The 45,147-nt window shown below is 56.8% G+C and carries 34 protein-coding genes and 1 pseudogene; 19 read left to right on the top strand and 16 right to left on the bottom strand.

What is annotated here, in order from left to right; genetic code table 11:
• Positions 1 to 630 precede the first annotated feature (630 nt).
• Entirely contained in the window at positions 631 to 1,518 is an 888-nt protein-coding gene (locus RBB42_RS22835) for a recombinase family protein (RefSeq protein ID WP_306043840.1), read from the bottom strand.
• Here RBB42_RS22835 and RBB42_RS22830 point away from each other — a divergent pair, their 5' ends adjacent.
• Positions 1,519 to 2,196: a hypothetical protein gene (locus RBB42_RS22830; RefSeq protein WP_306043839.1), complete on the top strand. Its 678-nt coding sequence runs from the start codon at positions 1,519 to 1,521 to the stop codon at positions 2,194 to 2,196.
• A gap of 86 nt (positions 2,197 to 2,282) precedes the next feature.
• On the top strand, positions 2,283 to 2,675 hold the full coding sequence (locus tag RBB42_RS22825) for a hypothetical protein (protein ID WP_306043838.1): 393 nt from the start codon (positions 2,283 to 2,285) through the stop codon (positions 2,673 to 2,675).
• 121 nt (positions 2,676 to 2,796) lie between these two features.
• Here RBB42_RS22825 and RBB42_RS22820 read toward each other — a convergent pair whose 3' ends face one another.
• Positions 2,797 to 4,293 carry a recombinase family protein gene (locus RBB42_RS22820; protein ID WP_306043837.1) on the bottom strand — a complete coding sequence of 499 codons (1,497 nt, stop codon included), beginning with the start codon at positions 4,291 to 4,293 and terminating at the stop codon, positions 2,797 to 2,799.
• A gap of 204 nt (positions 4,294 to 4,497) precedes the next feature.
• Positions 4,498 to 5,760: a type IV secretory system conjugative DNA transfer family protein gene (locus RBB42_RS22815; RefSeq protein ID WP_305971058.1), complete on the bottom strand. Its 1,263-nt coding sequence runs from the start codon at positions 5,758 to 5,760 to the stop codon at positions 4,498 to 4,500.
• Positions 5,761 to 5,846: 86 nt separating this feature from the next.
• Between RBB42_RS22815 and RBB42_RS22810 the strand changes: the two genes are divergently transcribed.
• The 8 genes from RBB42_RS22810 to RBB42_RS22775 all read left to right on the top strand — a co-directional run bounded on the left by RBB42_RS22810 (position 5,847) and on the right by RBB42_RS22775 (position 12,980).
• Positions 5,847 to 6,377, top strand: coding sequence for a DUF3768 domain-containing protein (locus RBB42_RS22810; protein WP_305971057.1), 531 nt, complete (start codon positions 5,847 to 5,849; stop codon positions 6,375 to 6,377).
• A 79-nt stretch (positions 6,378 to 6,456) separates the two neighbouring features.
• Entirely contained in the window at positions 6,457 to 7,164 is a 708-nt protein-coding gene (locus RBB42_RS22805) for a DUF932 domain-containing protein (RefSeq protein ID WP_305971056.1), read from the top strand.
• Positions 7,161 to 7,337, top strand: coding sequence for a hypothetical protein (locus RBB42_RS22800; protein ID WP_305971055.1), 177 nt, complete (start codon positions 7,161 to 7,163; stop codon positions 7,335 to 7,337). Before RBB42_RS22805 ends, RBB42_RS22800 begins: the two co-directional genes overlap by 4 nt.
• A gap of 96 nt (positions 7,338 to 7,433) precedes the next feature.
• Complete coding sequence (locus RBB42_RS22795; protein ID WP_305971054.1) at positions 7,434 to 7,628, top strand: helix-turn-helix domain-containing protein; 195 nt, start codon at positions 7,434 to 7,436, stop codon at positions 7,626 to 7,628.
• Positions 7,625 to 10,111 (top strand): sensor histidine kinase, encoded by a 2,487-nt coding sequence (locus RBB42_RS22790; protein ID WP_305971053.1) that lies wholly within the window; start codon positions 7,625 to 7,627, stop codon positions 10,109 to 10,111. Before RBB42_RS22795 ends, RBB42_RS22790 begins: the two co-directional genes overlap by 4 nt.
• 10 nt (positions 10,112 to 10,121) lie before the next feature.
• Complete coding sequence (locus RBB42_RS22785; RefSeq protein ID WP_306043421.1) at positions 10,122 to 10,802, top strand: hypothetical protein; 681 nt, start codon at positions 10,122 to 10,124, stop codon at positions 10,800 to 10,802.
• Positions 10,802 to 11,392 carry an HNH endonuclease family protein gene (locus tag RBB42_RS22780; protein ID WP_305971051.1) on the top strand — a complete coding sequence of 197 codons (591 nt, stop codon included), beginning with the start codon at positions 10,802 to 10,804 and terminating at the stop codon, positions 11,390 to 11,392. Before RBB42_RS22785 ends, RBB42_RS22780 begins: the two co-directional genes overlap by 1 nt.
• Positions 11,393 to 11,417: 25 nt before the next feature.
• Complete coding sequence (locus RBB42_RS22775; RefSeq protein ID WP_305971050.1) at positions 11,418 to 12,980, top strand: Eco57I restriction-modification methylase domain-containing protein; 1,563 nt, start codon at positions 11,418 to 11,420, stop codon at positions 12,978 to 12,980.
• 81 nt (positions 12,981 to 13,061) lie between these two features.
• On the opposite strand, the gene RBB42_RS22770 is transcribed toward RBB42_RS22775, so the two are convergent.
• The gene (locus RBB42_RS22770) at positions 13,062 to 13,745 is read right to left on the bottom strand and encodes a UPF0149 family protein (protein ID WP_305971049.1); all 684 of its coding nucleotides are present in this window, start codon (positions 13,743 to 13,745) and stop codon (positions 13,062 to 13,064) included.
• Between the two features lie 233 nt (positions 13,746 to 13,978).
• Positions 13,979 to 15,001: a hypothetical protein gene (locus tag RBB42_RS22765; RefSeq protein ID WP_305971048.1), complete on the bottom strand. Its 1,023-nt coding sequence runs from the start codon at positions 14,999 to 15,001 to the stop codon at positions 13,979 to 13,981.
• A 480-nt stretch (positions 15,002 to 15,481) separates the two neighbouring features.
• Between RBB42_RS22765 and RBB42_RS22760 the strand changes: the two genes are divergently transcribed.
• The 7 genes from RBB42_RS22760 (at position 15,482) to RBB42_RS22730 (ending at position 21,211) form a co-directional block, all read left to right on the top strand.
• A complete protein-coding gene (locus tag RBB42_RS22760; protein ID WP_305971047.1) occupies positions 15,482 to 15,826 on the top strand; it encodes a hypothetical protein in 345 nt (114 codons plus the stop codon).
• Positions 15,827 to 16,138: 312 nt separating this feature from the next.
• Positions 16,139 to 16,486, top strand: a complete 348-nt coding sequence (locus RBB42_RS22755; RefSeq protein WP_305971046.1) for a helix-turn-helix transcriptional regulator — start codon at positions 16,139 to 16,141, stop codon at positions 16,484 to 16,486.
• The gene (locus tag RBB42_RS22750; RefSeq protein WP_305971045.1) at positions 16,476 to 16,952 is read left to right on the top strand and encodes a hypothetical protein; all 477 of its coding nucleotides are present in this window, start codon (positions 16,476 to 16,478) and stop codon (positions 16,950 to 16,952) included. The genes RBB42_RS22755 and RBB42_RS22750 overlap by 11 nt, the downstream gene beginning before the upstream one ends.
• Positions 16,953 to 17,018: 66 nt before the next feature.
• Positions 17,019 to 17,717 (top strand): hypothetical protein, encoded by a 699-nt coding sequence (locus RBB42_RS22745; protein ID WP_305971044.1) that lies wholly within the window; start codon positions 17,019 to 17,021, stop codon positions 17,715 to 17,717.
• 166 nt (positions 17,718 to 17,883) lie between these two features.
• Entirely contained in the window at positions 17,884 to 18,243 is a 360-nt protein-coding gene (locus RBB42_RS22740; RefSeq protein ID WP_305971043.1) for a hypothetical protein, read from the top strand.
• Positions 18,243 to 20,318: a helicase HerA domain-containing protein gene (locus RBB42_RS22735; RefSeq protein WP_305971042.1), complete on the top strand. Its 2,076-nt coding sequence runs from the start codon at positions 18,243 to 18,245 to the stop codon at positions 20,316 to 20,318. Before RBB42_RS22740 ends, RBB42_RS22735 begins: the two co-directional genes overlap by 1 nt.
• A gap of 20 nt (positions 20,319 to 20,338) precedes the next feature.
• The gene (locus RBB42_RS22730) at positions 20,339 to 21,211 is read left to right on the top strand and encodes a replication-relaxation family protein (RefSeq protein ID WP_305971041.1); all 873 of its coding nucleotides are present in this window, start codon (positions 20,339 to 20,341) and stop codon (positions 21,209 to 21,211) included.
• 77 nt (positions 21,212 to 21,288) lie between these two features.
• Here RBB42_RS22730 and RBB42_RS22725 read toward each other — a convergent pair whose 3' ends face one another.
• On the bottom strand, positions 21,289 to 21,486 hold the full coding sequence (locus RBB42_RS22725) for a helix-turn-helix transcriptional regulator (protein ID WP_305971040.1): 198 nt from the start codon (positions 21,484 to 21,486) through the stop codon (positions 21,289 to 21,291).
• Positions 21,487 to 21,668: 182 nt separating this feature from the next.
• A complete protein-coding gene (locus RBB42_RS22720) occupies positions 21,669 to 34,877 on the bottom strand; it encodes a DUF4214 domain-containing protein (protein ID WP_306043422.1) in 13,209 nt (4,402 codons plus the stop codon).
• A 570-nt stretch (positions 34,878 to 35,447) separates the two neighbouring features.
• On the opposite strand from RBB42_RS22720, the pseudogene RBB42_RS22715 reads away from it, so the two are divergent.
• Positions 35,448 to 36,235, top strand: a pseudogene (locus RBB42_RS22715) (IS5 family transposase).
• A 1-nt stretch (position 36,236) separates the two neighbouring features.
• Here RBB42_RS22715 and RBB42_RS22710 read toward each other — a convergent pair.
• From RBB42_RS22710 to RBB42_RS22675, 8 genes are all read right to left on the bottom strand, one after another.
• Entirely contained in the window at positions 36,237 to 37,367 is a 1,131-nt protein-coding gene (locus RBB42_RS22710; RefSeq protein ID WP_305971038.1) for a tyrosine-type recombinase/integrase, read from the bottom strand.
• 333 nt (positions 37,368 to 37,700) lie between these two features.
• Positions 37,701 to 39,602, bottom strand: coding sequence for a DUF262 domain-containing protein (locus RBB42_RS22705; RefSeq protein WP_305971037.1), 1,902 nt, complete (start codon positions 39,600 to 39,602; stop codon positions 37,701 to 37,703).
• A complete protein-coding gene (locus RBB42_RS22700) occupies positions 39,592 to 40,056 on the bottom strand; it encodes a putative PII-like signaling protein (protein WP_306043836.1) in 465 nt (154 codons plus the stop codon). Before RBB42_RS22700 ends, RBB42_RS22705 begins: the two co-directional genes overlap by 11 nt.
• A gap of 122 nt (positions 40,057 to 40,178) precedes the next feature.
• A complete protein-coding gene (locus RBB42_RS22695) occupies positions 40,179 to 42,236 on the bottom strand; it encodes a hypothetical protein (protein ID WP_305971035.1) in 2,058 nt (685 codons plus the stop codon).
• On the bottom strand, positions 42,233 to 42,718 hold the full coding sequence (locus RBB42_RS22690; protein WP_305971034.1) for a hypothetical protein: 486 nt from the start codon (positions 42,716 to 42,718) through the stop codon (positions 42,233 to 42,235). The genes RBB42_RS22695 and RBB42_RS22690 overlap by 4 nt, the downstream gene beginning before the upstream one ends.
• Complete coding sequence (locus RBB42_RS22685) at positions 42,715 to 43,632, bottom strand: pterin-binding domain-containing protein (protein WP_305971033.1); 918 nt, start codon at positions 43,630 to 43,632, stop codon at positions 42,715 to 42,717. The genes RBB42_RS22690 and RBB42_RS22685 overlap by 4 nt, the downstream gene beginning before the upstream one ends.
• 91 nt (positions 43,633 to 43,723) lie before the next feature.
• Positions 43,724 to 43,939, bottom strand: coding sequence for a hypothetical protein (locus RBB42_RS22680; protein ID WP_305971032.1), 216 nt, complete (start codon positions 43,937 to 43,939; stop codon positions 43,724 to 43,726).
• A 65-nt stretch (positions 43,940 to 44,004) separates the two neighbouring features.
• A complete protein-coding gene (locus tag RBB42_RS22675; RefSeq protein WP_305971031.1) occupies positions 44,005 to 44,127 on the bottom strand; it encodes a hypothetical protein in 123 nt (40 codons plus the stop codon).
• 206 nt (positions 44,128 to 44,333) lie between these two features.
• Here RBB42_RS22675 and RBB42_RS22670 point away from each other — a divergent pair, with 206 nt between their 5' ends.
• The gene (locus tag RBB42_RS22670; RefSeq protein ID WP_305971030.1) at positions 44,334 to 44,618 is read left to right on the top strand and encodes a hypothetical protein; all 285 of its coding nucleotides are present in this window, start codon (positions 44,334 to 44,336) and stop codon (positions 44,616 to 44,618) included.
• Between the two features lie 299 nt (positions 44,619 to 44,917).
• On the opposite strand, the gene RBB42_RS22665 is transcribed toward RBB42_RS22670, so the two are convergent.
• A partial coding sequence (locus RBB42_RS22665; protein WP_305971029.1) for a hypothetical protein occupies positions 44,918 to 45,147 on the bottom strand: 230 nt, incomplete at its 5' end.

The raw sequence follows: 45,147 nt of genomic DNA, 5'->3' as shown, positions 1-45,147 counted from the left end.
CGACACGCAGCATGAAACCTAAACCCGATACACCTTAGAAACGCTGCAAACCTGTCCGAAAAGATGGGACCACTTCAGATGTCCGCGCCTGCAATCTTCCCAAAGATTGTTGCCGCAATGTCTGGCGATCCGGGAACACCCTGCGTGTCTCGGTCAACTACGGGCTCGACAGCAACAGTATCGTCTGCCGCAATCTTTACAGCTGCATCCTCAAGGGCTCGTTGGATAAAACCTCGATTTGTCGAGTTCGGTAGATCAGACTGCCAAGAGTAGAAGAGTATTCGTCGCATGTCCTACATACTGCCACAGCAAAGTGTTTTTACAAACTAGACTACACCTTCTCTCGTGTCACCAAGTTGTTGGTTATTGAGGTTGAACTTCCACTGTAGAATCTCAGACTCGTTTTCTTCTGATATTTTCCTACATGACAGCAGTTCAAGAAGTTGTCCGAGCTGGGTCACATCTGCGGATACTGCACTTGGAGGGTAGTAGACGTTGCATCGATCACGCTGCCTCATCCAACTCATCTCCCTCCGGCCTGCGCTCATTGCGCAAAAGTTCGATAAGTGTGTCGTTCTGGGTCACCACTCGAAACACCTCCAAACGGAGGTGTTTCGCGTATTATACCGCTCAGCTAAGCCATTTATCACAAGTCGAATCCTGCGGTTGGTCAATACCCCTCGGGGAATCGAACTTTCCCCAGGGCTCCAGTTGGCCGTTTTCGGGCGCAAGTACCCCTGAAAAAAGCTCATATCTGTCATCTTGGGCCGAAATGCGGTCTTCCCGCACACAAACGTGCCGCCGCTGGCACCGATAATACACCCGTCCCTTTTGTTGCTCACCGACCAAGTGACGGCCACACGTAGTGCACCGTAGCGTTTGTCGGTAGCGGAAATGATGCTTGGTTCGTCGGCGTTGCTTCTTGGACTCGAACACTTTCTGCACCTTGTCAAAGAGCGCTTCGGTCACCAGCGGTTGATGATGACCATCGAAATGTTGGCCTTTGACGACAACGGTGCCTTTGTAGAAGGGATTATGGAGGATGGCGGAGAGAATGCCGGGGGTTAGGGGTGTGCCTGCTTTGGTCTCCAGTCCGCGCTCATGGAGTGTCTTCCCGAGCTGGGCCAAACTCACCGTACCGCAGGCATAGCGCTGGAAGGCGAAAACAATGAGCGGTGCGATTGCTGGATCAGGACGTTTGACCTGGCGAGGACCGGCATCAAGGTAGCCACGCGGTGCCTTAAAAGGATAGAAGCCCTGGCGCAGTCGCCCCTGGATACCCTTGCGCACCTCCTCCCGCAGGTTGCGAATGAAGTCAGCGGCGATGACTGCTTGGATATCAGCAGTGAGGCGTCCACCACGGGTGTGCAGGTCGATCGGATCATGTACGAAGCGCACATCGATGCCGAGGTCGATAGCATCGCCAAGATCGGCCCAGTCGCGTAGGTATCGAGCGCTACGGTCGATCTTGTGCATGATCAGACCCGCCGCCTTGCCGCGTTTGAGCTGGCGCAACATGTGATTGAATATGGGCCTGCCTCGCTTGGCGGCGGTTTCTTTTTCCTCAAACCATACGTCTGGAAGAAATCGAGCAGGAGTTTTCCCAAGATGTTTAATCTAAAGCACGCTTTCTTCCAGCCCAAAGATGCGATTACTGTAAAGGCTGGAACAGCTTCCTTACCCACGAACCCAAGAGGAGTTGTCCAAAAAATTGCGACCCGCATTTTGGAAAAATGGGACAACAAAACCACGGCTCCGCGAATATCCACCACTTCCATTGACACCTCGTCAATCTTGCGACAAAATCTGAGATTTGTTAATCTGAATAGGGGTGATCAAAGTAAATTGCGAGGAGTGCCGGTTGAGCGCTCCTCTGAAGACACCTTCAGCGACGCGCAACACGGCACTGCTCCTCAAAAGGAGGGTGGCATGTCCCGCACGAAATCGGATTGGTACAATTTCGAAAGCGACGCAGGGTTCTCAAATTGGGAGGGTCGAAGCCCTCTGACCAATGAGACAAATGCGTTACTAGCACGCGTACAGAACTCACTGGCCAGAAAGGTTAATGCGATAAAAACCCAGCACCCTGAAATCGCAAAAAAATTGCTGGAAGGCTCAGAGCTAACTGTTCAAGAGATGAAACTTGTTACTGGGGCCATACAAATCAATAGGACTGGTCAACCCTTTGAAAAGTGAGGGTTGATTTTTTTTGGAGAGGGTAACACGTGTCTACATCCGGTGATACAGATAGCTTCTTTGATACCGACGCATCAAACTCGAAGGTGACATATTACATTCCCAGCTTCTTCCCAAGAAAGGACAGCCATGGAAAAACATTGCAGGAAGAAGACGTAGGCAGACAGATGGAGGAAGTGCACATATTGGTTGAGGCTCTAACTACTATAGTTGGAGGGGCTACGGTCCAAGGCTCAGCCAAAGGCGCCTATTTCTCACGAGACGAAGGACGACCAATATTTGAAGATACGAAGATTGTATTCTCGTACAGTTTCGAAGGCATAAGCACTCTTAAGCGACTTGAGTTCATTGAGTTAGTAGTCGAGTTTGGCCGCCGCGGAGAACAAGAAGAAATAATCGTTGAAGTTGGTGATCGAGCGTACCGAATCCTAAGAGACGCATATGACATTTGGCAGGGATACGTTCCTTCTGCACCATGATAACAAAGTGGACGTAGGTCCCACCTGTCTTGATTTCATCCAGAAAAATCCAAAAGACGCTCAGCAAAACCCTGTAAGGGGGACTGGGTGCTAGCGGCGGGATAGGTAGACGTTCCAGCGATCACGCTGCCTCGTCCAGCTCATCTCCCTCCGGCCTGCAGTCACCACGTAAGAGTTCGAGAAGTGTATCGTTCTGGGTCACCAAAGGGGACAGTTCGGAAAATTTTGCCTTCTGAAGCCAATTATATGGCTCTAAATAAAGGTTTTTTCCGATCACTGTCCGGTTCGAGAAGCAATTTTCGACGATTCGGCGTTTTGTTGACGTATTTCCCAGAATATGAAGCTGGGCAAGGCTTTTTAGGAGTTCGAGTAAATCTGCGGTTTGCGCGTCTGTGATGCGGGATTCGCCCAGTTCTCGGGCCATCTCCTCAAGAGACTCGATGTCGAACTTCAGTTTCAGCCGGCGTTCATTGTAGTCATTCTGGCCGATAGTGCCGTCGAGCAGCAAGTCCATCAGTCGATCAAGCTTCGCGTTCAATTGAGCGATTTGCAGTTCGTAGGACGCCAACAGCTTCTCCGGCTCACCGCTATCGAGTTCCGCACTCCACTGCTTGAACAGCCGGGCGACATCGGTATCGGCAAGTTGCCAACGGCGAAGCTCCGTGGTGACCGCTTTGTCGATACTGTCCTCACGTACGGTGGTCGTCGGACAGGACGAAAGCTGACAGCGATAGTAGACGCGCCCCTTCTGTCTTTCCGGGGACATGGGTCCAGAGCATAGCCCGCAACGGAAGAGACCGCGATACAAGTGGTTGTGGCGCGTAACCTTCTTGCCTGACTTGCCGGTCTTGATCTCCTGCACGCGCTGGAACAGCCGGGTCGGTACGATAGCTTTGTGTTGCCCCTGGTAGACGGCCCCGGTGCGTTTGATGACGATGGTGCCGGTGTAGAAAGGATTATTCAGGATGGTTTCCAGGCCGTGCAGCGACAGCGGCTTGTTGTCGTGGTTTCGCAGCCCTAAGCGGTGCATTTCCGCTAGGAGAGTACGCAACGAGTGTTGGTTTGACGCGTAGAGTTCAAAGGCTTGGCGGACCAAGGGGGCTTTGACCGGGCAAGGTGTTTTCGGTTGTCCGCGACCGTTGTCGAGATACCCTATGGGGGCGCGAAACGGATACAAACCCTGCTTGAGCCGTCCAGCCAGACCTTTGATCGTTTCTTCGCGGAGATTGTGGATGTAGTCCTCGGCGATGACCGCTTGCAAGTTGGCGGCCAGCCGCCCTCCCCTTGATTGGAAGTCCAGTGTCTCCGTGGCGAAGAACAGGTCAATGCCCTGGCTCGGCAGTTCTGAAACCAGCGCCCAGTCCCGCAGATTTCGAGCGGAACGGTCGATCTTGTGCATGATCAGCCCTGCCGCCTTGCCGCGCTTGAGCTGTCGCAACATGTGGTTGAATATGGGCCTGCCTCGCTTGGCGGCGGTTTCTTTTTCCTCAAACCATTGGATGACGTCGAGATTGTGCTGACTCGCAAACCGCGTGATGGCTTCTTGTTGAGCTTCCAGAGATACTCCCAAACCTTGCTTCTGGGTGGAAACCCGGATGTATCCAAAACAGGGTTTCATGCGTCGTCGTTGTTACCGTCCGACTCTACCAAATCCTCGGAAAATTGCGAATCACGCCACGGCCACCGCCCGGTTGCTTTGAGGTGTTCGACCACTGCTTTGCAGATGGCGAGGTGTTCTTGCAGGTGCTCTTCATGGTTCATGTTGGCAGGATACCGGCCTGCGATCGAGGGTTGTAGTGGGCCGGAACGGCGCGTCCTGCAGTCAAGGACATGTACGCATCGAAAACGCTCGACTAGGCGCGTTGTCGAGCATCATGCGCACGTTGGCCCGGTAGTTCGGCTGCGTCAGCAAGTCACCAGGATGCTCCAGCCCAAGATGGGCAGCTAGCAGTAGCGCGTCACTGGCACCGACCCGGAACACAATCATGGTCCCGGCGTTGCCGATGATCGAGGCGAAGACCGGCGGTACGGTCTGCTGAATGTGCTGTTGAGCGAGGATCAACCCCAGTCGGTACTTTCGAGTCTCGGACAAGAGATCTGCCACGGCCTCGGTAGTGAAGCTGTGGAATTCGTCAACGTAGAGGAAGAACGGACGTCGGGCGGCTTCCGGGATGTCGTGGCGCGTGAAGGCGGCATGGGTGATACTGGACACCAAAATACCACCAAGAACATTGGCGACGTCGGCTCCGAGACGCCCCTTGGCCAGGTTCACAATCAGCCCCTGCCCCTGGTCCATGATGGCGCGGAACCGCAGTGGCTGTTCCGGCTCGCAGAGGGCTTGCCGAACCGTTGGGTGGGAAAGAAAGGCTCCCAGCTTGTTCGCGATGGGTGCAAAACCATCAGAAGCGTTTTTGTAGTTCATCGCCGGATATTCCGCCGTCCAAAACTGTCGCACCTGGGGGTCGGTGACATGCGTCAGCACCTCGACCCGGAAACTTCGATCGAGAAACAATCGGGGTATGTCGCGCAGGTCCGCGTCAGGACAATCCAGCAACGCCAAGATCGCATGACGCAGCAGATGTTCCATTCGCACGCCCCAGGCATCGGCCCATTGTTTGCGCAGTGCCTCAATGAGACCGGACGTCACCAACGGACGCAGCGCAGGTGAGGTTCTGGTGAGCGGGTTGTATCCGTAGGGTGAGGCCGGGTCGGCGACGTTCCAATAAAGGGCGTCCGGGCAGCATGCATGAACGGCTTCGGCGAGGTCGCCATGAGGATCGATGAGACAGAACCCACGTCCGGCGGCATCGTCCTGTTCCACCATGCGTCCGAGCAAGGTTGATTTTCCGACCCCGGTCTGGCCAACGATATACATGTGCAGGAGCCGGTCCACCTGCCGGATCGCAGATAGCCTATCGCCATAGCGTGAATACGCCAGACCAAGGGCGGTGGGGGTGATGGGAAAGACTGCCATGCCGCCCAGTTTGCCCCCATTGGCGCGGCTAGCGTAGTGCCCCCGTCCTTCGCTTGGCATCTGCGAAATTTGCAGATGAGGAGGAGTTGCTGGCTCGTGCAGTTCCGTCAACAATAGAAAAGGATCGTTCTTTCTCTCCTTTCGAAGGGTGCGCCTGAACTCCCTTCGGGCGGCCACCCTACGAAAGGAGAACCATCATGGGGACCAAGAAATCCCACATCTGGGATATGGTCGGGGCCTATCCGATCTGTCCTGGCTGCGGCTCGAAACAGGTGGTGCGCGATGCCTGGGCCGCGTGGAGTATGGCCAGCCAAGACTGGCAGCTCCAAGCGATCTTCGACCATTTCAATTGCGACAATTGCGGTGACGAAGAGGTGCCGGACTGGCGCGTGGACGAAGCGTACCGACAACAGCGCATTCGCCGCCTGAATGACCTGCTGCGACAGGGGCAAGCAGAGCATGCTACCATCGTCATGACTGCCGGGGTACAGGCGGAAGGTGACAAGTTCGTCAGACAGGCGCTTGAACGCACGATGACATTCGATGCGTTCGGCGAAGACAATGATCCGCACGGCGAACATGATTTCGGGGCCTTCGAAATCGACGGGCAAAAGCTCTTTTTCAAGATCGACTATTTCGATCTGGAGATGGAGCGCCATTCCGACGACGCGGCCAATCCAGCCCGCACCCATCGCGTGCTGACCATCATGCTGGCCAGTGAATACTGACGTCATCATGGAGCCCCGCGGGGGCCACGCCGTTCAGCAAGGCGAACCCAAAATTTCCCCAAATTCAAGGAGAAGACTCATGTCACTCATGCTTCATGCCGGGGCGGAGCCCGTCGACTACGACACTCTGCACCTGATGCCCACGCCCGAGGCCACACAAACCCATGTCCCGATCGCGCACAGCGCTGTCGTTGACATGGTCCGCTATGCCCTCGGCTACTACGGCCACGATATCACGGAGGAGGATTTCGGGGTGACCCCGGACGGGATGCGCTTCTTCGGCGTCCTGTCACTGCAAAGCCCCTACGGTGGATACACCGACACGGTGGGCCTCCGAAACAGCCACGACAAGACCTTCCCGATCGGGATCAGCTTCGGCAGCCGTGTCTTCGTCTGTGACAACCTCGCGTTTTCCGGCGACACGGTGATCCGGCGCAAGCACACGGTGCATGCCAAGCGCGATCTGCCGGGTATCGTAGCGGGCGTGGTCGAACCCCTGCAGGCCCAGCGGGCTTCGCAACATGACCAGTTCCGCCGCTACCAGGCGACGGAATTGAGCCCTGAGGCAGTCGATCACCTGATCCTGCAACTCTATCGCAAGCGGGTCATCACAGTGACGAAGATCCCAGAGATCCTCGGCCACTTCGAGAACCCACCTTTCGACTGGGGTGGACGGACGGTCTGGCGGCTCTTCAACGCCGTGACCTATGTGCTCGAAGGACGTGTGGTAGAGAACCCGAAGGCCACCACCGAGTTGCACAAGGTCGTCGACGCCGTGGCGGCGTGATCGCCCTGTATATCGGCACATCCAAGGTGGACGATTGTTCCTTGAAGATGACTGGCCCGCCGCCGTTGGAGCGGGCCTTTTTCGTCCTGTTATTGCGCTGCAACGAAGACTTTTTCAACGGTATGGGCGGAGAGCCGCCTTTCGCGGCGTGGGCACATTCACAAGAGAAATGAAATCAGCCGATGAGTTACTCTTTTTAGCCGCACCAGCTTTTGCTTTCAGGTTGGCAAATTTTCCATTATATTCCTCAAAAATCAGGGAACTTCTACATGGATGATGAGATTCTTACTATCCCCGAAGTTGCGAAGCTACTGAAGATAAATGAGAAAACCGCCTACAGGCTTGCATCTCAGTCTGAAATTCCTGGTTTCAAGGTGGGAGGTAGCTGGAGGTTTCGAGCGGACGAACTCCGGCGGTGGATGGATACGCAAGCCGCGAGTGGCAAGAACGAGGGGCAGACATGAGAGAACTCTCTTTCAAAGTTGCTGCCAAGACAGCCAGGCTCTTTGGTCGCGAGAACGTTTCGAACGCCGAAGGTGCTATATCAGAACTCGTAAAAAACACATACGATGCCGACGCTACAATGTGCCTAGTTTGCTTTATTCCAAGGTTCAATAATGCACCCAGTAGGCTGAAGAAGTCTGAGTTTGATCGACTTCGCAAAATTCATCCAGAGATCGAAGAGTTCTACGCGCAGCAGTCCGAGGGCTATGAGCGACGCGACGCTGCTTACGATCTCAACGTCGAGGTTGTCGACAAGCTGGCATCGGGCCTCCTAGATCTTTGGCTGATCGACAACGGTGATGGCATGACTGCGAAGACCATCGAAGACAATTGGATGGTTATTGGCACCAACAATAAAGAGCAAAATGCGACGTCCGAAAGTGGCAGAGCCCGGACAGGTGCCAAGGGAATTGGCAGATTTGCGCTCGATCGTCTAGGATCAGAGTGTCAGCTGTTCTCTAGTTCAGCCACAAGTGAAGCCATCAGCAATTTGGAATGGGTGGTCAACTGGGATGATTTCGACGCCGCCGACAAGACGCTAGAAGATATCAAAGCCGTCTTAAGAGAAGACCAAACTGCGTTGGATGACAGGCTTCGGTTTCTCGATGATCACCCTCCTATCTCAACCGCAGTTTCGCAGCTGGCAGGAAAGGGTTTCAATTGGTTCAAGGGTACCGCTATTCGTATTGGTTTGCTGCGAGATGATTGGCATGCACGCGATGTGCAGCATTTGTACAAGATGCTCGCCGAGTTGATACCTCCACTAGACCAGCGGGTACTTAATCTCTTTCTCTTTGATGCCCGAGAACCGAGCAACTATGGCGTTGTGACTGCTGAAGTTCTTAATGACTACGACTACAAGATTGATGCTGAGATTTCTTCGCAGGGAACCGTGACGATCACGCTTGTGAGGAACGAACTTGATGTCGATCGAATTGATCCGGACCTGTTCGAACTCGATGAGATGAGTGATGCTCCATTCGATGAGAAGTCATTCAGAAAGGCCGAGCTCAAATACACGAAAACCTTGCACGAGCTGTTCCCAGGGGCGCCAGATGACTTCAAAAGAAATGCTGAGGCGCTTGGCTCTTTTAAGGTAAATCTCCGGTTCTACAAGAAGGGAGCACCAAGCGCGCGAGACGGTCGTATCTATCCGTATCGGGCGTTTCAACCGGGACCAAGAAAGGCATGGATTGAAGAGTTCGGAGGTCTGAAGATATACCGGGACAATTTCGCTGTCCGTCCTTACGGTGAGTTGGGTGGACGAGCCTTTGATTGGCTCGCACTCGGCCAGCGGGTCGCGATCAGCCCTGTTCAAGCATCACGAAAGGGCTGGAAGGTCAGCCCCCAGAACTTAGCCGGTACAGTGACTATTTCACGCCTCGAAAACGCCAAGTTAAACGACCAATCCAACCGTGAAGGGATCATCGAAAACGAGTATTTCGCGACGTTCCGTGAGCTTGTGAAACGGGTCATTCAGGAATTTGAAGATGATCGAAGCCACATCCACTACAACCTCAATCGCCTTTTCCAAAGCAAGAATGAGGCGGAAAAGTCGAAGAGTGAAGGCGCCGAAACCGCGGCACGTGTAACTAAGGCGCCTGAAAAGGCGACGCCTGAAGACGCTCAAACACTTGCGAGGGCATACACCGCACAGCAGGAAGAGATTAGGGAGCTTCGCGACGAACAGACGATGCTGCGAGCTCTGGCGACTCTAGGGACGGTGTTAATTTCGTTTTCACACGAAATGGGCCAACTCCAGAACACGATGGGCGGGAGGTCAACCGAGCTCTCGGACATCTTGTCGTCCTATATCGATCGAGACTCTCTCATGGGGGTGGGCGGAGCGTTCAATCCATTCGAGATACTCGAAGAATGGGAAGAGGATGACAAAAAGGTACGCCAATGGTTTACCTTCGCTCTGTCTTCCATTCGAGCCGACAAACGGCGCCGTAAAAAGATCAATTTGCAGCAGCACCTGCAAAAAACCAAGAAGACATGGAAGGGCTTCTTGGAGCCGAGGCACATCACTCTCACCTACGATGTCGTCCAGGAAGCCTCAGAGGTGAACGTGCTAGCCTTCGAGATAGATCTCGACAGCGTGTTCAACAACCTAATCCTTAACTCAGTTGAAGCGCTCTTGTCTGATCGACATCAAGGCGCGCGCGAGATCACAATCAAAGTCGAACAGTCGGGGCCGCAAGTTAGGATTAACTATCGTGACAACGGTCCAGGCCTTGATCCCTCGATACGCGATCCAGCGAGCATCTTTAAGTTCGCTGTCACGACCAAGCGCGATGCGTCTGGTCAGGCAAATGGCACAGGACTGGGGATGTGGATATTGGCCGCCGTCGTACAGGCCTACGGTGGTTCATTCCGAGCATACGGACCGGGCAAAGAGCCAGGTTTCCGGATGGAAATTCTCCTCCCTTTGAAGAAGTAAGGAAACGGTCTTGGCAGAGTTAGTGTATATCGACGAGCAAAAGGCGCAGGCTGGTCAAGTTCTCAGAAGCGCCGTGGCATCAGGTGAATTCACCCCGGATCAGGTACGAGCCATCGAACCAGAGAGCACCTTAGATGACACCATTCAGCAGATTTCCGAATTGCACTGCAAGGTGTTGATTACAGACTACCGCCTATCAGACCACAAACCAGATGTAGAATTTAATGGTGCGGACTTAGTTCGAGCCTTCAGGGATAGGTTCGCCGAATTTCCTTGCTTCGTTACTACATCATTTCCGGACCAAGCTGTTGATGAGACCCTAGACACAAACATGGTATTTCCCAAATCCGATTTCTTGGATCGTGAAGAGGCCAAAAACAGCGACCTCCCGTTCTTCAAGCGAGTAAGGAAGAAAATCGCGGAACACGAAAGACAGGTTGCAGATGCTCAGGCAGAGTTGGAGCACCTCTCTGCACAAGCTCTGGAACGAGATCTGGATGCCAGCGAGACTCAGAGATTCCTTGATCTCGACAGCTATCTGGAAGCTGTCTTGGGTGCTCAGTTTGCAATCGAACGCCATGTGAAAGTTCGGGCCTTAGAGCCATTCGACCGGTTGATTGGCCGCACCGAAGAGCTGATAGAGAGGATCAAGAACGAACTTGCTGAGCCTGACGAACGGGGTGGATCGTAGTGGTGCTGCGGAAGGGTACACCGGTTCGTTCGGTAGTTGCGGCGCAAACTACCTATCGCGCTTACAAGGAAGACTTGCGGAGAGATTTCTCTAGCAGATGTGGCTACTGCGACGCCTTAGACGAGTTCTTTGGCGGAGTGCGGGGTTATCAAATCGACCACTTTGCTCCGAAGTCTTTGTTCCCGGAATGGTTACTCGAGTACCGCAATTTGGTCTACTCATGCCCTTTTTGTAACCGCGCAAAGTCGAACAAATGGATTGGAGATGACAAAAACGTACCCAATGACGGATTGAGTGGCTTTGTAGATCCGTGCGATCCGGATCTCGACAACCATCTTGAACGAGACAATCACGGTAGAATTCGTGCCAAAACCGAACTTGGTCGTTACATGATAGCGAACTTGAACTTGTCGCTTATCCGTCACCAGTTCGTTTGGCAGACCCAAAAAATGGATGAGCTACTAGGCGAACTGCTAGAACTCGAAGCGCGACTGTCTGCGGATACCGAGCACTATCGGTCTGTCTTGCAGGAAATTGCTCGAGTTACACGCGAACATCGAGAGTACCGTCGCCGTGCTTTTGAAGCTTGAACCAGGAATAGAGCGACTTTTGGGCGTGGTATATACGCCTGATGATGTAGCGTCGGAACTGACCAAATTCGCTTTGGCCAGGCGTCACAAAGTACCGAACACGATTCTGGAACCTAGTGCTGGTGATGGCGCCTTTCTGCGCGCACTTGCCGCTTTGACAGAGGGCAGCTTAAGAGTCCACGGCCTTGACATCGATCAGGCAGCTACGGACTTGCTAGAAAGGGATTTCCCGGCTGCGAAGTTCAAGTGCCAAGACTTCATAGAATATGCCGTCACCCATGATGGGCCCAAATACGATTTAGTTATCGGTAATCCGCCCTACATCCGGCGCCATAATTTTGGCGGAGCGCTGATGAAAAGTATCGAAGATCTCAGCCAGATCGCAGATTATCCACTTTCGGAACTTAAGAATGCCTGGGCCGCGTTCGTTGTGGCCTCTAGCATGCTCTTGTCCGATACAGGTGTCTTGGCGTTTATCGTTCCATATGAGCTCCTAAACGTAAAGTATGGCCAGTATCTTCAGGCATTTCTTGTAGATAATTTCGTTTCGGTAGAGGTCTTTACGCCTCAAGATAAGGCCTTTCGCAAGCTTGATCAGGATGCTGTCGCTTTGGTGGCATCGAAAGCCGCGCCCAAGGCAATTTCTGGGGTAACGCTCAGCTCAGTCAAGACACTAGCCAAGCTAGAACCCATAAAATCCCGCAGTATCTGCTTCAGCGGCAAGCAAGCGAGTTCCATCGACCTCAACTCGATTTTCTTCGATGACGAAACGGCGTCTTTGTTACACAAGCTACGCTCAAATCTGAAGACGCTTGGCGACTATGCGACGAGTTCCGCGGGAGTGGTCTCGGCGGCGAATGACTTCTTCATCCTTAGGTCCAACGAAATCAGTGATCGCGGATTGGGCCAATGGGCGCGCCCAATACTGAAGAAGGGTGCTTACCTGCCATCAGGTCCTGTTTTCTCAGAGGATGACCTGGCTGAAATATCAAAACGCGAACCAGCTTTCCTTTTGGATTTTGTACGTGACGGAGCTCCACCGCTTTCGCAGGAAGCGCAATCCTACATCGCAGCAGGAGAAAAGCTGGGGCTCGACCAAAGATACAAGTGTCGTCATCGTTCGCCTTGGTACAACATTCCGATAGTTGAAGCATCTGACGGGATATTTTTTAAGCGGTCACACAGCTTTCCAAGACTATGCATCAACCAAGCAAGGGTTCTAGTGACTGATACGGCATATCAGGTCAAGATGCGGAAAGGCTTTGCGATTCAGGATCTTACCTTCTCGTTCTACAACAGTTTGGCGCTACTGTTTTGTGAGATGGATGGTCGCTTCTACGGCGGCGGTGTCCTCGAGCTGACACCCAAAGAATTCAGAGGAGTGCCAATACATTTCCAACACCCGACCGAGCTACAGTATCGTGAGTTCATCGACAGATTTCCTCAATCTAAATCTCCTGAAGCAGCGAACTTTGATCACGCGGACCGCAGATTGGCGTGCGAGCTGTCCCTTTCTGAGAGACAGGTTTCAATGGTTCGGGAGGCGCTCAAGACGATAAGGACGCATCGTCTTAGACATGGCTCATGAAACTGTTCTTGGTTCGCTGCATTGCAGAGTAGGCAGTGAATTCGAGTGTCGGCTTTGGGCCGGAAAGGTTCGAACTGGCGGTCAGTTCCGACCGCAACACCGCTTATACTTAAGGCCCGACCCACAGGAACACGGATCGTTACGCCTTGGCCGGGGACTGGCCTTGAACGGCATGTCAGGGAGATTCGCGGGCTCTCGCTGGGATAGCTCGGGCCGGGACTGGCAGAGTATTGTGGCGACACAGTTTGGTATTTGATCCGGTGCTTCACGGTCGATCTCGTCAATCTCGTCATCCGTGAAGTTGCTCTGGCCGGTGTAGATATCCTGAAGCGCCATCAGGAAGATCATCTTTGCCCGCGCCTCTTCGCTGGCCTGATCGAGTAGTCGACTCCAAGCATCCGGTCGCAGCCGCATGGCACGCGTGAAGCCATCGACCCAAAGCTCCCACATGACGTCGTCACTATTGGGATCAACCTCGTAGATCGGTTCGACCCAAAGCGAGCCGGCTATCGCCTCAACGACCGAGTTGTAATGCGCCATCACCGCACCAATGGTGTCCTCGGCGGACTGTTGATCGGGAAACTCTGCCTCTCCCGTCTCACCCCAGACATGAGGCAACCAATCCGAGGGCGGAATCATCTCGGGGCAGGCAAGAACACCGACTATGTAGCCATCAAGTTCGCTGAGCGTCATAGGCATGTTCTCTACGGGCAGCGCATGCAACAGCGCGCTGAGACTTTCGAGCTCTTGGTCGGATTGATCCATGACAACCTCCCGGTAACGCGCTGAACTTTTACTCTGTGCAAAGCGAACCCGCAATCCGCGCAAAATCAGCTTCAAGCACGGCCTCAATAGCGCTCTGGACACTATCAACGTCTGGTATCGCGAAGCTGCCGGGCGGCGTTTGATCGAATGGTCAAGGTTCGATATGGGCCGGTCGCGAAAGCATGGTTAGGTACTTCAAATCTCGACCACAATAAGGAGAGCCGCAGGGCACCTCAGCTCTCTATTCGCGGGCCCATTACCCGGGCAGGCAATTCCCGGTTCGCAGGTCGGCCCCGCTTGTGGGTGCGAACCCGCACCACCTTGCCGCTTGCATAGCGCCGCTCGTGTTCGGCAACCCAGTGCTCGGTCGGCGCCGTACGATCGGAAACCTGCGCCTTTTCGAACTGACGTCGCGCCGCGCGCTCGATGAGGTGCCGTTCGCCAGCAGGTCCAATCCGGATCGTGACGTGCGACCGAAGGGTCTCGGTCACCCAGGTTCTACCGAATTTTCGTGCTGCCTTCGCCTGTGCGGTAGATAGGCTTGGAGCCTCACGAGATAGAAGATCATCGTCGCGCGCAGCAAGCGCCGCGAAAAGCATGAACCCGATCACCATCTCGTAGCTGAGGTGACCTTTATGCACCTCTAAATGGTCCCTCACAGCCTGCTCCCGGTCGCCGGGGCCGAGTTCCAGATGCGCCGAGACGACGTTCTTCTGAGGCCACCAGCTGGCGTCATTAAAGTCGGGTCTGCCACCTGGCGATTTATTCAGCACCAGCGTGAGGGGTGAGTCCCAAAAGCTGCGATCGGTTAAGGCGGAGAAGAGCCGCACAGTCATCGTGTCTGGAGACCGATTATCGAACAGGAACCCTCGTTGATGCCAATTACGCAACTCCTCTTCGCTCATCGTCGTCAAGCCGCGCGCGATACGGTCCTCCCAGAGTTTTCGGCTGTCGTATTCGACCCAGACGAGATCCTGTGGGAATTTGACATCGCGCACATAGTCTTGAATTCGAGCTTCTTGCCCATCTTCCATCGACGTGCCCTGGGCATCCATCCGCAGACTGTCGAGATAATTCGCCGCACGGTGGTCGAGTAGATATATCCGAGCCGTGGCAAGGTCGTTGAGGATGTCCTGCCGTTGCACGCGAGTTTCCATCGTCGAAACCATGCGACCCACGGGATCGAAGTCATTGCCGGGCTGCCCAGTTTCGAGATAGCGCCCATACTGCAAGGCGATTGTCTTGTAGAGGATCATTCTGCACCCAAAAATATCCGAGTCCGTTGCTTCTTTTTCGACCTATGCTCAGGCAGGAGATGGACTAGGTTTTCCGAGGTCTAAGGCATGGCGAAAATACAGTCCCCCCTAAAAAACGAACAGCGCGATAGTCGCGAGGTCTACCAACGTTAGCGTTGGGAACGCGACAATACGGCACGATTCACCGAGACAAATATCACCTTGGGACCGGGCATGTCTCGATGAACGACAATTCCAGTTTCCAGGGACTGCTCCCTACATATAGCCGCCCGTCTGTCCATCTGTAAAATCCGCAGATGAGGGGGAGTTGTCGGTTCGTACAGGACTGCCAACAATAAGGCCAGACCGCTCTTTCTCTCCTTTCGAAGGGTGCGCCTGAAATCACTTCGGGCGGCCACCCTACGGAAGGAGAACCATCATGGGGGATACCCAACCTGCAACTCACTGTTTCCATGTCATCATGCTGGCCGGCGAAGACTGATGGCCCGCGAAGCCCGTCCGCTCAGTCAGGCGGACAAAGAGGAAGCGTTCCGGATCGCCACCAAGGCGCTCACGTGCTGGTATGCCGACGACATCGCCGCCGGTATGACTGATGAGGATCTCGAAGCGGCCTTAGTCCGGGTGCTCGGTATCTGGGGTGGCAGCTGCGGTCCAGGAAGGCTGGATGTCGTATTTCAGGGCGCAGGTCTCAAGATTTGGGCCGGTTGGCATATCGTCAATCATGTCACCGAGGCGCCGCTCTTCAAAGGTAACGCGACCATCGCAATGGCCCGGCATGTCTACGGAATTGCCAATCCCAATGACCGGCAGATGTCGCTTTTCTAAGGCGGGCCCGCCGCTATCGGCGGGCCTCCTCTGTCTCTGGTGAGCTGCGGTTTCCGTGGACTGGTGGGACTGGCGCTGGGTTTCGAAATCGGCGAAAATGGACTTGTTCCAGGATTGAAAACGGGTGGTGCCACCGGGGGCTCCGGTGCGGGTCGCGCGGAGGGCGTCAGCCTTCCGCTCTCCGCCCTACCCTCAGCACCAGAGCCCGGCACCCCGGGCACCACCCGTTTTCAAGAAACGCAGGTGGGCGGTGCTACCGCCCGAAACCGTCATCGCCTATGATGACCGCGTTACCCGCTTAGTTCATTTTCCATGTATCACGAGTTCATTTTAGAGTTGAAGTCCATGCGCCAGAAGTCTGGCCTCGGCCAGGAGGACTGCGCGCATCTCATTGGGGTCAGCCCCACCATCTTTGGTCGCATAGAACGCGGTGACCGTCCGCCCAGTGTCGAGGAGATCTGTTGCCTGCAACTCCTCTTCGGCAAGACCTTCGAGAGTTTCTACGCCACCTGCGTGGGCGACGCGCGCGACCGGCTGCGTCGGAACCTGCAGTCTATCCCGCAGCTGCCCGGGCAGGACTGCGACCACCACGCGCGCGAAACCTTCCTCAACGGTTTGAGCAACCGATTGCAAGCCAAACCGGGAAAGGATGACAGCTAGCGCGCAGCGCATCCTCGGGGTCGCCGTTCGGTGTGGACGCCTGGGGTGCGTGGTTGTTGATCATGGTGATCTGATCATCTGGGACGGGTCACGATCCGCCGCATCTTCGACGGAAAGTGCGGTCAGGAAATTGCAGTGCTGGCTCGACGAGTTTCGCCCCGACGTGCTGGTGACCGAAAACCCGGATCACGCCGGTCGGAAACGGGGGCGACAGCTTCGAATTCTACGCGCCTTGGTTGATGTCGGCCAGGAAGCCGGCATTCTCAATATCGTCATTCGCCGACAACGCCTCTACGACAATGTCTATGACGAGGCGGCTGCTTTCGCCGAGGGATTTCCAGACCTGGCTCCGCTCCTGCCGGTACAGCCACCGATCTGGAAGAAGGAGCCCTATCGCCTGATCTATTTCGAAGCGCTGGCACTCATTCGCGATGCAGGTCTGCTGAAGCCTAATCCAATGCAATAGCAGGTGACCGGTCGCCACATACGTTCTTTCATTTGACAAGCTGCGCCTCAGGGTTGCAGCTTGTTCTTGTTTGCGACGGAGAACTTCATCATGCGATCCTATGAAGCGGCCCGGGGCCTGTTGAGCTTTCTCGGCTTCCTAGCCTGGTGCGCAATTATCGGCGGCATTCTCGTCGCCATTGGCGCAGGATCTGCAGTCAGCCAGACACGTAGCTTCGGCGTGACCGGCGGCGCAATGGCGGGCATGATGGCCGCCATGCCGGGCCTCATTCTGGCATTCCTTGGCTTTCTTGCCTTGGTGTTAGTGCAGTTGGGACGCGCCGGGGTCGATACGGCCGAATACACACAGCAGATGCTGAAGATCGCCCGGGACCAGCTTGAAGTGTCCAAGCAGTCGCTGAAACAGGGAGGCGCACCGCAGCAGAGTTTCGAACCCCTCCAGCTAGAAACCCCTTTGTCAGACGGGGCAACAGACGGCGCAACCTACAACAAATCCAAAGCAGGAACGGCGACACCTCCTTCGGTCAAGACACCTTCGCAAACATATCAGCCGGGAGATTTCCTAACCTACCGAACCAAGACAATCCGTGTCGTGGAGGCCGGTTTCGTGTTCAGCGCGCAGACGTACAACACCCTCGAAGAGGCGAAAGCCAAGATTGACGAAGAGGGTCACTTCCTCCCACCCGAACCTCAATTGACCCGCCCCAAACTCGACACCCTGGACGTTGCGCCCGCCGATCTCAGCGCCAGTTTCAAGCGGTCCTGACCCCCATACGGCACCCCCAACCCGTATGGGGGTCATGTATGGGGAAACATGGAGGGCCATAGCTGCTCATACCTGAACCAAAACCCCACTGCTCCGACCGTGACTTCACCTGCTTTCGCAGTTGAACCCACCACGCCCGCCCTCAATACCTGATCCGGATGATCCGATGCGCGTCTCGATTTCACACAACACGATCCAGAAGGGGTTATTGTTCAAGACCACCTACTACGAGGTGACGTTGTCGGTTGCCCTGACGCATGAGGAAAAGCAGATCATCCGGCAGCGGAACCTGCAAAAGACCAAGCTGGTCGACCGCCGACCAGCCACGGCGCGCAACGATGATCGGGACGAAAAGTTCGAGCTGCGCGTCGAACACCTGATGGATGGACGGACCGACCGCTTTCTTTGTGCCACGCCGTCAAAGGCGAAGATCTACGAGGAAGATCTCCTGGTCATGTTGCGGCAGATGAAGCTCTGGTTGTCGGATAACGCCGAGACCGGCAGCGGCACGGTGATCGAACTCTGATGCGGCGCGCGCAGTTCGACATCGCGGACAGCCTTCTGTTCCTGTCGATCGCCCTGGCGCTGGCCTTGCTCCTGACCATCGTGCTCACACCCATCGCTCTGGTCGCGGTCCCGGCCATCATTGGCATCCGCCTGTACAGGCAGAGCCCGGCCCGCCTTGAACGGCTGGCCCGCGAGGAAACCGAGATGCTCTACCGCCACGCGCAAGCCGGACAGGCGGAGCTGACCGACGGGGAAATCGATGAGGCCCTCATGCGCCATTGGCCTCCGGACATGCCGGAGCCGCTGCGTGTGCAGCTTGTGCAGATCGGGCGGGCAATCCTGGACGACGAAGGGCTGACCCCAGAAATCCCGCCGCCTCCCGCACTCTGCAACACGGTCGAGGGCGGACGCTATCGCGACCAAATCGCCCGGCTGGGGCAGGCGCGGAATGACCGGGTCATGGTCCTCTCCGCAATCGACGCGATCTCGCAGAGCCTCGGGACCATTGCCCGGGCCGTGCCACCGATAGACGGCGATGTGTTGGTCGAGGTGACGCAGTTTGTGCACCCGCTGGGTCAATCGGTCGAAGCCGTGATCGCACCTTTCTTCGCGGACAATGATTACCAGCACTTCAAGGGCCTCCGGGAACGGCTTGATGCCAACCTGCAGAGCACCCACCGCAGCCAGCCGATATACCCGCGCGACTACAAGGGCGACGATGTCGTCGACGTCTACCTCAAGGGCACCCGCCTCAAGGAACTGTTCCGGTTGCGGACACCCTTCGAGATCCCGGAAGCGCGGCGCTTTGAGCACACGCATATCGTGGCCGGGTCTGGGCACGGCAAATCCCAAACCCTTCAGTATTTCATCGCCCGGGATCTCGAGGAGGTCGCACGGGGCGACAAGACGGTCATCGTAATCGACAGCCAAGGGGACCTGATCAACAACCTGCTGCGTGCCCGGACGCTGCCGCCCGAGCGGATCGTCCTGATCGACCCGGAGGACATCGGCTACCCGGTCAGCCTGAACCTCTTCTCGGTCGGCCAGGAACGGCTGGCGGACTATGGCGACCTGGAACGGGAACGGCTGACCAACTCGATCATCGAGCTTTATGATTTCGTGCTGGGTTCTCTGCTTTCGGCGGGAATGACCTCCAAGCAGAGCGTGGTCTTCCGCTATGTGACCCGTCTGATGTTCCACATCCCCGACGCCACCATCCACACGCTGCGCGAGTTGATGGAGCCGGGCGGTACCGAGAAATACCGCGAACACATCGCCAAGCTCGACGGCACGCCGCGCCGGTTCTTCGAGACCGAGTTCGACAGCAAGGAATTCACCAACACCAAGACGCAGGTCCTGCGCCGCCTCTACGGCGTTCTGGAGAACCAGACCTTCGAACGGATGTTTTCCCACCCAGCGTCGAAGTTCGACATGTTTTTCGAGATGAACGCCGGGAAGCTGATCCTGATCAACACTTCGAAGAGCCTGCTGAAGGAACAGGGCACCGAGATCTTCGGCCGCTTCTTCATCGCGCTCATCGCCCAGGCCGCCCAGGAACGCGCCACGCTGCCGGATTATGACCGCCTGCCGACCCTCGTTTACATCGACGAGGCCCAGGACTATTTCGACCAGAACATCGGCGTGATCCTCAGCCAGGCCCGCAAGTACAACGTCGGCATGGTGATGGCGCACCAATATCTCGGCCAGCTCTCCGGCGGCTTGCAGGAGGCGTTCGAAGCCAACACCTCGATCAAGCTGGCCGGTGGCGTTTCTGCCCGCGACGCCCGCGCACTGGCGGGACAGATGTCCTCTGATGCCGATACCATCCAGCGCCAGCCGAAAGGGACGTTTGCGACCTATGTGCGCGGCCTCACCGAGCGCGCTGTCCCGATCAGCTTTCCGTTCTTCGTGCTGGAAAAGCTTCCGCGCGCCATAAAGGACGAGGTCGATGCAATCCGGCAACACAGCCGCGAGCGCTACGCCGAACCACTGCGGCGCAGGGCGGAACATACCGCCCCAGAAGAACCAGAACCTCCTGAACCCGAAGAAAAATACGACGGTGATGATCCAACGAAACCTTCGCCGGAATTGTGATCCCGGCTAAGCTGCGACCCATGAAACAGACCGACACACTGGGCCGCGCCACCTTCCACCACATCGCCCCGGTCGCGGGTGTCCGCCTGACCGAGCGCGAGGTCCGTTGGCTGAAACACATCGAGCGCCACGGCCCGCAGTCCTCGCAGTATCTTTTTGAACTGACCCGCGACACGCATCGCTGCAAGGACACCGCCCTGCGCGCCATGCAGAAACTCAGGGCGGCGGGATATCTCAGGTTGCCGCCACAGCAACGGGCCACAGAACGTGCCGAGTGCAGGCCATATATTTACGATCTGGCGCTGCGCGGCACCGATCACCTCGAAGAGCTTGGCATCCGGGAGCCGACAGTGCGTCCAACCGGACATTGGTGGCATGGCTACGCCGTTTCCGCTTTCACAGGAACTCTCGATATTCACCTACGGCAACGCGGCTGTGAGTTTATTCCCGCCCACCGCATCCTGGAGCGCAGCGGTGCAGATCTCGCCATTCAAATAGACCGCCACCGCTTGATCCCGGACCAGCTCTATGCAGTTCGCTACCCCGATGGGTATCGCGCCTTTTTTCTCGAAGTTGATCGTGGCACCGAACCATTTCGATCAGGCGCCGCTCGAAAAAGCCTGTCCCAAACCACTGATCTGTATAGCATGATGATCGCTAAGAACTTGCACCGCCAACACTATGGTCTCAAGGCCAGCACGTTGGTGGCCTTCGTGTTCACAAGCCTCCTAAGGGCGCAAACCTTCCGCGACATGGTGGGGGAACGCGCAGGGGGGTACGCCGGGTATTTTTTGGTAAAGACGATGCCTGAATCGCTGACGTGGGCAAACATGGCAGAGGTGCACCAAGGGCCGTGGGTGTCCGGGTGCGGCGTGGAGGTGGCGGGGGTGTAGCGCGGATTTTGTCAAAATCATTGACCCAAAGAAAATGGGTGACCGGGTTTGCAACCCCGATCACCCGGCTCCTGAGATCAGGAGCGTTCGTCTTGGACTTCGCGGCGGGCAAGCCGTTCTTCGAGCCAGTCCAGCACTTCCGCTTCCACCCAGCCAACCCGGTTCACGCCCAGCTGTACCCGTTTTGGGAATTGGCCGGCTTTCTCCAAGCGGGCTATGTGTTGCGGCGAATACAGGACCAGTTCCTTGACCTGACGCTTTGATAGTATCCTCATCACGATCTCTCCATGATTGAAGAGCATCGCGATGCCCAGGGTTGACGTTGGCCCGGGGTGATCGACAGTAGCAGAAGCCGTTTGGGCGATCTAGCTACAACCCAAAACGTTGTCGTGCGTTGGATGGGCGCGTCTGACCAATATCAGAGCAAATGTCCCCGCAGGACGCTCGTTATCTCCCTCTAGGCTAGCACGATATCGTCCTGCAAATCAGCCAGCGTGACGTTGAGGATTGTCAGCGTATCGCCGTTCCCGAAATCGAATACAACGTCGCTGCCTTGTTGCGAGGCATCTGCCAGGGCATCCTGAACCGTGGCGTAGCCCATGTTGAACAACAGGATCTCGTCGACGTCATCTTCGAAGTCATTGATCTGATCGTGGTCCCATCCGCTTGTGAAACGGAAGGTGTCGGCACCTGAATGACCAAAGAGGATGTCGTCACCGGCCCGACCGCTGATCGTGTCGTCTCCACCGCCACCCCAGATCGTGTTGGCAGATCCATCCCCGGAAAGAATATCCGAGAAATTGCCGCCATGCAGGTTTTCGATGCTGATGTAGCTGTCTCCAGCGGCCTCGCCGGTATTGACGCCCGGAGAGGCCAGATCGGCCCGCACGGCCGTTGTCGCGGTGTTGTATTGCGCCCGGTCCACACCGTCCCCGCCGTTCAGCGTATCCGCCCCTTGGCCGCCGATCAGACTATCATTGCCGTCCATGCCGGACAGGAGGTCGTCGCCCGCGCGGCCCTGGATTTCATCATGGCCAAGGCCGCCCCAAAGAACGTTCTCGGCATCGTCACCATACAGGGTGTCGTCACCGCCCCCGCCGTGGAGGTTCTCGATATCAATGTAGATATCGCCGGCCGCAGCACCGCTGTTGTTCCCAGGCGTTGCCAGATCCGCGACCAATCCGCTATCCGTGGTGTAATACTGGGCACGGTCGATGCCATCGCCACCGTTCAAAGTATCGGCTCCCGCGCCACCCCAGAGGATATCATCGCCGGTGCCGCCGTCGAGACTGTCGTTGCCGCTGCGACCGTGGATCTGGTCATGGCCGCCCCGTCCCTGGATGAGGTTGCTGCCGGTATCGCCGCGGAGAGTGTCGTCGCCATTTCCGCCTGTCAGGTTCTCCACCGAGATATAGACGTCTCCTGCGGCAGAACCGGTATTGTTCGCCGAGATTTGCAGGTCAGCCACAAAGGCGCTGTCGGCGGCGTAGTAGAGTGCGAAGTCCAGGCCATCGCCACCATCTAGCGTGTCGGCTCCGGCGCCGCCGGTCAGTACATCATTGCCGGCGCCGCCAGTCAGACTGTCGTTTCCATCCCGACCATCTAAGGCGTCCGCCCCGGCATCGCCATGCAGTGTGTCATCGGTCATGTCACCAGAAAGAGCGTCACTGTAAGCACTTCCTCGGATTTCCTCGATCCCGAAATAGCTGTCACCGGCTGCATAACCTGTGTTCAACGCCGTGTTGGCGAGATCGATCGTCAGTCCCGAGGGCGCGTCGGTGTATTGCGCGACATCAATGCCTGTTCCGCCGCGCAGTTGGTCGGAACCGGCGCCGCCGATCAGGATGTCATGACCTTCGTCACCATAGAGCGTGTCAACGCCATCCCCGCCGTAGAGGATATCGTTGCCTTCCGAACCATTCAGCTCGTCATTTCCGCCAAGACCGAAAAGGATGTCCTGTTCGACATGGCCATAAAGCGAGTCGTTTCCGGCACTTCCGTCCACCTTGAAATAACCCTGCCCATTGTCCCGCCAGTCCGGATCGAATGCAGGGGAGACGGTGAAGACGAACATGCTGTCGTCGTTGAAATCCGACAATTGCTTGCGCAGAAAGACAATCGTGACGCCTCCGCTGGCAAAGACGACGTTCTCGCCCTGTTGCGTGAGCAAGGCCCGGACCTGCGCGGCAGTGGTGAAGCCAAAATCCGCAAAGACAAGCTGGTCCCAGTCTTCGAGACCGACGATGGTGTCCGTCCCGCTGTCACCAGCCCGGATCACGTAGCGGTCCATCAGGATGCCACCAAAGACCGTGTCATCACCGGAACCGCTGTCGAGAATATCGTCGAAGCTGTTCGACCGGACCCAGTTATAGACATCCGTGCCCGTCGCCGCGACGAACTCGTCGCTCTGGACCATCGCTTCGACGAATTCTGCCCTTGTTTGGCCGTTGTCGAGCGCTGTGGTGCCATCAAGGATTTCCTGCGATGTTCCGCTGCGCCCCAGAATCTCTGAATACATGGCCTCGACGAAGGCTTGGTTGCCAAGCGCGCCATAACTGCTTTGGAAGGCGCTTGAAGCGACATACTCAGCGACAAGTTCGCCGAAGCTTTTGCCCTGTGCCAGGTCGAGCGTCTCGCCCAGGTAAGTGTCCAGGTCGATTGTACTGGGATCTCCGCTTACCAAGGCCGTGTAGAGACGGAACAGATCGTCCGTATAGGCCGCCTGGTAACCCGCATCGGTAAAGAGCAGGGCGGCATCGGCCCAATAGCCATCCGCTTCGGCGCTGAGCGCGATTCCGACCACAACCTCGGCACGGGTCTTCGTCCCGTTGGCGAGATGCGTGGTCCAGGTACTCAACCCCGTCGGGTCCGGTTGGCGGCCAAGCCCGTTGACGTAGAGATGGGTGACGAACTCCTCGTCCGTCATTGTACCCTGTGCCTGGAACTCGGGCGAAGCAAGGAATTGCTCCGCAGCAGCTTCCATCGACAACGAGCCGTTGACCACCTGGTTGACCCAATGGAGGTGGCCGGATTGATCAGGATCGCGGGCCATAGCCGCGCCGTAGTACTGAACAAATTCGATGGCGACAGGATCGGTCTTGTAGTTCCAGACTTCGGAATAGAGCAGATCGTTGCCACCATGCCCGAGAAGCGTATCGCTGCCTCCCTGACCATAGAGAGTGTCATTGCCTGTCTGACCGAGAAGGCGATCATCACCGGCCCCACCGTCGACGACATCTGCAGCCCCACCACCTTCAACGGTGTCAGCGCCATCACCGCCGAAGAGCGTGTCATCCGCCGCCCCGCCGTCCAGCGCATCCGCACCGGCATCTCCATACAGGCTGTCGTTGCCTTCACCGCCATCGAGCGTGTCCGCACCATCCGCACCGAACAAGGTGTCGTTTCCGGCCCGCCCCAGCAGCCAGTCCTGGCCGGCTCCGCCGCCAAGCAGGTCTGCGCCATCACCGCCATCCACCAGGTCGTCACCGGCGCCGCCTACGAGGATATCCGCTCCACCTAGTCCGTATAGGGAGTCTGCCCCCAAGAGACCGTTCAGCGTGTCATTGCCCTCGGTGCCATCGAGGTGTTCGGCGTTCTCGGCGCCCGTACGCGAGACACCGGTGAAATTCTCCCTGGTCCAAATCGTGCCATCGCCGTAGATCAGCGCCTCGATTCCACCCGATTCCGATCCGTCGTACTGGTTTCGGATGAGGATAGTCTCAGCGCCGCTCCCGCCATCGACAACAACTTCCATGTCATCTGGATCGGTTCCGAGTTGAAGAGCCAATTCTCCAAGGGCGACATCCATCAACCAGAGCACATCCGCATCTGCTACCGGCAGTCCCGCATCCGAAATTATGTCGTTGCCATCGCCCCGCCGCCATACGTAGGTGTCGGAACCGTCACGACCGACAAGTGAATCAGCTCCCGCGCCACCGTCGAGAGTGTCGTTGCCATCGCCACCGTCCAGTGTGTCCGCGCCTTCCAGGCCGAGGATATAGTCCCGGTACGCGGTGCCGTCGACGACGTCATCATTGGATGTGCCAGAGAGCCGGGCCCTGTCCTGTATTTGTTCCAGCGTCCAGGTCTGACCATTGTCAAAGGTGATCGCTTCGATCCCGCGCCCGTCCGTCGGATCGCGGAACTGGTCCCAGATTTCGATATCGGTCAGACCGGAAGATGTGACAATCCGAACGGTCAGGTTGTTGCTGTTTGGAACACGTATGAGCGAAACCTCTCCCGGCGCCACATCTCCCAGTGCCAGGATGTCGGCGTCCGAGGCGCTTCCTCCGTCATGCACGAGGTCGGCGCCATCGCCGTCCAACCAATGGTAGGTATCGCTGCCCGCCTCTCCGACAAGCGTGTCGCTCCCGGCCCCACCGATCAACGTGTCATTGGCCGCGTCGCCCAACAGGCTGTCATCGCCCGCGCCGCCATCGATCACATCCCTCAGTTCCGTGCCGCTCAGCGTATCGGCACCCACGGTGCCGGTCAGCGAGGTGTTGGCAAGGATCTGGTCCAGGTTCCAGACCGAACCGTCCTGAAATTCGATCTCTTCGATCCCCAGCCCAAGGTTTGCCTGGGCGAAACGGTCCGTCACCGTGATCGTGCTGGTCGAACCGAATTGTGTAACGAGGATCTTGAGGTCGTCGCTCGCCGCCTCGCGTATCAGCTCCACGTCACCGGGCATGACATCTGTCAGGACCAGGCGGTCTATCTCGGTTGTGTCGGAACCAGTATCGACGATCTGGTCATTTCCATCCCAGAAAGCCCAGAGGTAGGTATCGCTGCCACTGCCGCCGTCGAGTGTATCCTGGTGCAATCCACCGTCGATCGTATCGTCACCGCCGTTGCCGTTCAGGACGTCCGTTCCGTCGAGGCCATCGATGAAATCGTCCACCCCTGTCCCAGACAGCGTGTCCGCGGCATTTGTCCCGATGCTGATCTCCTGTGCCGCCTCGTCGTCCAGCACGTCCAGAACGGTTCCATCTTCCAGGAAAATCCGCTCAACGCCTTTGCCTGTGGAGGCAGACGCAAGGCGGTCCTTGATCGTGATAACCTCGCCGGACCCGCTTATGGTTACGAGGATATCGTCACCGGACCGGGAGAGCGTCAATTCATCATGCCCAACACCATTCAAGTGCAAGGCGTCAGTTTCTCCGGCAGGCCCGCTATCGTTGATCGTGTCGCTGCCATCGCCGGGTGACCAGACATAGGCATCGTTGCCATTTCCGCCGAGGAGGCTGTCGTTTCCAGTTCCCCCTTCGACGATATCGTCGCCGGAACCCGCGTTTATGGTATCGTTTCCACCGAAGCCGAGGAGGTTGTCGCCGTAGCCGGTCCCGTTCAATGCTTCCGATGTGGCGTCCCCCCGCGTTTCCGTCAGGGCCAGTATATCGTCGAGTTCCAGCCGCGTCCCGTCGCCGAATTCGATCACCTCGATGCCCCGGAATTCATCCGTATGCTCGAACCGGTTTTTGACCAGGAGGGTGCCGCCATCCGGCCCTGCGATCGTGACGGTCAAATCGTCGCTGCCCGGGATACGGGTCAGTGTGACATCCCCGCGCGAGACATCTTCAAGGAGGAGTGTATCGATTTCGACAAGCGACGTCCCGGAATCCGAGATCGTATCATCGCCATCCCCGCGCGACCAAACATAGCTGTCGTGACCATTTCCACCTTGGAGAAGATCACTATCCTCCCCGCCGATCAGTGTATCGTCGCCAGCACCGGATTGGAGCGTATCCGCACCCGCCAGGCCTTCCAGAAGATCGTCGCGCCCTCCGGAAGTCAGAGTATTGGCATTTGCGTTGCCATAGACCGAGGCCAGTTCGAAGATCTGCGCCTGCGACCAGGTGGTCCCATCCGGAAACAGGATCCCGGACAGGCTGTTTGTTGCTCCCTGCGTGGAGCCGGCAAAGAAATTCTTGACCGTGATGGTTTCGGTGCTTTCGCCAGGTGGCGAGATGTAGATCTTCAGATCATCGCCAACCTGTCGCATCGCGACATCTTCGGGACCGACATCGGCCAATTCCAACCAGTCGGTTGCGTCAGCAATATCGACCTCAATCTCCGGCCCCAAAGGATATTCCGGATCCGGGATCAACTTGGTCGTATCCTCCGAGATCGTGTCGTTTCCATCGCCTTTGGCCCAGCGATAGATGTCGCTTCCCTCACCACCATCGAGGGTATCGTCCCCAAGACCGCCGGTCAGCGTGTCATCGCCCAGGTCACCAGTCAGTTTCTGGGCGCCGCTGTCTCCGACGAGGTTGTCATCGTAATCGGTGCCGCCGACATTCCCTCCTTGGGCAGACGGTTCGGAACTGGTCGCGGCCAATATGTCGTCCAGCGACCAGACCGTGCCGTTGGAGAAAAGGATTTCTTCGATCCCTTTACCGTGTGTGGCGTCCTGAAAACGGTTCGTCACCGTTATTGTCTCGATCCCCTGGCCTGTGTCGATGGAGATGACCAGGTCCTTGGTTCCCGAAGGGCGCGTCAGCGTGACCTGTCCCGGTAGGACCTGGGCCAGTTCCAGCCTGTCAGCTTCGAGTAGCGATTGCCCACCATCCGAGATCGTGTCGTTGCCATCGCCCGGTGCCCAAATGTAAAGATCGCTTCCGTTCCCGCCATCAAGAACGTCGCTGCCTGTCCCTCCGTCCAGCAGGTCAGCGCCGTTGGCGCCATTGATCGTGTCGTCTCCGGCTCCACCATCCAGCGAATCCTGCCCGGTAGTCCCGACCAGGTTCTGGGCGCCCGCCCCGCCGGATTGCTGATTGATCGTCGCCAATGCGGGGGCGATATGAGCGTTGCCGGTCGCGAGGTGGTCGGCGCTTTGTGCCAATGAAACAGCGAACTGCGCCTTGGAAATCCGACCCGAGTCAAGGTGACCTTCCCACAGCGCCTGTTCGGCGGCAGTGGGCGCGCGACCTAGCCCGTTCCAGTAGGCTTGGGTGACCAGTTGCGCATTGGTCAGCCCGCCGAGGCCAGCGGCCTCAACGCCGTGAACGTCACCGTCGAGCGCGAGCAATTCCAGGGCCAGGTCCTCAAGCGTCTCCGGCGTGCCCTCCGGGTCTGCCGGGCCGTTCATCAAACGGTCCGTCAGCTCGGCCAGTTCCTGCGTGCTGGGCACCCGATCATAGATGACATCGATCAGGTTCGTGACCAACGCCTCGACATAGGTCCGGTCAAGCACCCGCTCGAATTCCGCCGGATTCATGACCACGTCGAAGTTGTTCGTGATCCGGTGGCTATTGCCCACGACGATATGTTCCGAGGAGTCCGCGATATGGTGAACCAGATCCTGCCGTGACATCCCCGCTATGGTGATCGGATCCTCCGGGTCCCCGGCCGGAAGCGAAGGTTCTTCTTCCTCTTCGTTCGTGTCGAAATTCGACAGCGCCTGAAGATAGGTGTCCAGCTCATCCAGGCTGGGAGCTCGGCCATAGCTGTTCAGGAAGACCTGGGTAATGAATTCCGCATCGGTCAGTTCCTCACCATAGCGCGCGGTGAACTCGCCAGAGCCCATCAGGTCGCTGGCAAGCTGCTCGGCATCCAGTTGCCCATCGGCGATATAGTAGACCAGCGTTTCCAGCTCGTAGGCGTCAAGATCGCGGTCGAGGAGGGTGTCATAGAGCCGTTCGGCCTCGGCGATGATCGCGGCCTTGGTCTTCTGGTCGAGCGATGTGGAATAAGTCTCCACTTCGGGATCCGGCGCTGCCAGGTCGAGCAGTTCGGAGATATACCCGTGTGTGTAGGTCAGCCAGGGCTCCGGCGTTCCGGGGCTACTGATCACCAGCGTCCAGTGTTCGACACCGAAAGGATCGACCTCATGATGCGTGGAGATATTGATCTGGGCATTGGCAACGTCACCGCCATTGTCCCAGCTATAGCTGCCGCTGCCATCTGGCACATAGCGCGTGGTCTGGACCAGGTCGCCCCGATGCTCGGTCATGACCAGTCCATCAGCGTCAAGCGTTTCCACGAAACGGCTGGTCTCGGCGCCAAATTCGTCGAACGTCCGGGTTGTCGTGATCTCTTTTCCGTCCGCGAACACCTGGGTCTCGATGGTCTTGTCCGGCAACCCGTTGCCGTCATAATCCAGCGTCCGTTGGACGGTCCGTCCGTCCGCGCTGATCTCGGTCACGGACCGGCTGCGCAGGTCGCCATTGGCATAGGTAACTTCGCGCAGGATTGTCCGGCGACCATCGTCGTGCAACGTGGTGGTAGAAGTTTCGGACCCGTCGATATCGCCGTCGCCGTCCATGTCGATGCTACACACTGAGGAAAGGCCATCCGCAGCCGTGATTTCCGTGGATTCGTAGGTCAGTTGCGCGCCGATCATCTCCTGGATGACCAGTTTGCGGGCACCATCTGCCTCGAAAGAGGTATCCATGCTGCGTTCGATATCCCCACTGCCATCCGCGTCCAGGTCCAGCACGGTCTGCCGAAACATGCCGTTGGCCGCTTCCACACGTATGATCTCTGCATCTACAGAGCCGCCTGCGCCAATGTCCCGATACTGCGTGGTAAGCGCCTGGTTTGCGTCCAGACTGCTTTCGACTTCGCGATCCAACAGGCCGTCGCCATCCAAATCGATGGCCAGCGAGGTCTCGAGTCCATCGTCGCTGACGATCTTGATCGATTCAAAGGTCAGCACATAGCCGGCGGCATACCGCTGCAAGGTCTCGACATAGCCACCGCTTGCGCCATCCTGGCGGGAGTAAATCCGGTTCGCAGTCCCGTCCCCGTCACTGTCGGTGGAGACCGTTGTATAGAGGCCGTCACCGCTGGTGTAGTTTGTGATTTCGGTCAGGAGGGTCGAGGATGCGTCACGCGTGGTCTGGACCCGCAGGGTCGCGCCATCTTCAGCAAAAATGGTCTCATCCCGGGTCAGGAAATCCGAGACGCCATCCCCGTCAAGGTCGATCCGGCCGGAGACCGCCATTCCATTGGTACTTGTCAGGTAAGTGGCGGAGGCAATCACCTCGAACCGCGCGTCCAGGTGCGTGACATCCCGTCGTGTCACCCCGCTGGCGGCCAGGCTGGTGATGTCACGCATGGCATAATCGGCCAACCCGTCGCCATTGGTGTCGACATCCAGAGTTGTCGTCAATCCATCCGCGGAGATGGTCGCGGTCCGGGTCCCGAGCAGGCTTTCCCCCTGGAAGTAGGTGGCGGCCTTCGTGATCGTTCCGTCATCGGCTTCTGAAATCACCGTTACCGAGTCATCAAAGCCATCGCCGTCCGCATCCCGCGAAAGGGTCGAGGTCCTGCCATCCGCCGAGGTCACGCTGGTGGACCCGGCCAGCAGGTCGGTGTTGGCGGCCCGTTCCTCGACCGTCACGGTTTCGGTTCCGTCCTGGGCCAGGTCCGTTGTCGTGGTGACCGTCAGGTCCGCATCGCTGTCGAAATCCAGATCATAGGTTTCCACCACTTCGCGCCCGTCGCCGGACACATCCAGTGTGTCGCGGCGGTAGATGGTCCCGTTCGTGCCTTTATAGTCGGTCGTGGTCACCTGGGATCCATCCGCTCCCAGAACGGTTTGGGTTCTCACAACGGTTTCGTAGGCAAGATCGCCGTCGCGATCCAGCCGGCTGGTCTGGACCAACCCGGTGTCGCTGGTTTCCAACCGTGTGCGTGATTGCAGTGACCCGTTCGCGTTCAGGGCCTCCGTGGTTTCCGTCACGGTCCCATCCATCGCGATGGCATAGTCGGTTCTGAGATCCCAGTCGCCGTCGCCGTCCAGATCACTTTCCGTAACAACAGAGCGCCCGTTATCGCTGGCAATCACCTGCGTGAACCTGCGCAGATCTCCCTCCCGGTCAGTGACTTCGAACCGATCCACGGTGCCGCCATCATGGCGCAGTATGGTCGTGGATGTCTCCACAAGATCGAAGACACCGTCTCCATCGGAGTCACTGGAAACCTTGCGGTCCAAACCATCGTCGCTGACATCCGTCCGGATCTTGCCCAAGACTGTGCCATCGGCCGCCCGGGTGGTGGCCAGGGTCGAGGTCCCGCCACCGCTCAGCAGATCGGTCTGGGTCTCGGTGCTGCGTTCGAACACACCGTCGCCATCCGCGTCCAGATCCAGAGCCGTTTCCAACCCGTCGTCGCTGGTTTCCAGGACGGTCAGCGAGCGCGTGCTGCCGTCGCGATTCTGGATTTCCTTCGTCAGGATGGTGCTGCCATCATCCTGCAAGGCTGTGGAAGACAATTGAATGCGATCATCGAAGCTGTCTCCGTCCAGGTCGACAGAGGTGGTCGAGACCAGGCCATTGGAGCTCGTCTCGATCCGTGTGACGTCGATCGTCGTGCCGTCCGGGGCGAAACGGGTCACAGTGGTCACCGAACTGCCGTCAGAGGCGATCACCTTTTGACGGGTTTCGTCCGTGTTCCCGTCACCATCGGCATCAATTGTCGTCAGCGCGTTCAGCCTGTCCGCGCTTTCAAGAACCGTGTGACTGTAAAGCAAGGTGGTGCCATCTCCCGCGAACAGCTGTTCGGTCTCCAACCGGCTGCCATCGGGGTTTTTCGAGAAGGTAACGCTCCTGACCTGGTCGGCAAGGCCATCCCCGTCCAAATCACTGCTGGTCGTGACGTCGAGCCCGTCCGCGCTTGAGACGATGGTATCGGCACCAAGAAGATCATCGTTTTGACTGGTGCGCGTGACGATCCTGGTTGTCGTCCCGTTCGCATTCAGTGTCGTGACATCGGTGACGATAAGATCGAGATCCCCGTCGCCATCCGAATCCAGCTCGGTCGTCTTGGACAGACCATCCTCGCTGGTGGTCTCCACCGAGGTCGCCCGAATACTGCCATCCGGGTTGCGATCCCAATGGCTGGCAACCCGCTCCAATGTGACCGCATCCTCTACAACCTCGTCGATCAGGTCCGTGGCATCAAACACGCCGTCCTGCGCAAGATCGACCTTGCGGGTCATTCCAACCTGGTCCGCGTCAAGCTCGACACGAACCTTGCTCCGGACGGAACCGTCGGTATTGGTCTTGGTCACCGTCTGCATCCGGCTGCCGTCCGCATTCAACACCGTCGCGTCATGCGTTGTCAGGTCGGTATCCCCATCGCCGTCGAGATCGGAGACCGTTGTGGTGATCAGCGCGTCGTCCGATTGCGTGATGGTCGACGCATGACGCAGCGATCCATCCCCATTCAGGACCTCGTAGATGGTCTGGGTGCTCCCATCGGCAAGGATGGACAGGTCGGTGACCTCCTCGACATCCGCAACCCCGTCGCCATCGATGTCCCGACTTACCGTGCGGTCCGTGCCATCGAGGTTTGTGACCTCGGTATGAGACTTGCGGATTGACCCATCGGTATTGGTGACCACGAACGTCTCGGTGCGCGGATCTTGCGTGGCCGAAAGCGTCTGGGTCGTGGTCACGTCCCAGTCGCCATCGCCGTCCAGATCGACCCGATCCGTCCTTTGCTGGCCTGTCGCCGTCAAGGTCTCGAAGGTCTTGCGAATGGTGCTGCCATCCTCGGCAAGGTCCTTGATCGTGATATGCCAAGCCCCGTTGGCCTGCAGGACCCGCGTTTCCTCCTGGTCGATCCAACCGCCACCCTTGGTGTCCCGTTGGATCGTGACCGAGCTTCCGTCAGCACTACGCGTCGTCGTGGTTTCATTCACCAGGACGCCCGTGGCAACCTCCGAACCGATGTAATTGGTGACCTTCCGTTCGGTTTCGACGCCAACCGTCGTGGCGATCTCGATCGTCTGAACCCGGTCGACAACGCCATCACCATTGTCGTCATAGAAGTTCGTGACCTCCGAGCCGTCCAATGCACTGACCGCCGTATAGACAAAGGCGACCGCACCGCTGCCATCATAGCCGGTCTGGACCACCGTGCGTTCGCCATTGGCCACGGTATCGCTGCGCGTGACCCGATAGCTCTGGCCATCCGCCACCAGGGTGACGTCGCCCAGGGTTCCGGTTCCGCCCCCGGAAAAGGAGAAACTCGCCTTGCCGGTGATCACCGACCCGTCCGGCAGTTCTATGTTGGTGGCATCCTCGTTCAGGTTCAGCGAAGTGATGCCCAGTTGCGCAAGCGTCTTGGCTTCCTGCGAGCCGTCCTCATTGGTGACCAGCACCTTGAAATAGTCGAAGGGCTTGTCCGAGGCATTGATCACCCCGTCGCCGTTCACATCCCAGGTCGCCGGGTCATTGGCGTCGATATCGCCATCGTCATCGGTATCGAACACCGCCTTGAGCGCCGCGATATCTGTGGGCGCCGTTGGATCCCATTCGGTAAAGATGAACTCCAGCGCCTCGCTGATCGCCCCGTCGCCATCGGCGTCGAAAAACAGAACGCCATCGCCCGGCGCCGCCCAGGACGTGCGGTTCTCGAGGCCGTCGCCATCGCTGTCGAGGAAGGTGGTGGTTTGCGAAAATTCGGTGATCTCGATCCCGTTGCCGTTTAGATCGAGGAGAATGGGTTGGACGCCCGTGTAATCGGGGTTCTCAGGAAGGCCGGGATTTGGTGTACCCGTGCCACTCGGGCCGTCAGGTGTCTCTGTCCAGGAGCCTCCAGAGGATTCAAAGTTTCCTGTGGTATAGTCTTGTCCGGCCCCATTTGTTCCGTCGTAAGGCGCCGAACCTCGAGTTCCATCGCCTGCTGGCCCCGTTCTGGTTGCACCGCTTCCGTCATAGGAGCTCGAATTGTCGTTGGAGTCCTCGCCCCTTTCGCCGGGCCTAGGTACATCTGTGACGGGTTCACCCATACTCAGATTAGGCCCAATAGCCGAGGGCCAACTGGGGTCGAGACCGTCCAGCGTATTACCCCAAGTGAAGCCCCCCGGCGGAACGGAGCCAGAGTCCCAAAGAAGACCGGACCCCAAAAGAGGAGGTGCGATGTCTTCGGGGAACGCGAGGGGGCCAAAGGAAATTGGAGAAGTACGGGGAAACGGCGGCGGCGATGAAATAGTAGGGGCATTGTATCCCCAATTCGAACCATATCCACGAGGGTCGAGGCCGTAGTATAGATCAAGTCCGTATATCGTGTCGTAGGGAAGGTACCCAATAGATGTCCCGTCGTCACGGATTACTACTTTAAATGGCCTCCCATAGTCATCCAAAAAAACTCCAAGAGGGTCAGCCAAATGTGGTCCGCGAGAATTAACTGCGGGGCCAAGAGGCGAAAGGTCCACACCATAATGCGCGTTAATCTCGACTTTGTGCATTCCATCAGCAAATACTGCGTTTGCCTTGAAGCCAAGGAAGCCTTGATAATTGGGCAAATCACTTTCGGCCAAGAAGCCCGCATCAGCGATAGCTCCAAGCTCTCCAATTGGCGTCTTGTAATATGCACCGAAAATCACACCTACGCCAAAGGCGCCAGACACGGAGAACCCCTCAATAAGCCCTTTCCCCAAGTCAAGGGTTACAGTCAGATCACCCTTAAAGCCAGCAGCGACGCTGCTTTCGACTGTGGCGATTAGCCCCGATGGGCCATCGACGATCGACCCGCCTATCTTAGCGCCACTCCCCCTCCCAATTCCATAGCCAAACTTAATCTCCGGCTCCGCGCCATTCAAGGCTAGAGGCTGATCCATACCCTTATAGCTTAGCCCGAGTACATCATCTCCAAATTTACCTTCCAAGGGAGGGTCGGAATTGGCTAAATTAGTACCGTTACTAAATTTTCCCATGAACTACTTGCCTTTGAGGTGCCGCACAAGTCTGGTAACGACTAAAGGCGAACTCACAAGCCCCCATAACACAAAAAGAATTTCGAAACCTTTCCCCAACTCCCTCAAGTAATTGGACGCGCTGCTCGACAAGGCGTTGGCGATCCAAGCTAAGCCTATGTACGAAGCGAGCACGAATGCAAACGAAAAAAATGGCCTTCGATCAAGAACCCGAAGAACAAACGGCTTTGCTCTCATCGCACTCCCCCAACAGATTTCTCACAACTGACCATATGAACACAAGCTAACACCGATGGGAATTCACTAGCGGCGGCACGGCTCAATTTATCTGCGCAATTTACAATGCATCATCGTTCAAACCTCTGTCAACCTACGTGAAGCATCTTGGCGACCCAAATGGCGTGATTGCTCCTGCGTCAGGGGCGTCGAGAGTTCGTCAAGTGGGAAATTGGGGTCTATCAACTATTGCGCCACGAAAGTTGTTTTCGATGCGCTGTTCATGTATCCTGGGACGTGTTGACAAAAGGGATTCACACTGCGCGGCAAGCGTGGTTCAAGCTGGTATCTGCGATGGAGACCAGCTTGGCACGAGGCCTGATGTTGGACGAGGAATGGGCGTTCTTTGAGCGTTTCATCCTGACAGTCCGCGCCCCGAACGGGCGCAAACCCACCAACCACCGCCTTGTTCTTGCCGGGATTTTCTGGATCGCGCGCACAGGCTCTCCTTGGCGCGATCTGCCGGAAGAGTTCGGCAAGTGGTCAAGCGTCTACCGCCAGTCCCGACGTTGGACACTGGCCGGACTGTGGGAGGACATCATGGAGGCCCTTAACCAGAGCGGTGCCGTTCCCGATGCGCTGCAGATGATCGACAGCACCATGGTTCGCGCCCATCATCAGGCAGCGGGCGCAAAAGGGGGACTCAGCGACAGGGTTTTGGCCGTTCTCGAGATGGCTTCACAACCAAGATCCATCACCGCGTCAACGCGATAGGCTTGCCGATGAGGACCGAGATCACAGCAGGCCAAGCCTCGGACTATGTCGGTTTCGACATGGTCATGACCGATAACTTGACACAACCGAGCGTACTGCTCGCGGACCGGGGCTATGACGCTGACAGAATTCGGGCAACTATGAGCAAGCGTCATGTCCTAGCCGAAATCCCGATGTGAAAGTCGCGCAAGATGCGGGTCGGCTTGGACAGATCCCTATACCGCCTGCGCAGTCTGGTCGAGCGTTGCTTCAACAAGCTGAAGAACGCTCGACGCGTCGCCACCCGTTACCAGTAGACGGCCGAGAGATTTCTCGGCTTCATCGATATCACATGCATCCGATTTTGGGTGCGCCATTTTTCAACATGACCTAGTCTCCCAAGAGCTTGGCGAGAAAATCGTCAAAGTTGTCCTGCGCGACCCGCATTTCGTTCAGGTAATCGTGCCGGTTGTATATCGCTGCAACGCCACTGATGGTCCCTGAGATATGGTTCAAGAGCCGTTCGGTAACGTGGATCGGCGTGCCGAGTTTGGCATGAACCGTGGCGAACGTGCGTCGCAGATCATGGAGCGAGAAGGGTTCCACCTCGTCCAGAGTGCCGCAAAACCGCTCGAACGACTTGCCCCAGCCGTTGAACACCGGCCCCTTCCCGCTGCGAGCGGGGAAGAGGTAGTCGCTCATTTCAGGCACTTGCTCCAAGACATCGGATGCCCATCGTCCGAACGGAACAATGTGTGAGCGCCCGTTCTTGGTCAGGTCAGCCGGGAGCGTGATGGCCCGCGCTGATTGGTCGATCCAGTCCCATCGCAGGTGACTGACTTCACTTCGCCTCATGCCCGTGAGGACCAAGAGGGAAACGATGTCGCCGAAGGGATATGGCGCTGCCCTGGCCTTCGTGAATACCTCTTTGAGCTCTGCTTCCGACAGCGTCCGCTCGCGCGCTTTTGGTGGTTTGAACCCGCGCATGCCAGCCAAGGGACTGGCATCGAGGTATTGTTCCCGCACTGCCCAGTTGAGCAATGTGCGGGCGGCGACCAGTGCGTGACGCTGTTCACCACGAGAGGTTTGACACCCCCGGATCTTGTTCTGGAAGTCTTGGCGGGAAAGGTCGCTGAGATTGCGCTTACCGAAGCGAAAATGGGTATCGAGGCGGCTCTTGTAGTATCTGACGGTTGCCGGTCGGTTCCGGCGCTCGCAGTCTTCCAGGAAAAACTGACGCGCTTCAGCCCAGGTGATGGAGCGCTGTCGGTCCAACCCAAGTGTGAAGGCAGCCTTCAACTCCCTTGCCTTGTCCCGGGCTTGCTTGAGCGAGATGGTGGGGTAGCGGCCAATCGTCTTACGCGTCCGATTGGGTCCATAGACCACGACAAAGCTCTTGGCCCCGCCTTGCGACACCCGCACACCAAATCCGGACAGGCTACTGTCCCAGTATGTCACCTGCCCGCTGTCCGGCGCGGGGAGCGACTTCAGTGTCCTGTCCGACAGGGAAGCGGTGGGCATCTTAGGCTCTCTATAGGCTCTTAAAAAGCACGTGCTTGGGGGTGTTTCTATGATCAGGCTTGTTCACCTTATCGTCCATAAGTACAGTATTTTCAGATACTTGTGAACACCTATGTTCAGCCATGAAAAACGTCAGAATTTGTTTGAAAATCCTCGTGTCGGTGGTTCGATTCCGCCCCCGGGCACCATTAAAACTCAATGATGACAACGCGTTGTGGCAGATCAAGTTCGTAGTATGGGCTGTGCTTTGTCACGTGGGTAGCATTGGGGTAGCATGTTGGAGCCATTGCCGATTTGCACGGCTGGCTCGGAGTTGTGTTGTCGCTAAAACAGTTAGCCTCCGTCCAAACCGATCCAACGGGAAACGGCAAGGTCTGCGAACCGCTCGCCGCGATCTCGTATTTCATCTTCGGTCCACTGCGTTTTCCCGGTGAACCACTTGTTCAAGAACAGGCCTGTGTGCTCGGCAAATTTTGCCTTCTTCTCTTTGAAACCCTTGTTCCCCGATGAGATGTTCAGACCGCCTGTGAGCAGCGTAAGGTTGCCCAAGGTGTGAAGGATGGCGTTTCGTGCGATTGCCTTCGCATCGTCATCCGAGGGGCGACCGGTCGATCCGTCTTCATAGGGCCAGTCATCGCCCCATGACTGCGGCATGACATGCTCGACCCACAGGTTAGGGGGCTGGTCGGACTGCTCGGCGAGTTTTGACCTGCTTGCGAGCTCCAGTTCCCACAGGATGTCCGTCAGTCGCGGACGCGGCGAAATCGCATACGCGTTCTCGTTCAAGATACCGTGCCGAACGTCGCGGTCAGTGGGAAACCGGCTGCTGACCCCGGCCTTCTTCGAGAAGTAACCCTTGAAGCTCGCAACCGATACGCCGTTCTCAAGGAACTCGGCGGCGATGGACTGAAACACCTTGTTGAGGTTCTTGGTCGTGAGATTGCAGAGCGTTCGACGCACCAGATAGGAATAGATCAGTTGTGCGAGTTTCTCTCGTTCCTCGGGCGCTACACCCTCCTGCCCCATCTGCAAGGCCACCGGGTAAACGGTCGTCACCTGCCATGTCGTCAGCTTTCGCCCGAGCCATTTCAGAGACGGATCGCAATCCTCCTTGCCCTCTAGCGTGCGATAGACGGGTGCATACTTTTCAAGCAGCTTGAGTTCATCCTCGACGTTCTCGAAACGCGGGCGACCCTTCGGTACGGCGAAATCCCGATACTCGGCGTATAGCTCGCGGATCGAAATCTTCTGCCCGGTTTCGGCGGCAAGCATGTGTGCAAGAAAGTGATCGAGGCGCGGGCGCTTGGGGCGCGCATTCGGTGCAGGCTCACGCCACCAAGGGTGGTCGAGTGGGTCCCACAGCTTCTTGTAAAGCGTCTCGACCTTGGCCTTCTGCTTCTCGGCGCGGTGGAAGATGTTGTTGCGAACGAGGTCCATCGCCAACAGCGGTTCGCCCTTCGAATTCAATGTCTCGAAGATCACCTGCGCGTCGTCGCCTTCGCCAAGCGTAATGACCACCAGCTTCAAACGATCCAGCAGCGCGCTCAGGAGCGTCTCCAGACGTGCCGACACGTCCTCAGGCGTGATACCCACGTCGATATGACCCTCGGCGTCTTCTGGCTCGTCTGAGGCGTCCTCGAAATCTTGCGGGCCGTGCTGAACGAAATCCTCGATCCACTGGCGGAACAGGTGAAAGGCGCGAAACGCGCGTTCGGGCCGGTTCTTCGGCACCGACTTGCCCCAGAACAGGGATTTGTATTTCTTGTCAGCCTCGGCGGCGGTCAGATCGATGATGTCGTGGAACAAGTCTCGGTCGGAGGGCGTGGGCGTCAGCTTGAACCGCGTCAGCGGGTCGGTGTCCTTGCTCTGTGGAACATTGGTCAAATAGCCGTTGATGTGGTCGATGAAATCGTCTTGACCGTGAGTGCGGGCCACCTCGCGCAATGAAGCGAGAAACAGTTGGAACGTGGTCAGCCGTTGCTGCCCATCCACTACCTGCACGGTGGGCGTGAATGCGAATTTCGCTCCGCTATCGACCGGGGCGAGGATCAGCGCCCCCATATAGTGCTCGAACTTGCTTTCGCCTTCCAGCACCTCCGCGGCCTTGGCGGCGACATCCTCCCAGAAAGGGACCAGTCGTTCATCGCCCCACTGGTACTTGCGCTGGTAAAGCGGCACCATGAACCGACGTGCTTCCTTCAATACGACTTCGACCGGGTGATCGTCAGCGTCCATCGGCATTGCTCCCGAAAATCTCGACCTCGTCGCTGTCGCGCGGCAGTTCCCAGAATTCCACGTCCGGCGGGATCATGTGGCTTTGAGTGCGGCGGAAATAGGCGAGCAGGCTTTCGCCCGTGCGGACACGTAAGCTCCGCCCGACGAAGAAAATCTTGCGATACATTGGCGGGGCCATGTGGAAATAGAACATCGCCTCGGCCCAGTTCTTCATCTTGGCGCTGGGAACCACGTCGCCCTTTGTCCAAGTCTGCGACTTGCACTCGACGATCACGGGCAGGTCTTCCGAGCCAAGATCGAAGGTGTGCAGCTTCTTGTCGTTCCCTAGACCACAGGGCACCTTGTGGTTCATTTGCAAGGGGATACCGTGGGCGGCAAGGATGGCGCAGGCGCGAGCCTCGAAATCACGGCCGACATGGGCGTTGCTGATCGACCCTTCACGCTGAAAATTCATCATAAGAGCTGTTTCCGAAATTGTGTTTCACAGTCGTCTCTGATCACGAGCAGCAGCGGTTTCTTGCGCCGAAGTAATGGTGGAAAAGAACTGACGCATTTATCGACCTTAGCTGATCTTGATCAGTTCAGCGGTTTCAAGATGTAGCCGTTAAATGAGATTAGATTGTATGGACGATCGCCAAGTCCCGCCTTGATGGCATGTTCCTTTTCTGAGGTTGCGATCAAGATCTGATGTCGATCCGGTCTGACCTTGGCCGACTCTTGAAACAAACTTGTAAGGTTCACCGGGTCAGCAGCTTGTTGCCCCGGTTCATCGAACACTACCAGCCCTGCATGGTTGGTATTGTAGTTTTCATCCAGCTCTAGAAGAGAAAGATAGTATGACCACTTCAGGCGAATGCCATCGCTGGCAGACGCTTCGAAGCCGATGTCCTTTTCAATTTCCCCGCCAGAATCCTTATCAACCACCAACACCTGTGGTCTGAAGTTGTCCCTAGCCAAGGTGATTTCAGAGGGTGGGAAGGAATGGAAATCAAAAGTCTTCAGGTGCCCCTGTACGAGGGATTGAAGGCGGGAAATCTTGTTCTTGTCCTCCAAGGAAAAGTCGTCTCCAGTCCGCAATTCCTTAAGTCGGGATGAAAGTCGGGCCCATTCCTTAGCGACTACGACCAGCTCGTCAACTAGGCTGTCCGCGCGCTCCTGCATACCTTCCCATTGCGCCAAGCGCGCCTGCAACCGAACCGATTTTTCAATTGTGGTCCTGTTAATGCTCGACGCTGGGCGCACAAGCGCACGTTTCAAGCTACGCAACTCGCTTTGAGCTTCTTTGTAGTCTTGTTCGATGGACCGGCCTCGCAGACGAAGCTCCCCAAGCCTCTCTTCGGTGGCTGCCAACGCTGACTTGTACATGAGTTGCTGCGATTTTATGAAAGCTATGTTTTCATCAAGGGCCATCGCCCCTGAGGAACTTGGTGGTAGCAACTCTTGAGGCAAATGTTGATGGCAGGTCGGGCAACTCTCAAATGCCACGGCATCAGTAACCTCCGAACCAAGCGCCATTAGTTTTTTGGTGTCCTGATGACGCTTGAGGTCGATATCAAGCACGTCTAGGCGTTTCTGCAATGCCCTGTTTTCTTCGAGAACCGAGCGAAATTCAGTTCTCGCGACTTCAAACATTGCTCCGAGTTCATCATAGCGCAACTGAGCTGCTTCAAGGGCTTTTTGTGTGCTCGCCTCGGCCTCTTCGGTGGAAACAAGTTCAATGTTGTTTAGCTCTTCAATCTCTTCCTGAAGCTCCTTGGAGGCGACTTCTAGAGGCAACCACTCGCCATCCATGAATACTTCCAGAGAAATATCTGCCTGATGTGAGAATTCGGCGGTAGGTGCCTTGGGTACGCCAATAAATCGGATGAGGTCGACACCACCTCTCTCCAGCACACGTCGTTTGTCGGCCCAGTCACTTTCAAGGAAACCGATACGCTTATTCAGCTCAGCCCTTTCCCGACGCACCTTTCCGGCGTCGAGGTTCAGAACGAATTCGAGGACACGTCTGTTAATGTCCTGTATCCGGAAATGCGTCGGCAACGGCCCTTGAACTGTGGACCAACCACGCTTCTGTTCCACAAAGAACATGGGGAATAGGGTTTCGACGTACAGCGGACACTCAGTCCCATCGAACCTAGGAACAAGCGGCAACTCCCATCCCAAGAAATCAGCGAGGAAGTGATGGAACCCACTTTCTCTGGTGGCCGATCCCGGATCATGAACAAAGAAGTCTCGCTGTCTTTCCCTGACCTGATCAGTCTCCTCGGCTTCCGGTGTAGACCATGTGGAGATGAGTTTTGGATCTGCATCCCCAACTATGCTTCGCCGGATGCGAAGCGTCTCACCTTTGTGGCTGCAAACTACAATTTCGACATAGGACTGAAGCACCTCCTCATATGGGTCATCCTTGGATTCATGAATTCGTTCCCTCATTGCGAATGGCAATGGGACCGACAAATTTGCACTCAAGGAACGCTCCAAACCCAGAACGTAGATAATGGCTTGCAGGCAGGTTGACTTGCCAGACGTGTTGTCTGCTTGGACGATGTTAAGACCGGAAGTGAAATCAAGATCGACCCCATACACAGTTCTTGCTGTGATCGATCTCAGCTTCAGAGAACAAACTTGGATCATGACGGGGCCTTGTTGGCTAGCAAGATTTGGGTCACAAAGCCTTCTGTGATCTTGCTCGAGAACTCTCTGAGAAACGCCTTTTCAGTCACGAAGCTCTCTTCGTCGTCTTCAAGCTTCTTTGCAATTTTCTTTCCCTTGTCTGTAAGACAAATCGCCGCTTTGCCGTTTGCCACCATCCATTCGGCCAGTTGCCCGCCCGTTAGCAGGTCTACATTTCGAGAAAAGGCAGGTTCAACACGCATTCGCCACTCTATGAGTGCTGTTTCACCACTAATGATTTGGCCCAATTTCTTCCGCGACCGCTCTGAACGTAGCGCGTCGTTTAATAGATTTAACTTCGCTAGGGACGCTTTCTTCCCGCGCGAATAGTTCAGCATCAAAAGTGTCAGCGGGATACGCCAGCCGATACGAAGATCGCCCGGTACAGGCGAAGGCTTGCGTTCGAAGGAAAATTTTCGATCCGTGTGAATTTCAAAGTTCATTTTCCGTTCGGCTCCTGAAAATCCAATGGGCATTCAATGAGCCAAGTTCCTACTTGACCTTGCGAAATTGAGGCAATCTGCTTCTCGGAAAGCCCCGGCACCTGGCTTCTTAGGGAATTCGCGACGCGATCTATCGAAGAATTTATCTGCTGGGAAGCGGTATCCCCTTCGGCTCCAGCCATCTCAAGACGGCGCTCTTCGGAGTCGATGCACTCAGTTGATGCCTCCCAAAAATCGGGAAACTCGTCTCGCAAGTCTGAAAGAATATTCTCCCGCTCAACGTGGGCATAAACATAGGTTTTCTTTTTCTTCTCGGTTCTCCCATCATCATCAAGAGGAAACGCACGCTTGAGCTTATTCTCGACGCGCTTATCGAGTTTAAGGTGCACAGCTTCAAGCTGATCCGGGCTAGGCTTCTTGATGGATAAGGGTGCCCCCACAGCCTTTGTGCGAAGTTGTTGATACTCAGTCTCGAAATCCTCTTGACTTTGCACAAGAGCGCAAAAATCAGGTGCCAAGAAATCCAATCCGGCTTCCTTCACCTCCTTGGCGACCGCTTGGACATGAGAAATAACATCTTTGTTGTCCAGAAAGGGGCAAAGCAAAATCCAATTAGATATTTTGCGATCCCCTAGTATTTTGGAAATGACATCTTTGTTCTTCACCAGTTTTCGAAGATCACGGGAACCTTTTGCTTTCATTGCACTGGCAGCTTTTGCAACGTCCGACGTTTCTTCAGGCGCATAGCTCTGGTAGCAGCACCCATCGGTGGTGATGAATTCGAGGCCTGCATCACCCTGAACCCTATCAGGAATGTCTTGCACATTTTGGGGAAGGTGCCGCACTTGCACAAGCTGCTTGGAATAGCGCTGCCATTCCTTGCCATCCCAATCTCTTCTATACTTAAATGCCAATAGCCTACCCCAACTCACTTTAGAGCTGAGGTAGACTCGGAACAATTCCCCAGTAAGTCAAGCGTCTAGCTGAGGGCTTTCGCCCGCCGGATCATGTTGACGCGGTTGAGGACGAAAGAACCTTGCGAGCTTCCTTTTCGGCAACTGAACCCTTCACCCACTGCCATGGGGTGCGCGGCTTTCGTGTTTTCGCCAGTTCTGGGTTCGCCTTGGTGTCGCTAGCGGCGGCGCGCAAGCGTTCGCGTGCCTCGCGCGGGTCGATCTTTAGTTCTTCGCAGATGGCCTTGAGCGTCACGATATCGGTCATGTCGATCTCCTAAGTTGCTGATACAGCTAGATAAGACGCAAAGGTAGAGCATGTCAGGGATAACCCTAATTCGGTTTGAGGTTTTCCGAGGTGTCCACGCCGAGGGTCTTGGCGATGCGTTCGGCCACCAGGATCGACGGGTTGACGATCTGTGCCGCGCTCCGGGGCGAAACTGTCCGCGCCTGCAATTAACCCCGAGGATCGAGAGCGAAACGCGCGCGCGGCGGCGTTGTATTGAGCCAGCAGCGCCGGGGCGTGCCTCGGGCATGGTGATCCCGTCGCAACCCCGGCTGGCGCGCTGTGCGCTGCGCTCAGGGCGATCAACCCGAAATCTGCGCGGACGCGGCTACCCCTGTGGTCTCCCTCGACCGCGCGGGAATTACCCTGACGGGCGATGGTCCCCGATCTTATTGCGCTGGCATCGAAACCAGCCAGCGAGGAAATCGGCATGACGATACGCGCGAAATGGGCCTCCAACGGCCAGACGAAAATCATCTTGGGCAACTGGCACCGCCTGTGGTGCCTGCTGTTCGGGCCGTTCTACTACCTGTTCAAGAGCATGTTCCTGTGGGCGATCTTGTCGTTCTTCACCTTGAACGGCCTGTGGATCGGCTTCCCCATGTTCAACCGCGCAATTGTCTTGCGCGACTACCATCGCAAGGGATGGGTGCAAGAATGACCGCCCGAGCAGCTTGCCACCCGAGTGGAACCCGGCGCGCGATGCCGAAACCCAGCGCGAATGCGGACTGCATGAAAAGACTCAACAATTCGGGTCCGGCTCGCATCCGACAGTCTGATAGATAGTCAACGGGTCGGTCCGAGGCGTTCCGCGCGGCGTTGTCGCAGGTCGGCCACAGGGGCATGGGGGGAGGCGTTTTTTTATCGGCGCGCACCCTGCGGGCAGACGAGGGATCATATCGACTGCCGAGATTTTCGGCTCTGAGCCGCTGCGCTCCCCCCGCCCGCCTTTCTTGGGGGCTAGTTGATTTGTGAACGCGGGATCACGTCGAAGGGCAATCGCCCTTCCTGCCTGAGTTTCAAGAACCGATAAATGTGCTGGTTCATGGTCATCGCATTCTTGAACGCCACGTCGATGGGGGCATAGGTATCGAACGTATGCATCGATGCATATTGTGAACCGGCGTGCAATTTTGACCCCGTAGAGGGGTGATCGGCGTCCAAAAATGACCCCCTTACACTGATGTGGA

Origin of the sequence: Mameliella sp. MMSF_3455 (genome assembly GCF_030733205.1) — a bacterium.
Lineage (GTDB): Bacteria > Pseudomonadota > Alphaproteobacteria > Rhodobacterales > Rhodobacteraceae > Antarctobacter.
This window is presented reverse-complemented; position numbering and strand designations above follow the sequence as displayed.

Excerpts from the sequence above, each read along its gene's own strand:
- RBB42_RS22750 (WP_305971045.1), top strand. The coding sequence starts at position 16,476 with ATGACAGCTAGCGCGCAGCGCATCCTCGGGGTCGCCGTTCGGTGTGGA.
- RBB42_RS22690 (WP_305971034.1), bottom strand. The coding sequence starts at position 42,718 with ATGAACTTTGAAATTCACACGGATCGAAAATTTTCCTTCGAACGCAAG.
- RBB42_RS22725 (WP_305971040.1), bottom strand. The coding sequence starts at position 21,486 with ATGAGGATACTATCAAAGCGTCAGGTCAAGGAACTGGTCCTGTATTCG.
- RBB42_RS22695 (WP_305971035.1), bottom strand. The coding sequence starts at position 42,236 with ATGATCCAAGTTTGTTCTCTGAAGCTGAGATCGATCACAGCAAGAACT.
- RBB42_RS22720 (WP_306043422.1), bottom strand. The coding sequence starts at position 34,877 with ATGGGAAAATTTAGTAACGGTACTAATTTAGCCAATTCCGACCCTCCC.
- RBB42_RS22710 (WP_305971038.1), bottom strand. The coding sequence starts at position 37,367 with ATGCCCACCGCTTCCCTGTCGGACAGGACACTGAAGTCGCTCCCCGCG.
- RBB42_RS22810 (WP_305971057.1), top strand. The coding sequence starts at position 5,847 with ATGGGGACCAAGAAATCCCACATCTGGGATATGGTCGGGGCCTATCCG.
- RBB42_RS22790 (WP_305971053.1), top strand. The coding sequence starts at position 7,625 with ATGAGAGAACTCTCTTTCAAAGTTGCTGCCAAGACAGCCAGGCTCTTT.
- RBB42_RS22795 (WP_305971054.1), top strand. The coding sequence starts at position 7,434 with ATGGATGATGAGATTCTTACTATCCCCGAAGTTGCGAAGCTACTGAAG.
- RBB42_RS22820 (WP_306043837.1), bottom strand. The coding sequence starts at position 4,293 with ATGAAACCCTGTTTTGGATACATCCGGGTTTCCACCCAGAAGCAAGGT.
- RBB42_RS22705 (WP_305971037.1), bottom strand. The coding sequence starts at position 39,602 with ATGGACGCTGACGATCACCCGGTCGAAGTCGTATTGAAGGAAGCACGT.
- RBB42_RS22735 (WP_305971042.1), top strand. The coding sequence starts at position 18,243 with ATGCGGCGCGCGCAGTTCGACATCGCGGACAGCCTTCTGTTCCTGTCG.
- RBB42_RS22755 (WP_305971046.1), top strand. The coding sequence starts at position 16,139 with ATGTATCACGAGTTCATTTTAGAGTTGAAGTCCATGCGCCAGAAGTCT.
- RBB42_RS22670 (WP_305971030.1), top strand. The coding sequence starts at position 44,334 with ATGGTCCCCGATCTTATTGCGCTGGCATCGAAACCAGCCAGCGAGGAA.
- RBB42_RS22760 (WP_305971047.1), top strand. The coding sequence starts at position 15,482 with ATGGCCCGCGAAGCCCGTCCGCTCAGTCAGGCGGACAAAGAGGAAGCG.
- RBB42_RS22740 (WP_305971043.1), top strand. The coding sequence starts at position 17,884 with ATGCGCGTCTCGATTTCACACAACACGATCCAGAAGGGGTTATTGTTC.
- RBB42_RS22680 (WP_305971032.1), bottom strand. The coding sequence starts at position 43,939 with ATGACCGATATCGTGACGCTCAAGGCCATCTGCGAAGAACTAAAGATC.
- RBB42_RS22835 (WP_306043840.1), bottom strand. The coding sequence starts at position 1,518 with ATGTTGCGCCAGCTCAAACGCGGCAAGGCGGCGGGTCTGATCATGCAC.
- RBB42_RS22700 (WP_306043836.1), bottom strand. The coding sequence starts at position 40,056 with ATGAATTTTCAGCGTGAAGGGTCGATCAGCAACGCCCATGTCGGCCGT.
- RBB42_RS22765 (WP_305971048.1), bottom strand. The coding sequence starts at position 15,001 with ATGATCCTCTACAAGACAATCGCCTTGCAGTATGGGCGCTATCTCGAA.
- RBB42_RS22730 (WP_305971041.1), top strand. The coding sequence starts at position 20,339 with ATGAAACAGACCGACACACTGGGCCGCGCCACCTTCCACCACATCGCC.
- RBB42_RS22770 (WP_305971049.1), bottom strand. The coding sequence starts at position 13,745 with ATGGATCAATCCGACCAAGAGCTCGAAAGTCTCAGCGCGCTGTTGCAT.
- RBB42_RS22805 (WP_305971056.1), top strand. The coding sequence starts at position 6,457 with ATGTCACTCATGCTTCATGCCGGGGCGGAGCCCGTCGACTACGACACT.